Here is a 53,855-nt window from a genome sequence, read left to right as displayed (position 1 = left end):
CGCCGAATTGATTGGCAAACTGGAAATGGAGATCACCCTCCACACCAGGCTTGAAGAAGAAATTCTCTACCCGGCCTACAAAAAAGCCGGTGGTAAAGAACAGGAAAAAATGTACTACGAGGCCAAGGAAGAGCACCGCACGGTCGACTCCCTGGTGCTGCCTGACCTGAAGGCCACCGACCCGGCCAGTGTGGAATTTTCCGGGCGCGCCAAGGTGGTCAAGGAGTTGCTTGAGCATCACATCGAAGAAGAAGAAACGGAGATGTTTCCTCAGGCCAAAAAGCTGTTGGGCAAAGCGCAACTGGACGAACTGGGGGCACAAATGGAGGCGATGAAGGCTTCTTACAAAAAGTCACTGGGCGACGGCATGGCGGCCTGATTCCTGACCGGCACGACCTTGAAGCCTGAGCGCGGGCTCATTCGACGCCGCGCTCAGGCTTCGCCGTGTAAAGACGCCGCCAGCGTCAAGGCATTGCCCAGCGCAGCGCCGCTGGCGGTATTGTCAAACATGCACCAGGTGGCTTGCCCCTCGGCGGTGGCCTTAAACCTGTGAGCGAGGTTTTCCAGCCAATGTTGCTCATAGGCGCTGTAGTAAATACGTGGCGAGCCATGCAACCGCCAGTACTTGAACCCCTGCCACCCTCGCGGCGTTGAATCGGTGCTGATACGCGACGGATCCACCACCGCCTGGGCAATGCGATGGCGCACCAGCCGTGGCTCGGCATCGGTCCAGGATTCATGACGCGGTTCCAATACCACCTCCCCGAAAAACCGCTGCCTCAAAGCGACAAAAAATGCATCGGCAAGCGGTTCTGCAAACGCCAGTGACGGCGGCAGTTGCAGCAACAGGCAACCCAGACGATCGCCCAACCCCAAGCATTGGCCCAGAAAGTCATCGAGCTCCTGCTCGCAGTGTTGCAAACGCCGAACGTGGGAAATCAGCTTCGGCATCTTCACGCAAAAGCGAAAGTCGGCGGGCACCGAATCCGCCCAGCGAGCATAGGTTTGCCGACGATGGGGGCGATAAAACGAGCTGTTGATTTCAACGCTGCCCAGAATCGCTGCATAGCGTTGCAAGTGCGTGCCCTGGGTGGGAAACGCCAAAAGATGCTCGCGGCCCAGACTCCAGCCGGCGCAGCCCACGTAAAACCGCTGAGCGTTCAATTGCGCACCTTGCCTGCATGCCTTGTCGAGCCCGATTGGCTGGATCCCTACGGTAAAGGCATGTCCGGCGCTCGGCAGTTCCCTTTTTCAACTATTCAACACCGCCATCCGATCAATGGCTCGCGGGTTTGCGCACCTTCCGACCAGAAACTCGATTCAGGGTCTTGCACTAACGGTATTATGGTATACCATCAGACGCACAGACACTTTTTCACTCTGAAATGGAGCCGCTCATGAGTTTCGAAATCCGCAAGATCGTCAGCTACATCGAAGAAACCTTTATCGAAGGCGGCAAGGCCAGCGATACGCCTGTGACCATGGTCGGGCTGGCCGTGGTGATGAAAAACCCTTGGGTGGGCAACGGCTTTGTCGAAGACCTGAAACCACAGATCCGCGCCAACTGCTCCGACCTCGGCGCCATGATGGTTGAACGCCTGGTGGGTCTGATCGGCGGTGCCGAGAAGATCGAAGCCTACGGCAAGGCGGCCGTGGTCGGCGCCGACGGCGAAATCGAGCACGCCTCGGCCGTGATCCACACCCTGCGCTTCGGCAACCATTACCGCGAAGCCGTGAAAGCCAAGAGCTACCTGAGCTTCACCAACAAGCGCGGCGGCCCGGGCACCTCGATCCAGATCCCGATGATGCACAAGGACGATGAAGGCCTGCGTTCGCACTACATCACCCTGGAAATGCAGATCGAAGACGCACCGCGTGCCGACGAAATAGTCGTGGTCCTGGGTTGCGCCGATGGCGGCCGCCTGCACCCACGCATCGGCAATCGCTACATCGATCTTGAAGAACTGGCGGCCGAGAAAGCCCAGTAAGACGGCCGGCATAACGACAACAAGAAGGTATGCAGGAGCGCTCCATGATTCGGCTCACCGCTGAAACCACCCCGGCTGGAACCAGTTACCTGGCGACCGGCCAAGGCCAGCCCGTGGTCTTGATCCACGGCGTGGGCCTGAATAAAGAAATGTGGGGCGGCCAGATCGTTGGCCTGGCCTCCCAGTACCGGGTTATCGCCTACGACATGCTCGGTCATGGCGCCAGCCCGCGCCCGGAAAGCGGCACGCCCCTGCTCGGCTATGCCGACCAGTTGCTGGAGCTGCTCGATCACCTGCAACTGCCCAAGGCGGCGGTGATCGGTTTCTCCATGGGCGGGCTGGTGGCGCGGGCCTTCGCCCTGCATTACCCGCAACGCTTGCAAAGCCTGGTGGTGCTCAACAGCGTGTTCAACCGCAGCGCCGAACAGCGCGCCGGTGTGATCGCCCGCACCAGCCAGGCCGCCGAGCATGGACCGGACGCCAACGCCGAAGCGGCGTTGTCGCGCTGGTTCAGCCGCGAATACCAGGCGGCCAATCCGGCGCAGATCGCCGCGATTCGCCAGACCCTGGCAGGCAATGACCCCCAGGGTTACCTGACCACCTATGAATTGTTCGCGACCCAGGACATGTACCGCGCCGATGATCTGCCCGGCATCCAGGTGCCGACCCTGATCGCCACCGGCGAACTGGACCCCGGCTCGACCCCGGAGATGGCCCGGCAACTGGCCGAACGCATTCCCGGCGCGACCGTTGCCGTCCTCGCCGAACAGCGGCATATGATGCCCGTAGAATCGCCGCGCCTGGTCAACCAGCTGTTGCTGGAATTTCTCGATAAAGCGCACTCCCGACAAAACCATATAAAGGGGATCGTTGCATGACACTCGCACGCTTCCAGATGTGCATCGGCGGTGAATGGGTCGATGCCCTGTCCGGCAAGACCTTCGAAAGCCTGAACCCGGCCCTGGCCGAACCCTGGGCCGAACTGCCCGATGCCGACGAAGCCGATGTCGAGCGCGCCGTGCAGGCTGCGCAGACGGCTTTCGACAGCCCGGCCTGGCGTGGCCTGACCGCCACCGCGCGCGGCAAACTGCTGCGGCGCCTGGGCGACTTGATCGCCGAAAACAAGGAACAACTGGCGCAGCTGGAAAGCCGCGACAACGGCAAGCTGATTCGCGAAACCCGCGGTCAGGTCGGCTATCTGCCGGAGTTTTTCCACTACACCGCAGGCCTGGCCGACAAGCTCGAAGGCGGCACCCTGCCGCTGGACAAGCCAGACCTGTTTGCCTACACCGTGCACGAAGCCATGGGCGTGGTCGCCGCGATCATTCCGTGGAACAGCCCGCTGTACCTGACCGCGATCAAGCTCGCCCCGGCGCTGGCGGCGGGCAACACCATCGTGATCAAGCCGTCCGAACACGCGTCGGCGACCATTCTCGAACTGGCCCGTTTGGCTTTGGAAGCCGGCATTCCGCCGGGCGTGGTCAACGTCGTCACCGGTTATGGCCCAAGCACCGGCGCCGCCCTCACCCGCCATCCGCTGGTCCGCAAAATCGCCTTCACCGGCGGTGCGGCCACGGCGCGACATGTGGTGCGCAGCAGCGCCGAGAACTTCGCCAAGCTGTCCCTGGAATTGGGCGGCAAATCACCGAACATCATTTTCGCCGACGCCGACCTCGACAGCGCGATCAACGGCGCCATCGCCGGGATCTATGCCGCCTCCGGGCAGAGCTGCGTATCGGGTTCGCGCCTGTTGGTGCAGGACGAAATCTACGACGAATTCGTCGGTCGCCTGGTGGAACGCGCCCAGCGCATCCGCATCGGCAACCCACAGGAAGACAGCAGCGAAATGGGCCCGATGGCCACCGCCCAGCAACTGGCGGTCGTTGAAGGCCTGGTCGCCGATGCGATTGCCGAAGGCGCGCGCCTGCGCCTGGGGGGCAAGCGTCCGCAGCATCTGGGCGAGGGCTGGTTCTATGAGCCGACCTTGTTCGAATGCGACCGCAACTCGATGAAGATCATGCAGGAAGAAGTCTTTGGCCCGGTGGCTTCGGTCATCCGTTTCAAGGACGAAGCCGAAGCCCTGGCGATCGCCAACGACTCGCAGTTCGGCCTCGCCGCCGGCATCTGGACCCGCGACCTGGGCCGTGCCCATCGCCTGGCCCGTGACGTGCGTTCGGGGATCATCTGGGTCAACACCTACCGCGCGGTTTCGGCCATGGCGCCGATCGGCGGGTTCAAGAACAGCGGCTATGGACGCGAGAGCGGCATCGATTCGGTGCTGGCCTACACCGAGCTGAAAACGGTGTGGATCAACCTTTCCCAGGCGCCAATGCCTGATCCATTCGTGATGCGCTAGGAGTCCAGAGAAATGATCGAGCCCGGCATTTACAAAGACGTCATGAGTTCGTTTCCGTCCGGCGTCACGGTGGTCACCACCCTGGACCCCGACGGCGGCATCGTCGGCATCACCGCCAGCGCCTTCAGTGCATTGTCGATTGATCCGGCCCTGGTGCTGTTCTGCCCCAACTATGCCTCGGACACCTACCCGGTGCTGCGCGACAGCAAGCAATTCGCGATTCACCTGCTGTCCGCCGACCAGACCGCCGAAGCCTATGCCTTTGCCGGCAAAGGCAAGGACAAGGCCAAAGGCATCGACTGGCACCTGAGCGAACTCGGCAACCCGCTGCTGGCCAAGGCCACGGCGATCATCGAGTGCGAACTGTGGCGCGAATACGACGGCGGCGATCACGCCATCATCGTCGGCGCGGTGAAGAACCTGATTCTGCCCGAGCAACCGGTGACGCCGATGATCTACCACAAAGGCAAGCTGGGCCCACTGCCCACCCTGGCCTGACACAGTCCCTGTAGGAGCGAGCCTGCTCCGGGCGGCGCTCGACGATGGTCGTGAACGATAACGCGTGCTGCCTGACAGCCCTTGGCGTTCTCGGGTTTTTCGCGAGCAGGCTCGCTCCCACAGGGTCCACCACTTTACTCAGGAGCCGGCATGAGCCCAGCAGCCTCATCACTGTTCCGCCAGCAGGCGTACATCAACGGCCAATGGCTGGATGCACCCGACGGCACGCAACAGGACATCTTCAACCCGGCCACCGGTGAACTCATCGGCCGCGTGCCGAACCTTGGCGCCGAGCATGCGCGCCTGGCCATCGAGGCCGCCAATAAAGCCTGGCCGGCCTGGCGCGGCTTGACCGCCAAGGAGCGCAGCAACACGCTCAAGCGCTGGCACGCGCTGATGCTGGAGAACGCCGACGCCCTGGCCGAGATCCTCACCCTCGAACAAGGCAAGCCATTGGCCGAAGCCAAGGGTGAAATCCTCTACGCTGCCAGTTTTATCGAGTGGTTCGCCGAAGAGGCCAAGCGCATCTATGGCGACACCATTCCCAGCCACAAGGGCGATGCACGCATCGTCGTCAGCAAAGAACCGATTGGCGTGGTCGCGGCCATCACGCCGTGGAACTTCCCGGCGGCGATGATCACCCGCAAGGCCGGCCCGGCACTGGCCGCTGGCTGCCCGTGCATCGTCAAACCGGCGCCGGAAACGCCGTTCTCGGCCCTGGCCATGGCCGCGCTGGCCGAACAGGCGGGCATTCCTGCGGGCATCTTCAACGTGATCACCGGCGACGCCATTGCCATCGGTGGTGAACTGACCGCCAGCCCGCTGGTGCGCAAACTGTCGTTCACCGGCTCCACGGCGATCGGCAAATTGCTCATGGCGCAATGCGCGCCGACGCTGAAGAAGGTTTCGCTGGAACTGGGCGGTAACGCACCGTTCATCGTCTTCGACGATGCCGACCTGGAGCGTGCCGTGGAAGGCGCGCTGATTGCCAAGTTCCGCAACGCCGGGCAGACCTGCGTCTGCGTCAACCGTTTCCTGGTGCAGGACGGCATTCATGACGCCTTTGTCGCGCGGCTGGCCGAGCGGGTATCGCAGCTCAAGGTCGGCAGCGGTTTCGAGGCGGGCATCACTCAAGGTCCGTTGATCAATGAACGCGCCGTGGCCAAGGTCGAAGACCATGTGCAGGACGCACTCGCCCGGGGCGCCCGCCTGCTGTGCGGCGGCGAGCGTCATGCGCTGGGCAACGGGTTCTTCCAGCCAACGGTACTGGCCGGCGTCACCCCGCAGATGAAAGTCGCCAAGGAGGAAACCTTCGGCCCGCTGGCGCCGGTGTTCCGCTTCGATAGCGAAGCCGAGGCCGTGCACATGGCCAACGACACCGAATTCGGCCTCGCCGCCTACTGCTACACCCGCGATCTGGGGCGCGCCTGGCGCATGAGCGAAGCGCTGGAGTACGGCATGGTCGGGATCAACGAAGGGCTGATTTCCACCGAAGTCGCGCCCTTTGGCGGAATAAAATCCTCAGGCCTGGGCCGCGAAGGCTCCAGGTACGGCATCGAGGACTACCTTGAACTCAAGTACACCCTGATGGGTGGGCTGTAGGTCATGTTGATCAACCTTTAGGAGCCGGCTCCTACAGGACAGAACCTCTCGGGAGAGAATTGAGATGAACAACGAGAAGTACGAGAAAGGCTTGCAGATCCGCACTCAGGTGCTGGGCGAAGCCTATGTCAATCGCTCCATCGAGAACGCCGACGACTTCACCCGCCCCCTGCAGGAAATGGTCACCGAATACTGCTGGGGTCACGTCTGGGGTCGCGAGGGTCTGTCGCTCAAGGAGCGCAGCATGATCAACCTGGCGATGATCTCGGCCCTCAACCGGCCGCACGAACTCAAGCTGCATGTGCGCGGCGCCTTGCGTAACGGCTTGAGTCGTGAGCAAATACGCGAAATTCTGCTTCAGGTCGGCATATATTGCGGTGTTCCCGCTGCCGTCGACAGTTTCCGGCTCGCCCGTGAAGCCTTCGCCGAAGCCGATGCCGAGGCCTCCAGTTAACCCCTTGGCTGTTTGATCCGACCGAGCACGGAGATTGCTGCAATCGAAGTGCTTTTTTTGCATGGACAGCCACAATCAGAGCGGACCCCATGAAACGCCTGCCACTCGACGACAGCTTCAAGGTCAATCGCAATCCCGTTACCCTGCGCGAAATCGTGCTGGATAAATTGCGAAGCGCCATCATGAACTTCCAGCTTCTGCCGGGAGACCGTCTGGTCGAACGCGATCTGTGCGATCGCCTGGGCGTCAGTCGTACCTCCGTGCGCGAAGCCCTGCGTCACCTTGAATCCGAAGGTCTGGTGGAATTCGCCGACGCCAAGGGCCCACGCGTGGCGATCATCACCCTGGCCGATGCGGTCGATATCTACGAGCTGCGTTGCGTGCTCGAAGGCCTGATCGTCCAGCTGTTCACCCTGCGCGCCAAGGCCAAGGACATCAAGGCCCTGGAAAAAGCCCTGGAAGAAAACCGCCAGGCCTTGAAGGAAGGTGAACTGCAACAGGTCATCGACTCCGTACAGGGCTTCTATGACGTGTTGCTCGAAGGCTCCGGCAACCATGTCGCGGCCACCCAGTTGCGCCAATTGCAGGCGCGCATCAGTTACTTGCGCGCGACCTCGGTGTCCCAGGAAAACCGTCGTGGCGCCAGTAACCAGGAAATGGAACGCATGGTCGAGGCGATCAAGAGCGGTGATCCGCTGGCCGCTCACCAGGCCTGCGTCGACCACGTCCGCGCCGCCGCCACCGTGGCCCTCGACTACCTCAAGCGCAAGCAGGAAGAGACCGGGGCAATCCCCGAGATCACCCAGCCCATCGCCCTCAAAGAACCCCGCATAGGTCGTTGATCATGTTCAGCCCGAGCTTTTGTCCGAAGTGTGGCAGTCCTGACCTGGGTCAACAGCTGCCGCCGGGCGATACGCACGAGCGCCTGATGTGCCGCGGCTGCGGCTACATCCACTACGTCAATCCGAAAATCATTGCCGGCTGCATCATCGAGCAGGACGGCAAGTACTTGCTGTGCCAGCGCGCCATCCCGCCGCGTCCGGGCACCTGGACGCTACCGGCGGGCTTCATGGAAGCCGGCGAAACCACCGAGCAGGCGGCATTGCGCGAGGTCTGGGAAGAAAGCGGCGTACGCGCGGAAATCCTTTCGCCGTACTCGATCTTCAGCGTGCCGAAGATCAGCGAGGTGTACATCATCTTCCGCGCCATCGCCCTGGAAATCACCGGCCAGTACGGGCCGGAAACCCTCGACTATAAATTCTTCGCGCCCGAGGACATTCCCTGGGACAGCATCTATTACCCGGCGATCCGGCAGATTCTCGAACGCTACATCGAAGAGCGGCAGGCTGGGGTCTACGGCATCTACATCGGCAACGACGATACCGGCAAGATTCACTTCATTCGCTAACGCCCCCGTAGGAGCGAGCCTGCTCCGGGCGGCGTTCCGACGATGGTCGTTAACGATGATGCGGGGAGTCTGACACCCCGCAGTGTTCTCAAGTCCATCGCGAGCAGGCTCGCTCCTACAGAAAAGCACAGCAACGCGCGCCACCCCGCTCCTCACCACTCATCAGGCCGAGCGTTAGCTCGCCTGCAGCTCTTGATCTTGATCCACCCGCCCCTTCGGGAGGCTGAGTGGAGGTGTTCATCCGGGGAGTGGCGCGCAGCGCCGTTCGACGCAGTCGAACACGCTGCATGTAGGTCGAAGCGAAGCCGACCGGAGGGCAGTGTCCCCGGATGGATACCGCAGCGAAGGAACCCCGAGCCTCAGCGAGGGGCCGGACGCCGGGGCGAGCCTTTTTGGGTACTTTTTTGGCGTTTGAAAAAAGTGCCTCGCCGTAAGGGCGAAACCCTAAGCCGCCGTTACCGCAGCAACGGATATGTACTCAATCAACAAAACGCAGGTCGGCTGTCAGGCCGCCATCGCTGCGATGCGGCGCCCCGACAAGCTAGCTCCTACGGTAGATCTGGGGACAACCTGAAGGGTACCCATCCACCCATCAAACCGGCGCCACCCCCTCGACAATGATCACCTCGGCCCGAGCCGCCCCCTCGCGGTGCCCCTTGGCCTCTTGATAGAGATCCGACCGATAACAGGCCACCGCCTGGTCATAGGAATCAAACTCGATCACCACACTGCGTTGCGGTGTTTGCCGCCCTTCCATCGCCTCGCTGCGCCCGCCGCGCGCCAATATCCGCCCGCCGTATTCGGCAAACGCCTTGGGCGCCCGCTGGGTGTAGTGGCTGTATTGATCGGGGTCGGTGATATCCACGTGAGCAATCCAGTACGCCTTCATAGTGACCTCTCCATTTGTTTTGTATTATGGTATACCACAACGCATCTCCATCAAACACCGAGAATCCAGACATGGCCTTCAACAGCATCGAAGAAATCATCGAAGACTACCGCCAAGGCAAGATGGTGCTCCTGGTTGACGACGAGGACCGGGAAAACGAAGGCGACCTGTTGCTCGCCGCCGACCGTTGCAGCGCCGAAGCCATCAGCTTCATGGCGCGGGAGGCACGCGGGCTGATCTGCCTGACCTTGACCGACGAGCACTGCCAGCGCCTTGGCCTGGAACAGATGGTGCCGAGCAATGGCAGCGTGTTCAGCACGGCGTTCACCGTGTCGATCGAAGCCGCCGTCGGTGTGACCACCGGCATCTCCGCCGCCGACCGGGCGCGTACCGTCGCTGCGGCCGTGGCCCACGGCGCGAGCGCCGCCGATATCGTGCAGCCCGGTCATATTTTCCCCCTGCGCGCCCGCGAAGGCGGCGTCCTGACCCGCGCCGGGCATACCGAGGCCGGTTGCGACCTGGCGCGCCTGGCCGGCTTCACCCCGGCCTCGGTGATCGTCGAAGTCATGAATGACGACGGCACCATGGCCCGTCGCCCGGATCTGGAAGTGTTCGCGCGCAAACACGGGATCAAGATCGGCACCATCGCCGATTTGATCCACTATCGTTTAAGTACCGAGCACACGGTGGTACGCATCGGCGAGCGCGAGCTGCCCACGGTGCATGGCACCTTCCGTCTGATCACCTTTGAGGACCGCATCGAAGGCGGTGTCCACATGGCCATGGTGATGGGCGACTTGCGCCGCGATGAAGCGACGTTGGTGCGCGTGCACGTGATCGACCCGTTGCGCGATCTGGTCGGTGCCGAATACAGCGGGCCGTCCAACTGGACGTTATGGGCGGCGTTACAGCGAGTGGCTGAAGAAGGACGTGGCGTGGTTGTGGTGCTGGCCAATCACGAATCCTCGCAAGCGCTGCTGGAGCGCGTACCGCAATTGACCCAAACGCCACGGCAGTTCAGCCGTTCGCAGTCGCGGATCTATTCGGAAGTGGGTACCGGTGCGCAGATCCTGCAAAACCTCGGCGTGGGCAAGCTGCGGCACCTTGGGCCACCGCTGAAATACGCCGGTTTGACCGGGTACGACCTGGAAGTGGTGGAGAGTATTCCCTTCACCCAGTGACCCGAGCGGAATTGCCCCCGTGGCAGCGAGCTTGCTCGCTACCACAAGGGATGGTGGTGATCAGAGGCACCGAAGTTTTCCAGAAAAAGCCGATTCGGCAGATAGCCGGTAAGGCAAAGTGCTTGCACAAAGTTTGGAATACCATAATATGATATTCCATAGACCGGACAGTCAGAACTGACTCGAAGGGCCTACTGCTCCCGACTGGCGGGCACTCAAAAGCCCCGCTCATAAACACAACAATGAGGGCGTGAAAATGGTGTTGAACAAACGTGTAACCGCAGCGATTTTTGCGGGACTGCTGAGCGTCACCAGCCAGGCGTTGATGGCGGCTGAAAGCGTCAACTTCGTCAGCTGGGGCGGTAGCACCCAGGACGCGCAGAAGCAGGCCTGGGCCGACCCGTTCAGCAAGGCCACCGGCATCACCGTGGTCCAGGATGGCCCGACCGACTACGGCAAGCTCAAAGCCATGGTCGAAAGCGGCAACGTGCAATGGGACGTGGTCGATGTCGAAGCTGACTTCGCCTTGCGCGCCGCCTCCGAAGGCTTGCTCGAACCCCTCGATTTCAAAGTCATCGATCGCACCAAGATCGACCCGCGGTTCGTCTCCGATCACGGTGTCGGTTCGTTCTTCTTCTCCTTCGTCCTCGGCTACAACGAAGGCAAGCTCGGCGCCGCCAAGCCTCAGGACTGGTCCGCGCTGTTCGACACCAAGACCTACCCCGGCAAACGCGCCCTCTACAAATGGCCGAGCCCTGGCGTGCTGGAACTGGCGCTGCTGGCCGACGGCGTGCCTGCCGACAAGCTCTACCCGCTGGACCTGGATCGCGCCTTCAAGAAACTCGACACCATCAAGAAAGACATCGTCTGGTGGGGCGGTGGCGCGCAGTCGCAACAGTTGCTGGCCTCTGGCGAAGCGAGCATGGGCCAGTTCTGGAACGGCCGGATCCACGCCCTGCAGGAAGACGGCGCCCCGGTTGGCGTAAGCTGGAAACAGAACCTGGTCATGGCCGACATCCTGGTCATTCCAAAAGGTTCGAAAAACAAGGACGCGGCGATGAAGTTCCTGGCCAACGCCAGCAGTGCCAAGGGCCAGGCCGACTTCTCCAACCTGACCGCCTACGCCCCGGTCAACGTCGACAGCGTGGCGCGCCTGGACTCGGTGCTCGCCCCTAACCTGCCGACGGCCTACGTTAAGGATCAGATCACTCTTGATTTCGCGTACTGGGCCAAGAACGGTCCGGCCATCGCGACACGGTGGAACGAATGGCTGGTCAAATGAAAATGACGGTAACCGCGTCCCGTCCATCCACGCCCGTCGGGAGCGCCTCCGGCGCTGCCGGCAAGGCCGCTGCGATGACGCAAACCCCGACCCTGGCGCAGCGCTGGCGTGGTGCGAGCAACCTGATCCCCGCGCTGTTGTTCCTCGGCCTGTTTTTTCTCGCGCCGTTGATTGGCTTGCTGTTGCGCGGCGTGCTTGAACCGGTGACGGGCCTGGGCAACTACGAACAGTTGTTCGCCAACTCGGCGTACGCCCGGGTGCTGCTCAACACCTTCTCGGTGGCCGGCCTGGTCACGCTGTTCAGCCTGTTGCTGGGCTTCCCGCTGGCCTGGGCGATCACCCTGGTGCCGCGCGGCTGGGGTCGCTGGATCCTCAACATCGTGCTGTTGTCGATGTGGACCAGCCTCCTCGCCCGCACCTACTCCTGGCTGGTGCTGCTGCAAGCCTCCGGGGTGATCAACAAGGCACTGATGGCCATGGGCATCATCGATCAGCCGCTGGAGATGGTGCACAACCTGACCGGCGTGGTGATCGGCATGAGCTACATCATGATCCCGTTCATCGTGCTGCCGCTGCAGGCGACCATGCAGGCCATCGACCCGATGATCCTGCAGGCCGGTTCGATCTGCGGCGCCAGTCCGTGGACCAACTTCTTCCGGGTGTTCCTGCCGCTGTGCCGGCCGGGGCTGTTCTCCGGCGGCTTGATGGTGTTCGTGATGTCGCTGGGTTACTACGTCACCCCGGCACTGCTGGGCGGTGCGCAGAACATGATGCTGCCCGAGTTCATCATTCAGCAGGTGCAGTCGTTCCTCAACTGGGGACTGGCCAGCGCCGGCGCCGCGTTGCTGATCGTCATTACGCTGGTGCTGTTCTACTTCTACCTGAAGCTTCAGCCGGAATCCCCGGTTGGCGCCAGTAACGCGAGGTAAGCCGTCATGCTCCTGACTCCCAATGCCATGAGCCGCCGGATGCGCTTCGGCCTGTACACCACCACCGGGCTGATCGGACTGTTCCTGTTGCTGCCGATCGTGTTCATCGTGCTGCTGTCGTTCGGATCGTCGCAATGGCTGGTGTTCCCGCCACCGGGCTGGACGCTGAAATGGTACGTCCAGTTCTTCTCCAACGCCGACTGGATGAACGCGGCCATGGCCAGCCTCAAGGTCGCGGTGCTGACCACGTTCTTTGCGGTGGCCCTGGGCCTGCCGACGGCGTTCGCCCTGGTGCGCGGCCGCTTCCCCGGCCGGGAAATGCTCTACGGCCTGTTCACCCTGCCGATGATCGTGCCATTGGTGATCATCGCGGTGGCGGTATACGCGCTGTTCCTGAAGCTGGGCTACACCGGGACGATGTTCGCGTTCGTGGTCAGCCATGTGATTGTCGCGTTGCCGTTCACCATCATCTCGATCATCAACTCGCTGAAGCTGTTCGACCAGTCGATCGAGGATGCCGCGGTGATCTGCGGTGCCTCGCGCCTGCAAGCGGTGTTCAAGGTGACCTTCCCGGCGATTCGTCCGGGCATGGTGGCCGGCGCCCTCTTCGCCTTCCTCGTCTCGTGGGATGAAGTGGTGCTGAGCGTGATGATGGCCAGCCCGACCCTGCAGACCCTTCCCGTGAAAATGTGGACCACCCTGCGCCAGGACCTGACGCCCGTGATCGCCGTCGCTTCGACGCTGCTGATCGGCCTCTCGGTATTGGTCATGGTAATCGCCGCCGCACTGCGCCGGCGCAACGAAATCAGCGCCTGAGCGCGCAGGAGTACGACATGAGTGCAGTGATCAAAGATAGCGCGCAACAAAACGACCAGCCGCTGGTCAGCCTGCGCAACCTGAACAAGTACTACGGCGACTTCGCCGCCGTGGACAACATCTCGCTGGACATCAAGGACGGTGAGTTCCTGACCTTCCTCGGCTCCAGCGGCTCCGGCAAAAGCACCACCCTGTCGATGCTCGCCGGCTTCGAAACCCCGAGCAGCGGCGAGATCCTGGTCAACGGCCAGTCGCTGGTCAATGTACCGCCGCACAAGCGCGACATCGGCATGGTGTTCCAGCGCTACTCGCTGTTCCCGCATCTGTCGGTGCGCGACAACATCGCCTTCCCGCTGACGATTCGCAAACTGGCCGCGGCCGAACGTGAACGCCGGGTCGATGCGATGCTCAAGTTGGTGCAGCTGGAGCAATTTGCCCATCGCCGCCCTTCGCAACTCTCCGGCGGTCAGCAACAGCGGGTCGCCATCGCTCGGGCGCTGGTCTACGAGCCACGCATCCTGCTGATGGACGAACCCCTCGGCGCCCTGGACAAAAAACTGCGTGAAGACTTGCAGGATGAACTGCGTCAGCTGCATCGGCGCCTGGGCATCACCATCGTCTACGTGACCCACGATCAGGAAGAAGCCATGCGTTTGTCCCAGCGCATCGCGATCTTCAGCCACGGCAAGATCGTTGGCCTGGGCAGCGGCTATGACCTGTACCAGAACCCGCCGAATGCCTTCGTCGCCTCGTTCCTCGGCAACTCGAACTTCCTCAAGCTCAAGGCCCAGGGCAATGCGGCGGCCTCGTTTGAAGGTCAGTCGCTGTCGATCCGCCTGACCGCCGGGCTGCAAACCCATCAGGATGTGCTGCTGATGGTGCGTCCGGAAAAGGCGCTGGCCTTGAGCGTTGAGCAAGCGGCCAAGGAGCCCCTGGCGGCAGGCTGGAATGAAGTCTCGGCCAAGGTCGTGGAAGTGCTGTTCCTGGGCGAAAGCCAGACCTGCAGCGTGGTGACCTCGGGCGGCACATCAATGACCGTCAAGGCGTTGTCGGCGGCCGGCATGCCCATGAAGGCGGGAGATCCGGTGCGTGTGCGCTGGGCGACGGCGGATGCCTGCGTCTATACCGAATGGGCTGAAAGCGATCTGAACAAGGCTGCCGGAGCCCATTGATTCGTTGCGGTCCATGCCAGTGGACCGTAGTCAGGTGTCACCCTCGGGCCAGCGCAACGTCGGGTTGCGCTGGCCCTTTTTTGTTTTTGCTTCGGCCTTGGCTGGCAAGCCAGCCCCTGAAGGATGGGGGCTCAGAGCCTGCGTTTGAGGGTGTCGGAAGGTAGCTCGCCGAACTGCTTGCGGTAGCTGTCGGAGAACCGTCCCAGGTGCAGGAAACCGTAATCCATGGCCACTTCGGTGACGTTGCGCACATTGCAGGTCGGGTCGCTCAGGCAGGCGTTGATGCGTTCCAGGCGCTTTTGGCGGATGTAGTTTTTCGGTGTGACCCCGGCGTTGCGCTCAAACAGGCCATACAAGGAACGCAGACTCATGCTGGCCTGGCGTGCCAGTTCTTCGCTGTCGATGTCTCGCTTGAGGTTCTGTGCGATGTAATCGGCGATCACGTCAAAGGTGGCCGTCGGCGAACCGAGGCACTCCCGACTGACATTGGTCTTCATCAGGCTGAGCATCTTGCTGACGATGATCTGAGTGTAATGCTCCTGCACCCTGGGAATCTGCTCGGTGGCCTCGGCCTCCTGGCAAATCATCGCCAGCAAGTTGACGAAACCTTCCAGCTCATTGAGCTGATAACGGTTCTCCACAAAGCGCACGCCCTGCCCCGGATAACGCCAGCGCTGCTCATCACAGACCGACTCGAACAACCGGGTGGGGACTTTCAGAATGAATTTTTCGCAATCGGCCGAGTACGTCAGATCGACCGGATCGTCGGGGTTGATCAGCAGCAATTCGCCGGGGGCGAAATAATGTTCCTGGCCGTGCCCGCGCCACAGGCAGTTGCCACGCAGCAACACTTGCAGGTGATAGATATCCTCCAGCGCGCCCGAGGTTACCCGCACGCTGCCACCGTAGCTGATGCGACACAGATCGAGGCTGGCGAATTTGCGATGGTCGAGACTGGCCAGCGGCTGGCCTGCGCGTGGCATGAGAATACAGTGGTTACCGACGTGCTGATTGACGTAGCCAGACACTGCATGGGGGTCGGCATGGTCGAACACTCTGCTGCGCTGACTCAACAGTTGCGCTTGCATCATCGGGTCACTCTGATTGTTGTTATGGGTTGCATCGTTTCATTCTAGAACCGAAACACGTGTAGGAGCGAGCCTGCTCGCGATGGACGTTAACGATAACGGGCGTTTACTGACTAAACGCGGCGCCCTCAAGTCCATCGCGAGCAAGCTCGCTCCTACAGGTTCTTTCGATCAGCCCTCCAGTGCGCGAACCCGCTCGTGGCGCTGCTGCTCTTCAGGCTGGGCCGACGACTGCAGGGTAAAGTCGAACTCGATTTCCGCGAACCGACCGCTGACACCGTGGGCCGCTGCACGCGCCTGGTCATCGCTGAAGGTGATCTTGGCGATCAACTCGTCACGGGTGGCGTAGGCGAAATCGTCGTGCAGGTATTGATCGCCATCGAGGTTGATCTGCGTGGTCAGGTGACGATGGTCCGGCGCGGAAATGAAGAAGTGGATGTGCGCCGGGCGCTGGCCGTGACGGCCCAGTTGATCGAGCAGTTGCTGGGTCGGACCGTCCGGTGGGCAACCGTAGCCCGACGGCACGATGCTGCGGAAACGGTAACGGCCTTCGGCATCGGTGACGATGCGACGACGCAGGTTGAATTCCGATTGCGCGGTGTCGAAGTACGAGTAGGTGCCGCCAGTGTTGGCGTGCCACACATCCACCACGGCGCCGGCCAGCGGTTCGCCAGCGGTGTTGAACACGCGACCTTGCATGAACAGGGTCACACCCGGATCCACGCCATCATCGAGGCGTGCTTCGCCCTGGGACAGTGGCGCACCGGCCACGTACAGCGGGCCTTCGATGGTGCGCGGCGTGCCGCCGGATTTGCCGGCCTGTTCGTCTTCGGCATCCATCAGCAGGTCGAGGTAATGCTCCAGGCCGAGCCCGGCCACCACCAGTCCGGCCTCTTGGCGCGCGCCCAGGACGTTCAGGTAGTTGACGGCTTTCCAGAACTCTTCCGGGGTCACGGCGAGGTCTTCGATGATGTTCACCGAATCACGCAGGATGCGGTACATCAGGGCTTTGACGCGCGGGCTGCCGGCATCGTTGTGCAGGCCGCTGGCCTCTTCGAGAAACTTCTGGACTTCAGCAGTATGGGAAATCTTGACGTTCATTTGGGTGGGTCCTCATCTTGTAATTATGGGCGTTGCGAGCTGAACAGGCGCCGTTCAGCGGTCATCGTCACGGATGGAAGAAGGATGACGGCACATCGCGTCGATCTCGATGGCCATGTACGGGAACAACGGCAATTGCATGAGCAGGTCGTGCAGTTCCTGAACGCTGTCGACATCGAACACGCTGTAGTTCGCGTAATGCCCGGCGATGCGCCACAGATGACGCCACTTGCCTTGCTCTTGCAGGCGTTGGGCCAGGGCTTTCTCGTCAGCTTTCAGTCTGGCGGCTGCTTCCGGATTCATATCGACCGGCAGGTTCACGGTCATTTTTACGTGGAACAGCATAATGCTCTCCTCAGGCTTGATGAATGGCAGTGGATGTTTTGTCGCGGCGGAAAAACGCCAGGCGTTCTTCATCCAGGCTCAGGCCCAGCCCCGGGGTTTTCGGTACGTGCAGCTCGAAATCGCGATACACCAGCGGTTCGCTGAGGATGTCTTCGGTCAGCAGCAGCGGGCCGAACAGTTCGGTGTCCCACGCCAGCTTGTTCAAGGTGATAAAGGCATGGGCCGACGCCATCGTGCCGAGGCCGCCTTCGAGCATGGTGCCGCCGTACAGGCCGATACCCGCCGCCTCGGCGATGGAGGCGGTACGCAACACCGCACGCGGGCCACCGTTCTTGGCGATCTTCAGGGCGAACACCGAAGCCGCGCCTTCACGGGCCAGGTTGAACGCGTCTTCCACGCACTCGATGGATTCGTCCGCCATGATCGGCGCCGGACTCATGGCGTTCAGGCGCACCATGCCGGCGCGGTTATTGCGCGAAATCGGCTGTTCGATCAGGTCAATGCCATTGGTGCCGAGAATCCGGCAAGCACGCAGCGCAACCGCTTCGTCCCAGGCCTGATTGACGTCGACCCGCACGCTGGCGCGGTCACCCAAGGCCTTCTTGATCGCGATCACGTGTGCCAGGTCGCGGTTGACTTCACCGGCACCGATTTTCAGTTTGAAGATGCGGTGGCGGCGCAGGTCGAGCATTTTTTCCGCTTCGGCGATGTCTTTCTCGGTGTCGCCACTGGCCAGGGTCCAGGCCACCGGCAGGGCGTCACGCACGCGACCGCCGAGCAACTCGCTGACCGGCAGGCCCAAGCGCTTGCCCTGGGCGTCGAGCAACGCGGTTTCGATCCCGGATTTGGCGAAGGTGTTGCCACGGATACTGCGTTCCAGGCGCAACATCGCGGCATTGACGTTGCCGCTGTCCTGGCCGATCAACAGCGGCGCAAAGTGCGTGTCGATGTTGGTCTTGATGCTGTCGGGGCTTTCGTTGCCGTAAGCCAGGCCACCGATGGTGGTCGATTCGCCAATGCCTTCGATGCCATCGGCGCAACGCACGCGAATGATCACCAGGGTCTGGTTCTGCATGGTGTGCATCGCCAGCTTGTGCGGGCGGATGGTCGGCAGATCGACGATGATCGTCTCGATCGATTCAATGGCTGTTGCAAGCATTTCGATACCCGTCAGGTTCTTGAAGTTCTGGAATCGATTCTGGTACGGCTTTTTTCAGGAAGCCAATATAGAATTGGTCTGACTTGATACCTTAAAGGTATGCAACTGATGGCCGACTGGAGGCTCCATGGAACTGCGTCACCTGCGTTATTTTCAGGTTTTGGCTCAAACCCTCAATTTCACCCGCGCCGCCGAGTTGCTGCACATCGCCCAACCGCCCTTGAGCCGGCAGATCCAGCAACTGGAAGATGAACTCGGCGTGATCCTGCTCGAACGCGGGCGACCGCTGAAACTGACCGACGCCGGGCGTTTTTTCCATGAACACTCCACGGCCCTGCTCGAACAACTGAACAAGGTCTGCGACAACACGCGGCGTATCGGCCTGGGGGAAAAGACCTGGCTGGGCATCGGTTTTGCGCCGTCGACGCTCTACGGCGTGTTGCCGGAACTGATTCGCCGCCTGCGCAGCGGCGAACCGCTGGAGCTGGAGCTGGGGCTGTCGGAGATGACCACCCTGCAGCAGGTTCAGGCGCTGAAGGCCGGGCGTATCGACATTGGCTTCGGGCGTATCCGTATCGATGATCCGGCGATCATCCAGACCGTCCTCACCGAAGATCGCCTGGTCGCCGCCCTGCCCGCCGGCCACCCCTTGCTCGCCGGTCCCATCAGCCTGCGCGACCTGGCCAAAGAAGCCTTCGTGCTGTACCCCGGCAACCCCCGGCCGAGTTACGCCGACCACGTGATTGCACTCTTCGAATCCTACGGCGTGAGTATCCATGTCGCGCAATGGACCAACGAACTGCAAACGGCGATCGGACTGGTGGGGGCTGGAATCGGCGTCACGCTGGTGCCGGCCTCGGTGCAACTGCTGCACCGCGACGACATCGGTTTCACCCCGTTGCTGGAAGACAACGCGACCTCGCCAATCATTCTCAGCCGGCGGGTCGGCGACGTGTCACCGGGGTTGAACCATTGTTTGCGGATGATTGATGAGCTACTGCCGCAGGGCTCATGAGGGCCTGTGGAGAGGAAACTTGCTCCCTTTCCACAGGTCCAGTGATAAGCCGCGATCGGCGTTAACCGGCAAACGCCCGGCGCCCGGCTTTCATCTCGGTGCGCAACTCGCCAATGAACTCGGAAATGGCACGCACGCTGGTCAAGTCTTCGGTCGAGACACCGCTCAATAACAGCTCCACTCGCCCGCTCACCGGTTCGTAGATCTCGATACGGAGCAACCCGCCGTTCTCCGTGCATTCGCAGGCCAACGGCACAAAACCGGACTCGACTATGTTGCAAAGAACTGAAATGGGAACCATGGCCGCTGCCTCGCACGGCAATTGATCGGATTGGATCCCACTCAGGATAGATGCTGTTTGCCGATCCTGCGCCAGCTAATAGTGTTAGCTGGCTCGCAATTTCGAGCATTTTTTCAATGGGAATTTCCGCCCCAGATCCAGTTCCAGAATCCAGGCAACTCAACCGGCTGCGAACTGTCGCGCACGGTACGCGCCATCGCCGCCCGCTGCAGCGCGGCCGTATCGTCGTAGAACGGCTGTTCGGCGGTTCTCACCCCTGTCGCCTGGGCGCTGTCGAGCAGGATTTGCAGGTACTCGCGGGTGTGCCGCGCGGTATAGCGATTGAGATCGTGGAACGTCACCACCACCGGAATCACCCCATCCACCACCGGCAGCTCGCCCCGGGCGATGCGCTCGCGTACTTCGGACATCGAGCGCAGGAAATGGGCGCGCCGGCGGGGGCTGGCGTTAAAGCCCCAGATCTTGCCGTCGTTGGCACTCAAATCGGTGAGCAACACATGCATGCCGTGCTGCTGATACGCGGCGAAGGTGCGCTTGTCGTAGTTCCAGAATGGCGGGCGCAGCAGCGTCGGGGACGCGCCGGTGATCGCGGCGATGTCGGCGCTGCCATTGGTCAGAGCCTGCTCCAGCTCTTGCGGGTCGAGGGAGCGATGGTTGGTGTGCGAAGGCGTGGCGGTGTGAAAGCCCAGAATGTGCCCGGCATCGCGCTCGTGGTGCATGACCGCGCGCCCGATGTCACTGCCGCCGGCCCGTGAGGCGCGGGTCTGCACAAAGAACACGGCCTTGATGTCCGGCTGCAACCCATTGCGCGCCAGGCTATCGAGCACGGTTTCAGTCGGGTTCCAGAAACTCGACGCGCTGGGACCGTCATCGAAGGTCAGCAGAAAGCGGATGGGGGGTTGAGTGCGTAGACGTTGTTCAGTCTGCGGTGTCATTTCGATAGGGGCGGCGATGCAACCCAGCAGACTGGCTGCCATGGCGATCGCCGATAAAACCTTGACCAACTGTTTCATGTTCTGCCTTGGGCCAGACCGTTTCGGTCACCACGTCAAACGGCAAAGTCCTTCGCCCGTTCATCCTTCGCCAGCCCGCAGGTCGCTGCGGGCCGAGGTTGGATCAGGGTACACAGAGTTTGGTTCCGGCGCTGCCCGCCTTCCAGGGCTAATGGATAAAGAATGCTGAAACGGTCGCCGCCTTGCCTGGTCTACAGCTTCACGGCAAGCCGGACCTGCGGAGTTGGGTGCTCTGAAATGATTCGAGCATCTATGCTGAAAACTCCCAACGGAGGGTTCATTCAATGTGCGGAAGACTGTCGCAGTATCGAGGCATTCACGATTTCGTTGCCGTGCTGAGCATTCCCGACGCACTGATCAATCACGTTGGCGATGAACCCTTGGCGCGCTACAACGCCGCGCCGACCACGCAGCTTGCGCTGCTGCATCTGGAAAGCGACGGCCTGCACGCCGATCGGCAGCGATGGGGCTGGCGCCCGCACTGGGCAAAGGATCGTGCGGCACCGATCAATGCGCGGGTCGAGAAAGTCGCCCATGGCCCGTTTTTCCGGGCGATCTGGCCGCACCGGGCGATCTGCCCCATCGATAACTGGTTCGAATGGGTCGACGCCGGAGACGGCACCCGCCAACCCTGGCTGATCCGACGACGCGACCGGGGGCCGATCTACTGTGCGGCGATCGGGCAGTTCCCCCTTGGCGGCGCCGCGCCGCGAGACGATGACGGGTTTGTCATTATCACCGCCGACAGCGCTGGCGGTTTGCTGGACATACACGACCGCCGCCCCGTCGTGCTGTCAGCCGAGCTGGCGCGGGAATGGCTGGACCCGGCCACCCCGAAGGATCGTGCCGAACAGATGGTACTTTTGCAGGGTGAAGGCAGTGACGCGTTCCAATGGCACAAGGTCGCCAAAGCGGTTGGCAACGTCAGAAACCAGGCGGCCACATTGATTGATGAAATAACTTGAATATGTCAATAACGACAGGAACATTGGCATAACCAACAATTGTTTATACAAGACATCACCAACTTCGTCATGCCGACTGTTTCAATCAATTAACACTTATATATATCCATGAGTTCGGTGAATTAACCGCTTGTCCGACAATGCATTGATCGTGCATACATTTATAAAAACTACCGATAGCATGCGCGCCGCATTTCCAGTTGCATCACCCAGTTGACCAAAGAGTCAACAACTAAGGAAATCCCTGAAAACAAGCCTTGCAGAGAACTAAATTGCGCGACGATTTTTCAATGAATCAAGTCGTGGGTCTGGCGTGCATTTATCTTTCGCCGACAGAACACTACCAACTCGACTGTTTTATCGGGCAATACATAAAGACCCGGAACCTGCGAACAGTCCACAATATCAATCACTTACTGAGTTCAACCCTCGAAAGATATCCGGGCAAACCGCCGGTGATGGTCAATGAGTTGAACGCCTGGCTCGACAAAACCCTGGGGTATCGGGCCGCTCATCCCGAGTTTCTGTTGGACGACGCCTGATCCACACCTGAAGAATTGAAAAGCCCCGTTCAATGGCGCAATGGGGTTCAGTTGAATGAACGTGCTCCACTTGTAGGAGCGAGCCTGCTCGCGATGGTCGTTAACCATAGCGCGTGTTCACTGACTAAACGCGGAGTTCTTGCGTCCACGTCGGAACGCCGCCCGGAGCAGGCTCGCTCCTACAGTGGGGGCTTATTTGTACGCAGCCCGGTCAGGGCTTCAATGGACGCTCCATGTCGCGCTCCGACAGTTCCCGGCTGTCGTCATGTTTCCATGTCTGCTCAGCGTGCTTCTGCTGCTCGAGCTCTTCTTCCGTCGGTTCATCCGTGTCGTCGTCCAGGTCCGGACGCTTTGGGTCAGTTGCCATGTTCACCTCTCTTCCTGAAGGGATCGGTCATCAACTTTAAGCGTAGAACAATTTCCGGTGCCCGGCTCACAGCCACCCTCGCAGCAGAAAGAAGAAGCCCATACTCAACAGCATGCTGAGCAAGGTATTGCGGGTGTAGAGCACCAGGCCGACGGCCACCAGCGAGCTGATCAGGTACGGGTTGTCCCAATGCAGATTCAGCTGCTTTTCCGGCATGAACACAATCGGCCCGCAGATGGCGGTCAACATGCCCGGCACGGCAAAGCCCAGGAACTGTCGGGCATTGCTGCTCAAGCGCACTGGCAGCCGCGGTTCCAGAAACACGTAGCGGTTGAGAAACACCAACACGCCCATCCCGATAATCACTGCCCAGACCATCATGTGCGTTCACCCTGGAATTTATTGCAGATAAAACCGGCGCTCATGCCCGCCAACCCCGACAACACCAGCGCCGAGCCCCATTGCCAGTAGCTGAACAGCACCGAACAGAACAGCGACACCGCGACGCACACCACGGTCGGCACATTGCGCACCACCGGGGTGATCAGGGCGATGAAGGTGGCGGCGATGGAGAAATCCAGCCCCAGGTGCTCCAGGCCCGGAATGCTGCTGCCGAGCACGATGCCCAGCAGGGTGAAGAGGTTCCAGGCGACGTAGAACGTCAAGCCGACCCCCAGGGCGTACCAGCGGTTGAATTGTTGCTTGTCGTACTGACTGGTCAGGGCGAACAACTCGTCAGTGAGCAGAAAGCCCAATCCTGCCCGCCAGCGCCCCGGCAACGGCGAAATCACCGAACGCAGGCTCATCCCGTAGAGCAGATGCTGGGAGGTCAGTAACAAAGTGGTGAGCAGAATCGAAAAGATCCCGGCACCGCCCTTGAGCATGCCGATGGCCACCAGTTGCGCGGCGCCGGCAAACACGATGCTCGACAGGCCCTGGCCTTGCAGAGGGGTGAGATTGGCTTCGATGGCCATGGAACCGGCCAGCAACCCCCAGGGAGCGGTGGCCAGGGACAACGGCATGATCGCCGCAGCGCCGCGAAGAAACGCACTGCGCGGCATGAGTGAGTTGGACATAACGCTCGACAACCAGTGAAAGACGACAAACTGTGCCAGCACTGGCCGCCGTTGGCTTGAACGATCTTGCGCACATTGCCATTCATCGGCTGCCTGCTTGCGCCGGCTCAGTAGTAGCAACATGATGGCGCTGCATTTTTCCCCTCAAGGTGCGGCCGTTCATGCATTCAGTCGAAACCGACAGCGACGTCTATAAAACCCTGCTTGAGTCGACCAAGGCGATCCCGTGGCGAATCGACTGGAAGACCATGACCTTCAGCTACATCGGACCGCAGATCGAGAGCCTGCTGGGTTGGGCGCAGGACAGTTGGGTCGGGGTCAACGACTGGATCGAACGCATGCACCCGGACGATCGCGACTACGTGGTGGAGTTCTGCGTCTCGCAATCCCGTGCCGGCGTCGATCACGAGGCGGATTACCGCGCACTGACCCGCAACGGTGAATACGTGTGGATTCGCGATGTGGTGCACGTGGTGCGCAAGGACGGCGAGGTCGAAGCGCTGGTCGGCTTCATGTTCGACATCAGCGAGCGCAAGAAAACCGAAGAGCACCTGATTCGCCTGCAGAAACAGCTCGAGGAATATTCTTTCCAGGACGGCCTGACGGGCATTGCCAACCGGCGCATGTTCGACACTGTGCTGGAACGGGAATGGACCAGCGCCCAGCGCAGCGGCGCGCCGCTGTCGGTGATCGTGCTGGATATCGATTATTTCAAGCAGTACAACGACCATTACGGCCACATCAAGGGTGACGAATGCCTGCGCCGTGTGGCGCGCACGTTGTCGCTGGCGGCGAATCGACCACGGGATTTCATCGCCCGGATCGGCGGCGAAGAGTTCGTCTGGCTGCTGCCGGAAACCGACGCCGAATCCGCCCGATTGGTGGCCAACAAGTGCCTGCACCTGATTCGCCAGCAGCAGATTCCCCACGAGTTTTCCGCGGTATCGCCTTTGCTCAGCCTGAGCCTGGGGGTCGGTACCACCCAAGCCACGCCGCACACCACGGCACTGGCGTTCGTCGAACAGGTGGACAAGTTGCTCTATCAGGCCAAGCGCAACGGGCGCATGCGCGCGGCGTTCGCAGATTTTCGTGATTGACAAACCCGGCGCCGCCTTTTAAAACTGGGCACCTCATTCAGGGTGTAAGCAAACATGTCCGCAACCTTCAACCTCAACATTGACGTCATTGGCTTGAATGCCAAGGCGCAAGGTTGCGTTGCGCACGCCCTCAAATCGAAGAAACAGTCGCTCATGTGACCGGGGCGCGCTGTCCCGTCAGATGAGCTGACAGGACATTGAGCGCGACGGACCACCCTCCCCTTGCTTGCTTCCTTCTACGCTTCTGACGGTGACGAAATCGGTCAAACCTTCAGGAGTCAGCGTATGTCATCGTTTCAAGGTATCTGGGTTCCACTGGTCACGCCGTTCCACAACGGTGCCATCGATTTCGTCGGCTTGCGCCGGCTGGTCAGCCATCTGCTGGAAAAGGGCGTCGACGGCCTGGTTGTCTGTGGCACCACCGGCGAACCGGCGGCCATGAGCAAACAGGAGCAACTGGCGGTACTCGATGCCGTACTCGAGCTCGTGCCGGCCGATCGCATCGTCATGGGCCTGGCCGGCAACAACCTGAGCGAGTTGCTGCAGTTCCAGCGCGAGATTCTGAAGCGTCCGGTGGCAGGTTTGCTGGTGCCGCCGCCGTATTACATCCGCCCGTCCCAGGCTGGCCTCGAAGCGTTTTTCCAGACCGTGGCCGATGCTTCCAGCGTGCCACTGATTCTCTACGACATTCCTTACCGTACCGGCGTGGCCTTCGAGCAGGCGACCCTGCTGAACATCGTGGCCCATGAACGCATCGTCGCCATCAAGGATTGCGGCGGTAACTTCTCGAACACCCTCGCCTTGCTCAACAGCGGCCAGGTCGATGTGCTGTGCGGTGAAGACAACCAGATCTTCAACGCCCTGTGCCTGGGCGCCAAAGGCGCGATTGCCGCGTCGGCGCATGTCCATCCCGAACTGTTCGTGCAGTTGTACCAGCAGATCCGCGACAACAGGCTGGCGGATGGCCGCGCCACATTTTTCCGTTTGCTGCCGCTGATCAACAGCCTGTTCCTGGAGCCCAACCCGGCCCCGGTGAAAACCGCCCTGGCCCTGCAAGGCTTGATCGGTGATGAACTGCGTGCACCGATGCAACGCAGCAGCGAATCGATGACCGAACGCTTGAAAGGCGTGCTCAGCGCATTGGAGCGCGACAATCGATAGAACCCCCGCCAACGGCCCGAGTACCATGGAGCGATTCGTTCAGCCTTCAGGGGCACCGACATGCTGTACCGAATCGCCGCCGACGGGCTGATGGTGTTTCACTTGCTGTTCATCGTGTTTGTGTTGTTCGGCGGGTTGCTGGTGCTCAAATGGCGCCACCTGATCTGGTGGCATCCGCCAGCCGCGCTGTGGGGTATGGCGGTGGAGTTCTTCCACCTGCCCTGCCCGCTGACCGACTGGGAAAATCACCTGCGCCAGGCAGCCGGGGACGCCGGCTATGGCGGTGGATTCATCGAACATTACGTTTGGCCGGTGATTTATCCGGCCGGCCTGACGCCAGCCATTCAACTCGTTTTGGGCAGTGTTGTGCTGCTGATCAACGGGCTGGTCTATCTTCGATTGTTGCGGCGATGGAAATTGCGCCGAACGCCCTGATTCAACGGGTTTGAGCTGGTGATGATGGCGTCGGTGAGGACGCCTTCGCTGGCCAGCCAGGCTCCTGCAATAGGGCGTGCCCGAATGAGGATTGAAAAACATGCTGTCGACCGAAGACATGGCGTTACTCGAAGCCATCCGCGAAACCGGCAGTCTGTCGCGGGCCGCCGCTCATCTGGGCAAGGCGCCGTCCACGGTGTCCTACGCCGCCCGGCAACTGGAAGAACGCTTCGATGCGCTGCTGTTCGATCGCCGTCGTTATCGCCTGCAACTCACCCCCGCCGGCGAGTTGCTGGTGAACGAAGCGGCGCGGCTGATGCAGGACGTCTCGCGACTGACCCAACGGGTGCAGCAAGTGGCCAACGGCTGGGAGAGCCGCTTGTGGATCGTCACCGATGAACTGCTGGAATTCGAGACATTGATGCCGGTGATCCATGAGTTCGATGCCCTGGGCTCCGGCGTCCCGCTGCGCATCACCCAGGAAGTGCTGCGCGGGGTTTGGGAAGCCCTGCGTGAAGGCCGCGCGGACCTGATCATCGGCGCCACCAACGAACCGCCGGCGATCCCGTCCTTGCGCTGGATGCAGTTGGGCGAAATGGAGTGGGTGTTCGCCGTGTCGCCAAAACATCCGCTGGCCAAGGCCAGGGAGCCGGTATCACGCGCCCAGGTGGCGCAACACCGGGCGATTGTCGTCGCCGACTCGTCGCGCGCGACCGAGGGCAGTACTTACGGCGTTTCCAGCGGCCAGAGCGTGCTGGCGCTTCCGACCATGCGCGCGAAAATCCTCGCGCAGTGCGACGGCTTGGGCGTGGGTTGGTTGCCCAGGCACCGGGTCGGCTCGCTGCTCAAGAGCGGCGCCCTGATTGAGAAGCAGATGGCCGATCCGCGTGAACCCAACATCCTGTACGCCGGATGGCGCGGCGACCACGACGGTCGCGCGCTGGGCTGGTGGCTGGAAAAACTCAAGCAGTCGTACCTGGCCAACCGATTGGTGCAAGGCAGCGACCGCTTTGTCTGAGCGTCAGTTGGCAATCACGCTCATGTTGCGCCCGCTGGCCTTGGCCACGTACAGCGCCTTGTCGGCGGCACCGATCAAGTCGTCCGTCTGCGCTTGCGATGCCGGGCCGTGGCCGCAGACACCCACGCTCACGGTCACCCTGCCCTCGGGGCTTTCACTGTGCTGGAGGCCGGCCGCCAGCACAGCGTGGCGGATTTTTTCCGCCACCAGGAACGCCCCTACGTAATCGGTGCCGGGCAACACCACGGCAAACTCTTCGCCACCGAACCGGGCCGCCAGATCCTTGGGGCGCTTGATGTGATCGGTGATGATGGCGGCGATTTTGCGCAGACACTCATCGCCGGCCAGATGGCCATATTGATCGTTGAAGGCCTTGAAATGGTCGACATCGATCATCAGCAGCGCCAGGTCCGTGACGTTGCGCCGCGCACGTCCCATTTCCGAATGAATGAACAGATCGAACTGGCGGCGGTTGGCCAGCCCGGTCAACGCGTCCTCGAGCGCCAGTAGTTCAAGGTTGCGATTGAGCTCCAGAAGTTTTTCCTGGGTGCCAAGCAGCTCGGTCTGGACCCGATCCTGCTGCTTCATCAGCTTGATCAGGCGAAAGCCGAGCACGCCGAGAAAGCCCAGCAGCACCGCGACGATCCCGGCACTGAGCATCGACTGCTTGCGCCAGCTGGCCAGCACTTCCTGCTTGTCGAGGGCGACGAAGACGATCAGCGGATAACCCTCGACCCGACGATAGCCCACCACCCGTTCGACGCCATCCATGAGGGACCTGATCGTCGCCGTGCCGGAACTCGCGGCGGGCAGCAGCTGGGTGAACAGCGGGCTCCTGGACAGATTCGCGCCGATGTCGGCCTCATTGAACGGCCGACGCACGATGATGCGGGCATCGTCGGCGATCAGGTTGATGACCCCGTTATCGCCCATGTCGATGCTGTCGTAGAGTTGCAGGAAGTGGTTCAGGTAGAGAGTGGCCAGTGCCACACCGGCAAAACTGCCATCCGGGTGATTGACCCGGCGCGACACCGTCATGATCCATTCGCCGCTGGAACGGCTTTTGATCGACGGACCGATGTGCGGCCCACGGTCAGGATGATCGCGGTGGTAGATGAAATACTCACGGTCCGAGTTATTGGCACCGCCCACTTCGGCACCGTTGGAATTGGCGATCCAGCGCCCGTTTTCGTCATACACGAACAGGCCGTGGATCTGGCTCAGTTCACTGCGCTCGGCGCTGAGCAAGCGTTGCAGGCGATCCAGTTGCCCAGGCGCGATGCCCTCGTTTTCCAGGCGATCGACCAACGCAAACAGCAGCGTATCGGCTTGCTTGATCGACGACTGCGCTTGCGAGGCCAGCGTCTGCGCAAGGTTGGACATCGCCACTTCCTTGTCGTGCAAGTGGTACTGACGTGAGTTCCACGTCTCCCAGATCACGATCACCATCATCGACAGGCACACCGCAAGCATCAGCGTGACAGCCGAGCGCACCTTGAGCCGGGCGACGCCGGGCCGGTTTTTTTCGATGTGGTCGTGAATGGACGGATGTCCCATGCCCTCGCTCCTTGAATGTTGGTGGGCTGCGCCAGCGCCTACCGCGCCTGCTTCACGGCTTCGATCCAGAGCGGATCCAGCCGCGTCTGCCCGGTATCGATGCCCAGCGCTGCCATCCGCGCCTCGTGTTGTTCCATTTCCCGGTTCAATTGCCCATGATCGCTGGAGTTGCCGTCCAGTTGGTGCATCTGGCTCAACCCAAGATGATAGAAGCGCAACAGCTTCATCGCCGTCGGATCGCCCGCCTCCACTGCCGTCGTGACATGGTGCATGACGTTGGTGATGCTCATCAGGCTGCGTTTGAGCTGCCAGCTGTAGACCGCCGGCGCCATCCATTGCCGGGTCCAGAACACCTGGCGCATCAGCGCCGCCATCACCAGCACGGCAGCAAACACGCCGCCAATGTTGAATCGAAGATTGTCCCCGCCAGGCTCACCGAACACCGCCACCGCCAGGGTCGACAGTGCCATGGCCAGCGCCAGGAAAATCAGAGCGATGATCACCGTACTGCGCCGCGTTTGTTGCCGATAGGTTTCGGCGTTCATCGGCTGGATTTCGAACATTACGTCGGGTTTCCTTCAGTCGCGGGTAAAAAGATTGCGGGCATTATCGCCTCTGCGCGGGATTTAGCTATGCTGGAGCTCCTTTTCATCTTTTCATCGTCAAACGGGGGACGTGGCGAGAGCGTGCAATCAGTGCCATCTTCTTTCATGGATACACACTATTCGGATGTCATTCGTTGTTTCTGTGGGGATGACATCGTTTTAAGGATCATTGAATGACCCAACGACAAGTAATCAACGCCTCGGTCAGCCCGAAAGGCAGCCTGGAAACCCTGTCCCAACGGGAAGTCCAGCAACTGAGCGAAGCCGGATCCGGCAGCACCTACAACATCTTCCGCCAATGCGCCCTGGCCATCCTCAACACCGGCGCCCACGTCGACAACGCCAAGACCATTCTCGAAGCCTACAAGGACTTCGAAATCCGCATTCACCAACAAGACCGCGGCGTACGCCTGGAATTGCTGAACGCCCCGGCCGACGCCTTCGTCGATGGCGAAATGATCGCCAGCACCCGGGAAATGCTGTTCAGCGCCCTGCGCGACATCGTTTACACCGAAAACGAACTCGACAGCCAACGCATCGACCTGAGCACCTCCCAGGGCATCAGCGACTACGTCTTCCACCTGCTGCGCAACGCCCGCACCCTGCGCCCCGGCGTCGAGCCGAAAATCGTGGTGTGCTGGGGTGGTCACTCGATCAATACCGAAGAATACAAGTACACCAAGAAAGTCGGCCACGAACTGGGCCTGCGCAACCTCGACGTCTGCACCGGTTGCGGCCCCGGCGTGATGAAGGGCCCGATGAAAGGCGCCACCATCGCCCACGCCAAGCAGCGTATCCATGCCGGTCGTTACCTGGGCTTGACCGAACCGGGCATCATCGCCGCCGAGGCACCGAACCCGATCGTCAACGAACTGGTGATCCTGCCGGACATCGAGAAACGCCTGGAAGCCTTTGTCCGCGTCGGCCACGGCATCATCATCTTCCCGGGCGGCGCCGGCACCGCCGAAGAGTTCCTGTACCTGCTCGGCATCCTGATGCATCCGGACAACAAGGGCCTGCCCTTCCCGGTCATCCTCACCGGCCCGAAACACGCCGCGCCGTACCTGGAACAGCTGGACGCGTTCGTCGGCGCCACCCTGGGCGATGGCGCCAAACAGCACTACGAAATCATCATCGACGACCCGGCCGAAGTCGCACGGCAGATGACCCAGGGCCTCAAAGCGGTCAAGCAGTTCCGCCGCGAGCGCAATGACGCGTTCCACTTCAACTGGCTGTTGAAAATCGACGAAGGCTTCCAGCGTCCGTTCGACCCGACCCACGAAAACATGGCCAACCTGAAACTGAGCCGCGACCTGCCGCCCCACGAACTGGCCGCCAACCTGCGCCGCGCGTTCTCCGGCATCGTCGCCGGCAACGTCAAGGACAAGGGCATCCGCCTGATCGAAGAACACGGGCCGTACCAAATCCGTGGCGATGCGGCCGTCATGCAACCGCTGGATCAACTGCTCAAGGCATTCGTCGCCCAGCATCGGATGAAACTGCCCGGCGGCGCGGCCTACGTGCCGTGTTATCAGGTCGTTGCGTAATCAAACCGAGGTCGTTCTGTAACATCGCGAGCCGAAGCCATTGCTTCGGCTTGCTGCTTTTATGGACAGAGGAATCAGGCGTCGAAACCGCCAGCCGCCGTTACCGCAGCAACGGATATGTACTCAGAACAAAACACAGGTCGGCTGCAACCAAAAAGAGGACCCAAGCAATGGACCACGTCAACCATATCCTGATCGTCGACGACGACAGGGAAATCCGCGAACTGGTCGGCAACTACTTGAAGAAAAACGGCCTGCGCACTACCGTGGTCGCCGACGGCCGGCACATGCGCAGCTTCCTGGAAGCCAATCAGGTGGACCTGATCGTACTGGACATCATGCTCCCCGGCGACGACGGCCTGGTCCTGTGCCGTGAATTGCGCTCGGGCAAGCACAAGGCCACGCCGATCCTGATGCTCACCGCGCGCGACGACGAAACCGACCGCATCCTTGGCCTGGAAATGGGCGCTGACGACTACCTGACCAAACCCTTCGCCGCCCGCGAATTGCTGGCGCGGATCAACGCCGTGCTGCGCCGCACCCGGATGTTGCCGCCCAACCTGCTGATCACCGAAAGCGGCCGCATGCTCGGCTTCGGTCGTTGGCGCCTGGACACCACGGCCCGCCATCTGCTCGATGAAGACGGCACCCTGGTGGCCCTCAGCGGCGCGGAATATCGCCTGCTGCGAGTGTTCCTCGATCACCCGCAACGGGTGCTGAGCCGCGACCAGTTGCTCAACCTGACCCAGGGCCGCGACGCCGACCTGTTCGACCGCTCCATCGACCTGCTGGTGAGTCGCCTGCGCCAACGCTTGAAGGATGACTCGCGAGAATCGACCTACATCAAAACCGTGCGCAGCGAAGGCTATGTATTCTCCTACCCGGTGGAAATGCTCGACGCCCAGGATTGAAGGTATTTTCCGGGTGCCCCACCCATCCTGATGTCTGACGCAAAAGCCACGCAGATTGTCCGGGACAGTGGCGGTACGTCCGTACTAAGATTTGCGCTTCATTTCATCAAGGACGATTCATGAAGCGCTTTATCGGTTGCCTGCTATGGGTTCTGAGCGTGCATGCGTCCGCAGCCAGTCTGAACCTGCTCACCGACATCCATCCCCCCCTGCATTTCCAACAGAACGGTGAATTGGTCGGGTTCGGCGTCGATGTGGTCAAGGCCCTGGCCGAGCGCACCGGCGATCAAGTGCAGTTGCAGCAGGTGCCGTTGCTGCGCGCCTTGCACATGGCCAGCAGCGAACCCGCCACCGCCGTTTTCACCGTGTTGCGCACCGCCGAGCGCGATGGCCAGTACCAGTGGGTGGGGCCGTTGCTGGACGTCGAAACCGCGCTCTATTCAGCCGACAGCACCCAGCCACCGGTTCGCAGCCTGGTGGACGCCGCACGCCTGGGACGCATCGCCGTGCCATGCAAATGGCTGGCCTACAGCTACTTGCAGCAGCAGGGTCTGAACAACCTGTATGGCGTCGAAACGCCCGAGCAGATGGTACGTCTGGCGCGCATGGGGCGTACCGAGTTCGTGGTGGCCGACACCCTCTCCATCGCGACCCTGGCCCGCGAAGAAGGCCTGGCACCCGACCGGCTGCAGTACCAGATGCCGCTGATGCGGCAAGGCAGCTACATCGCGTTTTCCCTGCAGACCGATGCGCGCCAGGTGGCGCGCTGGCAACAGGCGCTGGATGAAATGAACCGTGACGGGCGCCTGGCCCGGATCAAGCAGCGCTGGCTCAGCGACACCACGCCCCGATAGCAACGATGGGCCGCTCCGCGCCCAGGGTGGACGGGGCGGCGTAGCGGTCTCGGGATTTTGTGAGCGCTACGCACTCAAGCGCGAGCAAGCTCGCTCGCCACAGCGTTATTGGCCAGTCGTGCGGCCAGGGCCTTGGCCTGGCTGGCGACATCCGTGACGGCCGTGCTTTCCCACCACATCCCGCGCAACGGCGGCCCCATGGCAAACAGCCGACTGGCTGCCCGACCCTCGGCGTCCAGCACCGCGCCATCCACCTGTGCGGCAATCCCCAGCGCCAACGGTCCAGGCCGGATCAATCCACGGGCCAGCAATTGCTGCGGCAACGGCCGAGCCACCCGGCGCCAGTCGTACTCGATGCCGCTGGAGTTGATCAGCGCGGCGCCGCTGACGACAGTAGTGTCAGCCTCGCCCCGGCGGCGAATGCGGATGCTCACTTCACCACCCTGCGAAGGCGCAAGCCCTTTGAACGACGCCGCCTGAATGCGCAACCGCCCTTCTCCGTGCAAGCGCGCCACCAGCTCGGCGCTCAAGGGCGGCGAGCGATGGTGATGGCTTTCCCACCACGGTCGCACGTGCCGCACGAATTGCCGGCGCTGTGCATCGCTTGCCTGACTCCACAAACGACCGATATGTGCCCGTACCGTGTCCAGCGGAGCCTGCCAATCGATGCCCTGGGCGATGGCGTCGCGGCAATGCCGGCGCAGTTCGCGCACCAACTGGCGTGGCGTGCGAATGCTGGGGTCCTCGGCCAGAAAATCGACCCAGGCCGGTGGCTGGCGTCGCACATGGGGCAGCAAGCCGTGCCGGGAAAACACCTCGATCGGCCCGCGATGCCCGGCCTGTTCCAGGGACACCACGGCATCGACCATGGTCAGGCCCGAGCCGATGATCAGCACCGTCGAATACGGATCGAGCTGACCCATGGCCGCCACATCCCAAGGATCGAGTGCCGCCGCATTCAAGCCGCTGGATTCGGTCTGCGGCGTCCGCGCAGCGGCAAACATCCCGGTCGCCAGCACCGCGAAAGCACCCTGCAAGCGCTGCCCATCGTTCAAGGTCAATCGCACCGAATCCGCATCGGTTTGCAGATCCACCACCTCGGCCCGCACATGCTCCACCGTTGAACCGTTCAACGCGCCCACCGTCTGCGCCTCGGCCAGACGTTGTTGCACGTACAGGCCGAAAATCCCCCGTGGCGGGAACAGTTCGCTGATGGGTACGTGCTGCTCGTCCGATTCCGGCCAGCCACCGGCACCGATGTAGTCGGTCAGCCATTGGGTCAGGTCGTCGGCATTGTCCGGATCGACACTCATGCGTGCCGCGTTGCCATTGAGGGTATGGCCCAGCTCCACGGCGCTGTAGGCCTCGCCGCGACCGAGTTCGGCGCGGGGCTCGATCACCAGCACCTGGCGCTTGCCGGGCAGGCGCAACAGTTGCGCCGCCAGCATCGCGCCGCTGAGGCCGCCGCCGATGATCAGGATGTCTGCGTGGCGGATGGCGTCGGTCGCCTGTCCGCTTGGGGTTTCGCTCATGGCGTTCTCGCTGATCAATGTTTGCCTAGATAGAAGTCGTGCAGATCGTCCCGCGTGCGCAGGGTTTCGGCGCTGCCGGACAACACCACCCGGCCGGTGTCGAGAACATAGGCCTGTGAAGCGTACTTGAGCGCCACATTAATATTTTGCTCGGCAATCAGGAAGCTCACCTGCGCCTCGCGATTGAGCTGGGCGACAATCTCGAAAATCTCCTGGACGATAATAGGCGCCAAACCCATGGACGGTTCATCGAGCAGTACCAAAGTAGGACGCGTCATCAGGGCCCGGCCGATGGCGACCATCTGCTGCTCGCCGCCGGATGTCAGCCCGGCCTGGGTCTTGCGCTTGGTTTTCAGGCGGGGAAACCAGGTGTAGATGCGCTCCAGATCCCGGGCCATGTCCTGGCGGCTGAGACCACGGACAAAGCCGCCGCTGCGCAGATTGTCCTCGACCGTCAACTGCGCGAACACGTGGCGCCCCTCCAGCACATGCACCATCCCTTGGCGCACCCGCAGGCTGGGGTCGACGCCCGCGGTATCGCGCCCCAGAAACTCGATGTTGCCGCGGCTGACCTGCGCCCGCTCCGCGCGCACCAGCCCGGAAATCGCCTTGAGCGTGGTGCTTTTGCCCGCGCCGTTGGCCCCGAGCAAAGCGACGATGCCGCCCTTGGGCACCGTCAGCGACACCCCGGCCACGGCCAGGATCGCGCCGTCGTAGATCACTTCGATATCGTTGACCCGCAACAGGTCATGGGCAGCAATGTCGCTGGCGGCCTGGCTCATGGCTTATTCATCTCCGGTGCAGGTGCGTGGCGTCAGGCCTTTTTCCTTGGCGAACGCGGCGGATTTTTCGTCGATCAACGGCCGCAGCAGCGCGCGGTCGGCGGCGATCCAGTCGCTGATCAGCGTCCAGTTGGCGCCGTCCCACTGCTGGACCCGCGCCGAACCACCGCCCTCGTGATCCTTGCAGGACAGCTTGAGGTTCTGCATCAGGCCGAAGTAGCCCATGTCCTTGAGCCGCGCATCGTCGATGTTCAAGTGTTCCAGGCCCCAGCGCCCTTCTTCACCGTTGAGCGGGCGCTTGCCGAATTTGCCCTGGGCGGTGCGAATCGCTTCCACCGCCACCGCCGCGTTCACCAGCCCGGAGTTGTAGTAAACGCTGCCGAAATTCTTCAGGTCCTTGAGGTCGCTTTTGCCCTTGTCGAGAATGTATTGCTTGAGGCGTTTGTGGATCTCGAAATCCGTGCCGGCCGGGTAAGGCGTCAGCGCCAGATAGCCCTTGGCGGCAGCGCCGGCGGGCAAGACGTCTTCGCTGGAGCTGGCCCAGATGTCGCCGACGATGTGATCCACCGGGAAGCCGAAACGCGCGGCGGTCTTGACGGCGACGGGCGTCGACACCCCCCAGGTGCGCAGGAACACCCAGTCCGGGTTAAGTTGACGGATCTGCCGCCATTGCGCCGATTGCTCGTTGCCCGGATCGGCCACCGGAATCTGGATGTTTTCGAAGCCATATTTCTCGGCCAGCAACTTCAACGGACCGAGGGTTTCGCGACCGTAGGCCGAGTCGTGGTAGACCGTGGCGATTTTCTTGCCCTTGAGTTTGTCGAACCCGCCTTCACGCTGGGCGATGTAATTGATCAGGCTCGACGCCTCGCTGTAGAAGGTCAGCATCACCGGAAAGTTATAGGGGAACACCGTGCCGTCGGTGGCTTCGGTGCGGCCGTAACCGAGGGTGATCAACGGGATCTTGTCGACTTCCGCCCGCTCGCTCAGGGCATAGGCCGCCGGGGCGCCGTTTGGCTGATAGACCGCCACGGGCGCGCCATCCAGACCTTTCTTGAAGCGCTCATAGCACTCGATGCCCTTCTCCGCCGTCCACTCGGTTTCGCATTCCTGCCAGACCAGTTTTACCCCGTTGATGCCGCCTTCCACCTCGTTGATGTAGTTCAGGTAATCGATCATCCCGGCCCACACCTGCACGCCGCTGGAAGCGTAGGCGCCGACCCGGTAAGTGGCCAGCGGGAAGAACTGTTGGTCCGGCGAGGCCATGGCCGCCGGTACTGCACTGCCGAAAACCGCCAGCGTCAGCGCGGCGCCGATCAAGGAACGTTTCAAGGATGCACGCATGTTGTCTCTCTGATTAGGGGTGGGATTCAGAAGCGCAGCGGCCAATGGCTCAGCCGTTCACGAAGGTTGCTTAGCAGGCGGATCAGGCCTTCCGGTTCCTTGATCAGGAACAGGATGATCAGCACGCCGAAGATGATTTTTTGCAGGTTCTGCAGTTGCCCGGCGTCCACCGCGCCCCCGAGCAAGGCTTGCCCGGCGTGGCTGAGCAGGATCGGCAACAGACTGATGAACGCCGCGCCGACGAAGTTGCCGGCAATGCTGCCCATGCCACCGATAATGATGATGAACAGGATCTGGAACGACCGGTTGATATCGAAGCTGCTGGCACTGGCCGTGCCCAGGTAAGCGAAGGCCCACAAGGCGCCGGCAATGCCGAGGTAGAACGAGCTGACGGCGAACGCCAGGTGCTTGTAGCGCGCCACGGGAATGCCGATCACGGCAGCGGCGGTATCCATGTCGCGGATGGCCATCCAGTTGCGGCCGATCTGGCTTTTCACCAGGTTCAGCGCCACCCAGGTCAACAGCAGCACGGTGCTCAGGGTCAGCAGGTAGCGCCCCAGCGGCGTGTTCAGGTCATGGCCGAACAGCGCCAGACTTGGCGCCGTAATCGTTCCCGAGGAGCCGTAGTTGTAGAACCAGGGAAACTTGACGAACAACCACTCCAGGAAGAACTGCGCCGCCAGCGTGCTGACCATCAGGTAGAAACCCTTGATCCGCGAACTCGGCAGGCCAAAGACGAAGCCCACCAAGGCACTGATCAAGCCACCACCAAGCAACGCCACGGGTAAACCCAACTCGGGCAGGCGCAACAGAAACCCGTAAGTGGCAAAGGCACCGACCGCCATGAACCCGGCCGCGCCCACGGAAGTCTGCCCGGTATAGCCGGTGAGCAGGTTCAACCCGAGTCCGGCCAGGGACAGCACCAGAAACGGAATCAAAATGGCGTTCAGCCAATAGTCGTTGCCGGTCAGCGGCACGAGGACAAACGCGATCAACAGCAGGCCGATCAGACCCAATGGCAGGCGTCGCTGGACCAGTACCGCCGGGGCGGTTTCGCGGGTAAGGGAAATCGACATGGGTTCAGACTCGCTCGATGGCGCGCTCGCCGAACAGGCCGGCGGGACGGATGTAGAGGAAGGCCAGGGCCAGGACATACGCGAACCACGGGGTGATGCCGCCGCCGATCAGCGGGCCGATGTAGACCTCGGCGAGGTTTTCCGCTGCACCGACAATCAGCCCGCCGACAATCGCCCCGCCAATCGAGGTAAAGCCGCCGATGATCAACACCGGCAAGGCCTTGAGCACCACCAGCGACAGGGAAAACTGCACCCCTTGCCGCGCGCCCCAGAGCAACCCGGCCACCAGCCCGACCACCCCGGCCACCGCCCAGACGATCTGCCAGATGCGGTTGAGGTTGATGCCGATCGACAGCGCGGCGGTGGTGTCATCCGCCACCGCACGCAGCGAAATACCGATGCGGGTCTTGTTGAACAACAGCGCCAGCACGGTCACCAGGACGATGGCGGCCGCGGCGGCGATCAGGTCGAACTGGCTGACCATCATCGCGCCGATGAACAGCGGTACGTCGTCGATGCCCAGATCCAGCGCCCGCACCTGCGAGCCCATCAGGCCCTGCGCCAGGCCTTCGATGATGAACGACAGTCCGAGCGTGGCCATGAACAGGGTGATCTGCGAGCGATTGACCAGTGGTCGCAGCACCAGCCGTTCGATCAGCAGCGCACCGATGATCATCACCACGACGGTCAACAGCAGGGCCAGGGCAAACGGCACACCTTGATCGTGCAGGCTGACGAAGGTCAGCGCGGCGAACAGCAGCATGGCACCCTGGGCGAAATTGAACACGCCGCTGGCCTTGTAGATCAGCACGAAGCCAATGGCGACCAGCGAATACATGGTCCCGGCGAGCAAGCCGCCGAGCAGGGTTTCGAAGAAAAACGTCATCAATGCACCACTCCCAGATACGCCGCGATCACTTCGGGGTTGGCCTGCACTTCGGCGGGCGTGCCGTCGCCGACCTTGCGCCCGTAATCGAGCACCACCACATGGTCGGACAGGCCCATCACCACGCCCATGTCGTGTTCGATCAACACCACGGTGGTGCCAAGGTCGCGGTTGATGTCGGCAATGAACCGGGCCATTTCCTGTTTTTCTTCGGCGTTCATCCCGGCCATCGGCTCGTCAAGCAGCAACAGGTTCGGCCCGGCAATCAAGGCACGGCCCAGCTCCACGCGTTTTTGCAGGCCGTAGGAGAGATTGCCCACCGGCACATCGCGCTGGGCTTGCAGTTCGAGGAACTCGAGAACGCCTTGTGCCTGCTGGCGGAACTGTTGCGCTTCATGGCGGGCTCGCGGCAAACCCAGGGCCTGCTCGATAAAGCTGCTGCGCAGATGCCGCGACAGGCCGGTCAGCAGGTTGTCGATGACGCTCATTTTCTTGAACAGCGCGTTGTTCTGAAACGTACGGCCAATGCCCCGGCGGGCGGCGCTCAAAGGGTCGATGCGTTTGAACGGTTGCTGTTCGAACACAATCGAACCGGCATTGAAGCGGTAGACGCCGTTCAGCACATTGAGCAATGAACTCTTGCCCGCGCCGTTGGGGCCGATCAAGGCGCAGATCTCGCCACGGCGAACGTCGAACGACAGTTCGTTGATCGCCTTGACGCCTTTGAAGGACAGGGAAATACCGCTGACTTGCAGAATGGAATCGGTTGAGCTCATGCGATCTCCCGTTTGAATTCGGCGAGCCAGGTCGGCTCGGGTTGAGACTCGGCGCTTCGGCTGGCCTGCCAGATGACCTGCAGGTTGTGAAAGCCCAGCAAACGGCGCACGCGGTGCTTGATCAGGCGTTGCAGGCCCTTTTCCGGACGGGCAATGGCCCAGTCGCAGAGGCGCCGGCGCCAGGTGCCTGGCGGGGCGAGACGGCTGTCGATCTCAACGGCCAGCACTTGCAAGCGCCCGGCGGACAGCAGCAAGCCCGACGGCGCCACCTCGCGCCGGTCGCGGCTGGCACTGCCGGGGCTTTCCGGGAAGGCCAGGGTGTGGCCGCGGGTCAGCCATTGTTCGAACAGCACCGTCAGACCGGCCTGCCACTCGGTGCCCTCTTCGCTCCACCACCTTGCGTCGGACACACCCAGGCGCAGGCGTTGCGGGGTTTCCACCGGCCCGAGTAATTCGTCGAAGTCGAGCAGCGCCTGGCCCTGGTTGAGCCAGCGTTGCCGCGTCTGCCGTCCCTGCACAAAAGCGTGAGTGGGCCGCGCGCGCCACAACACGTTATGCAGCGCCTGTGCATCGAGGTTGTCCGCAACGGCCAGCAGCTCCCCGCCCACTTGTCGGGCGGCCAGGGCCAGCAGCAACAGGTTCGGTTCGAAAGCCCCGCTGACGGCCAGGCGCGAGTCCTCATCGAATCCTTGCTGACGCAGGCCATCGGCCAAACGTTCGACGTCACGCAAGACGTCGATCCAGCGCCAGATGAACCATTGCCCGTGCCGTTTGTGCCGCAAGGCCGGCTGCAAGGGATTGACCTGCGCCCAGTGGCGCAACTGTTCCAGGGCCTGGGGCGCATTGACCCGCCATTCCCCGGTGTCCGCAATTGGCGGACGTTTGAGTTCGTGCACGCTCATGGGTTGACCTCTCTGTCATGGGCAAAAGCGTGCGGTGGTCCGCTGGGCTGAAGAATTAACGCAATCTCTAAAACAACAGGGTCCCCCGTGGGAGCCGGCTTGCCGGCGATGGCGTCCTGTCAGGTGACATCGATGTTGGCTGTACCGGCCTCATCGCGAGCCTGCTCACGATCGCTTTTAGGCCGACACCACTTTCTTCTCCTGCTGACGCAACGCCGCCAGATCGCGATAGCCACTGCCCGGATGGATATCGGGCAATCGCGGTCCTTCACCAAACAGCTTCTCGCGCAAGGTGCCGGGGGCGTATTCGGTCTTGTAGACCCCGCGTTTCTGCAACTCGGGCACCAGCAGCTCCACGGCATCGACGAAGGTTTCGTGGGTCAGGGCGTAAGCCAGGTTGAACCCGTCCACACCGGTCTCTTCGACCCACTCCTGCAACAGGTCGGCGACGGTTTCCGGGCTGCCGACGAACAACGGGCCAAAGCCGCCGATGCCCACCCAGTCGGCCAGTTCGTTAGGGGTCCAGACTTTGTTCGGGTCGGCGGTGGAAAACGCTTCCACCGCGGATTGAATGGCGTTGGTGTGCACATGCTTGAGCGGTTCGTCGGGTTTGAACTGGCTGAAATCGATGCCGGTCCAGCCGGAAATCAGGGCCATGGCGCCTTCGTAGCTGACCCAGCTTTTGTACTCTTCGAACTTGGCCCTGGCCTTGGCGTCGGTCTCACCGAGGATCACCGTCTGCAGGTTGAAGATGAGGATCTTCTTCGGATCGCGCCCTGCCTCGGCCGCACGCCGGCGGATATCGGCCACGGTTTTCTTCAACAGGACTTTCGACGGCGCGGCGACGAACACGCACTCGGCATGTTCAGCGGCGAACTGCTTGCCGCGACTCGATGCGCCGGCCTGATACAGCACCGGCGTCCGTTGCGGTGAAGGCTCGCAGAGGTGAATGCCCGGCACCTGGAAGTGTTTGCCGACGTGCCGGATTTCATGGATCTTGCCCGGATCGCTGAACACCCGCCGCGCACGATCGCGCAGGATGGCGCCCTCTTCCCAGCTGCCTTCCCACAGCTTGTAGCAAACCTCCAGGTACTCCTCGGCGAAGTCGTAACGGGCGTCGTGTTCGGTCTGGGTTTTCTGCCCGAGGTTCTTCGCGCCGCTCTCCAGGTACGACGTGACGATGTTCCAGCCCGCGCGCCCCTTCGTCAGGTGATCGAGGGTCGACAGGCGGCGGGCGAACGGATACGGATGTTCGAACGACAGCGACGCGGTCAGGCCAAAGCCCAGATGCTCGGTCACCAGCGCCATCGGCGGGATCAGTTGCAGCGGATCGTTGACCGGCACTTGGGCGGCCTGGCGAATCGCCGCATCACCATTGCCGTTGTACACGTCATAGATGCCCAGCACGTCAGCGATGAACAAACCATCGAACTTGCCGCGCTCGAGGATTTTCGCCAGGTCGGTCCAGTACTCCAGGTCCTTGTACTGCCATGAGCGGTCCCGTGGGTGTGCCCACAATCCCGGCGACTGATGGCCGACGCAGTTCATGTCAAAGGCGTTGAGACGAATTTCACGGGCCATCAAACGACTCCCTCTGCGGCGGTTGGAAAACTGGGGGGATGAATGCCATTGAGGCGGAAGTTGCCGATGAGCTGGAGTTTCCAGCGCAGAGGGTCGTGCAGCGAGCCGGGAAGCGCGGTGCGCAAGCCCGTGAGTTCGAACTCAGCGTTGCTCGCGGTGCTCAAGGCCTCGGCGCTGGCCAGGTGGGACTCGGCGACGGCGATGCTGATTTCAATGGCATCCGTGTGACTGGCAAGAAATTCTTCGGCGCGTTCCAGCAACGCGGCGGCGACTTCGATGCGGATGTGCACATCGCCGAAACGGCTGATGAGCAAAGGATCGTCCGTTGGCTGATCGTGTTGGCGGACGAAACCCAGGGTCGCATCGAGCAGGCTGCGGGCGTTGTGCAGGTCGTGCTGACTTTTGGCCAGGGGGTGTGCGGTAGCAATCGGTTGGGTCAAGGCGTTCATGCTGTGCTCCTCAGTTCCAGGCGTGGCGCGCAGGTTTCACGCCGTTGAGCAGGTAGTTGCCGATCAAGTGGTATTTCCAGCGCGCCGGGTCGTGCAGGGTGTGAGTCCGGGCGTTGCGCCAGTGACGGTCGAGGTTGTATTTGCCGAGCACCGAGCGGGTCCCGGCCAGTTCGAACAGCTTGCTGCTGGCGAGCAAGGCGATCTCGGCGGACAGCACTTTGGCCTGGGCCACCACCACCGAGGCGTGGGCCACGGTGTCTTCATTGGCGTCGAGCAGCGCGGCATCGATGGCCTGGCCGGCTTTTTTCAGGATCGCTTCAGTGCCATGCACGCGCCATTCGAGATCGCCGATCGCGGCGATGCTGAACGGGTCTTGCCAGCCGTGATCCTGGCCGCTGTCGATCCAGGGACGCGCCTCACGGGCGTAGCGCTTGGTTTCTTCCAGGGCGCCGACGGCGATGCCGGTGTCGACGGCAGCCTGGATGATTTGCGAGATCGGGCCGTCGGCGGTGGGTTCGTCGAAGGCTTTATGGGCCGGGATCACCGCGCTGAGCGGGACCTTCACCGCGTTCAGGGTTACACCGCCACTGGCGGTGGTGCGCTGGCCGAAACCGTCCCAGCTGTCGAACACGCTCAAGCCGGGGTTGTCACGTTCGATGAAGGCGATGAACGCCTGATTCTGCTCGTTGACCGCCACCGCCGGCACGATGTGCGCGAACAGCGCACCGGTGCAGTAGAACTTCTCGCCGTCGATTTGCGCACTGTCGTCGTTGAAACGAATCCGGGTTTCGAAGGCACCGGCGTTTTTGCTCTTGGCTTCGGAAAAGGCATTGCCGAAACGGTAACCCTGCAGGACCTTGCCGAAGTAGTAATGCTTCTGCTTTTCGCTGGCGGTTTGCAGCAGGATGTCGAGCACGCCGAGGTGGTTTTGCGGGATCTGGCCGAGGGAGGAATCGGCGGCGGAAATGATCTTGATCACTTCGGCCACGGTCACGTAGGAGACGCCGGCGCCACCGTAGGCCTTTGGTACGGTGATGCCCCACAGACCGCTGGCGGAGAACTCGTCGAGTTCGGCGACCGGCAAACGCCGCTCGCGATCGCGCACGCTGGCCTCGACGGCAAAACGCGCGGCGAGTCTGTGGGCGACGGCAATCGCCTCGGCGTCCGAGCCGATCACATGGGCGGGGCTCACATTGGCAGAGCGGGGGGATTGGGCTGAGGCTGTCATGGGCCGACTCCAGGTTCTGGGTGAATGCACCAGAGCTTTTGCAGGAGTCGTGCCTGAAAATTAAGTCTTTATTTATCAGTGAGTTAAATAAAAAACAGAAAACATATAACCATTTGAGAACAGCAAAATGTGTATCCGCTGTTGATCGGCAAACAGTTCAGATCACCACATTGCGCACAAAACGCACCGCCACCGGCCCCTCGTTGCGATAGGAATGCGGCTGGTTGCTGGCGAACATGAAAAACTCCCCGGCGCTGATGCGATGCGGCACGTCACCGACCATCAGGGTCAGGCAGCCTTCGAAGACGTAGAACTGCTCGCTCCAGCCATCGGCATCCGGCTCCGAGGGGTAGTGTTCGCCCGGTTCAAGGCGCCATTCCCAGAGTTCGACTTCGCGGGTGGCGTTGGCCTTGGCCAGCAGCACTGCCTTGCTGCCGGGGATCGTGCCTGCCCAGGCCAGTTCGTTGATGCGGCTGTGATCGCGGACGTCCGGGGCCTGGATCAGGTCGCTGAAGGCCACGTCCAATGCTTCGGCCACGCGATCGAGGGTGGTCAGGCTGACATTCTTTTCGCCGGCTTCGATGGCCACCAGCATGCGGCGGCTGACGCCGGACTTTTCCGCCAGGGCGGTCTGGCTCATGTCGGCGGCATGGCGCAGGCGTCGGATATTCTGGCTGACGTGCTGCAGGACCGAAGCCCGAGGCGTGGAATCTTTGTGCACTATATTGCTCACTTGGTGGTGTTGCGCAGTATACTGCCCAACTTCGGGCGCATTGTGCGTCCCCCTTCAGGTAGTGCGCAAGATCATGACGTCGCTGAACGCTCCTCAAGCCCCTTCCCGTTTCCTGCGGCTCAGCAAGGCCGAGTGCGTGCTGGTGCTGATCACCATGGTCTGGGGCGGAACCTTTTTGCTGGTTCAGCATGCGATGACGGCCAGCGGACCGATGTTTTTCGTCGGCCTGCGCTTTGCCGCCGCCGCGAGCATCGTTGCCCTCTTCTCCTGGCGCACCCTGCGCGAACTGACCCTGTTCGAGTTAAAGGCCGGCGCCTTCATCGGCGTGGCGATCATGCTCGGCTATGGCTTGCAGACGGTTGGCTTGCAAAGCATTCCCAGCAGCCAGTCGGCGTTCATCACGGCGCTGTACGTGCCCTTCGTGCCCCTGCTGCAATGGCTGGTGCTGGGGCGGCGTCCGGGGCTGATGCCGAGCATCGGGATCATGCTGGCCTTTACCGGCCTGATGCTGCTGTCCGGCCCGTCCGGAGCTTCGTTGCACTTCAGTCCTGGTGAAATCGCTACCTTGATCAGCGCCATTGCCATCGCCGCGGAAATCATCTTGATCAGCAACTTTGCCGGCCAGGTCGATGTGAAGCGAGTGACCGTGGTGCAACTGGCCGTCACATCCCTGTTGTCGTTCCTGATGGTGGTGCCGACCCAGGAACGGATTCCGGATTTCTCCTGGCTGCTGCTGTGCAGTGCCTTGGGACTGGGTATGGCGAGTGCGGCGATTCAGGTGGCGATGAACTGGGCGCAGAAGAGTGTTTCGCCCACCCGGGCCACGCTGATTTATGCCGGTGAGCCGGTGTGGGCCGGGATTGTCGGGCGGATCGCCGGGGAACGCTTGCCGGCAATTGCGCTGCTGGGGGCGGGATTGATCGTCGCGGCGGTGATTGTCAGTGAGCTGAAGACAAAAGGTAAGGTCGCTGCGGCTGAAGAATCCCTGGAGCGGGAAACCCAAGGATAAGCGCTGAAATCTGCGGTGTTTGATAATCGCCATCGCGAGCAAGTCCGCTCCCGCGGGATTTCGGCACGGCCAAACTGTGGGGGCGTGGCTTGCTCCTGGCGGCGTTCCGACGATGGCGCTCCATCAAACGACTTGATCTTCAGGCCGCCCCGCCCTTGGCCTGCTGTTCCAGATGCACCTGCAGATCCGGGTCGATGTTCAGCGCCGCCGCCAGTTCGTCCAGGTAATTGCGCTCGGCGTCCTGCTGATCGTCGACCAGCATCACGCTGGCCAGGTACATTTCCGCCGCCATGCCGGGGTCGGTGGCCGACTGTGCCACTTCGGATGCATTGAGCGGTTTGGCAACTTCGGCATCAAGCCACTGCTGCAGTTGCGGGTCATCGGTGTGACGGCCGATTTCGGCGCTGATCATCTGTTTTTCGGCATCGTCGATCCGCCCGTCAGCCTTGGCTGCCGCTATCAATGCGCGAAGGATCGCGTGACTGTGCGCCTCGACTTCCGGGCCAGCCAACAAGTCCACCGTGCGAGGTGCCTGTTGCGGCGCGGCGGCCTGGCTGCGTTGCCAGGCTTGATAGGCCTGAAATGCCATCATTCCCAACGAAGCGAGGGCAGCATAGTTAGTGCCACCACCGGAACGCGAGGGGGCCGCACCGCCCATTGGCGAACCGCCGCCGAGCAGGCCACCCAGCAAACCACCCAGCCCTCCCAAGCCACCGCCGCCTGCACTGGCTGCGCCACCACCCCCCAGCAGGCCGCCGAGCAATCCGCCGAGATCCCCGAGCCCACCTTGAGCCGACGCCCCACCCGCGCCCTGTTGCGACATCGAGCCCTGGCCGGCCCGCAGTAATTGTTCGAGCAGATCGCTGGTGTTCATGACGGCGTCCTCATTAATGGGAGTGATCCAGTCAGGCAACGATAGTCCTCGCACCCGATTGCGCCACCACCGTTTGGCCGACACGTCGCAACTGGGTAGCGCAGATTTATCCGCTGTATTTTTTTACGGCGCGGCTAAGATTCATGAGTGGTGAACCTTATTCCCGGATACCCGGTCGATACCTGCAACCCGACCCCGGTTTGCCGCCGCCCGCTAGATGAGGGTGATGACTGGCTTGCTTCACTTTCTGGAGAACGCCCCGTGATATCGACTCTACACATCGCCAGGCTCAAAGCCTGGGGAGCCCATGGCTTTACCGCCACAGGCGTAGTCACTGCCTTCCTCGCGACCCTCGCCCTGCTCGATAACCAGCCGACCAGTTGCCTGCTGTGGCTGGGCGTGGCCCTGATCGTCGATGGCCTCGACGGTGCCCTGGCGCGCAAGGTCAATGTGCAGTCGGTGCTGCCGAGTTTCGACGGCTCGATCCTCGACCTGGTGATCGACTACCTGACGTATGTCTTCATCCCGGCGCTGTTCATCTACCGCTACATTCCGCTGCCGGATTACACCCTGCTGTTGACCGTGTCGCTGATCCTGGTGTCATCGCTGTTCTGCTTCTGCAACGTCAACATGAAAAGCAAGGACAACTATTTTCAGGGCTTCCCTGCCGCCTGGAACGTGGTTGCCCTGTGCCTGTACATCATTGCGCCGTCGCCATGGATCACCTTTCTCACCGTGATTGGCCTCGCCTTGCTGACCCTGACCCGCATGAAATTCCTGCACCCGTTCCGCGTGCGCCGCTTCATGCCGGTCAATATCGCCGTGACGGCCATCTGGTTACTGTGCAGCTTGTCCCTGGTGCTCAACCATCCGGTCATCAATCCGATGGTCATGGGGCTTTGGCTATTGATGTCGGCGTACTTTCTCGGGATCTGCTTGTGGCGCACGGCGCTGGAGTGGTTCGACGGCTCGCGGCTCAAGTAGCGCCATGCCCATTCATATCGTGCGCCTGGGCGCCCCGCGCCAACCTGGAGAAGGCCTGCGCCTGGGTACCGTGCGCCGGCCACCGCGGGGCGTACCCAAGGCCGAATTCGCCAGCCGGGATTTCTATGATGTCTGGCAGCCGTTGCTGTCTCCGAGCGCGGAACTGGTGCACGAAGCCAAGGCTGCCGAGGACGAGAAGGCCTGGCACGCCTTCAAACGCAAGTTCAAGGCCGAAATGAACCACCCAGCGCCCAGCCAGTTGCTCGATCTGCTGGCCGCCCTCTCCCACCACACCTCGCTGGCCGTCGGCTGTTACTGCGAGGACGAAGCCCATTGTCATCGTTCGGTATTGCGCGAGTTGCTGGTGGCTCGGGGGGCGAAAGTCATCTAGTCCCCGAACAATCAGTGCAAATACCCTGTGGGAGCGAGCTCCCACAGGGGGGTGATGGGTTGTCGACTTAACGCCTGGTGATCACCACCTCCAGATACTCACCCGGCACCACCAGCGACTTTTCCCCTGCCCGGTTCGACCGGTTGATCAGTTCGGTCAGGTCATTTTCCAGGGCCTCGGCACCTTCGGGTGGCAGCGCGGCAAAGGCCTTGTGCATCGGCCCGTACCACGTGCGGAAGGTGTCGATGAAATGCGCCGCCGAGCGATAGCGGAAGTTGAACGTGCGGCGCGTCACCTGAAGCAGGAAGTCGCGCTCGTCGAAGTGCGCGCGCAACCAGGCTTCGGTGCCCCACTGCGACGGCGGCAGCGCGCCGGGCGGTGGCGGCAGGTGTTTACCCAGCGTCTTGAACATCTGGCCGACGAAGCCTTCCGGTGTCCAGTTGGCGAGACCAATCCGGCCTCCTGGCCGACAGACCCGCGCCAGTTCCGCGGCGGCCTTGGGCTGGTCTGGCGCAAACATCACGCCAAAGGTCGAAAGCACAGCGTCAAAACTGGCGTCCTCGAAGGGCAACGCTTCGGCGTCAGCCACTTGAAAGACGACATTGTCATTCAGGCGCTCTGCCCTGACCCGGTCTTCACCGCGTTCAAGCAATGCGGCGACATAGTCCGTCGAGCGCACGATGCAGCCGCGACGCGCCGCCGCCAGCGTGGCATTACCATTACCGGCCGCCACGTCGAGCACCAACTCGTCGCACAGCAGGTCACAGGCTTCGGCCAGTTGCTCACCGACAATCTGCAGGGTGGTACCGATCACGGCGTAGTCGCCACTGGCCCAGGCGGCCATTTGACGGTTTTTCAGGGCAACAAGATCAATGGGTGTACTCATGGATTCCGCTCCGTTGCGGTGAGGAACGCAGCCCGGCTTATTCGGCCGTGGTGGGATCGATGATCTGGGTGACTTCGGAAATTCGATTGGCCGGGAAACCACTCTGCCTGGCGTGCTCCCTGATCAGCTCTTCGCTCGGCGAGATGTACACGCAATAGAGCTTGTCACCGGTGACATAGCTCTGCAGCCACTGCACCTCCGGCAAGTCGCGCAACGTCCGGCAGGACTTTTGCGAAGCGGCTTTCAAATCCCTTTGTGACAGTGTCCCAACACCTTGAATTTCGCGTTCTATGACGAACTTAGGCATGGCAACCTCTCATTCTTGTTATGGATGGCAGGGCCGAGCCCTGTGTGACAACTATCGCGCCGGGCAACGGCGGCGTCCTGCCCGATCGTCGGCCAAGACTGTCCGATCGTCCGGAGGTTTCATGCTTCGCCGCGACAGGCCCACAATCAGCTTTTGACCCACGATCGGCATGGGAAAACCCATCATGGATGCCCTGTCACAAACCCTGCGTGTCGTGCGCCTGGTGGGCGCGATTTTCATCAACGCCCGGTTCACCGCGCCCTGGTGCTACCAGTCGCCGAGCGCGGACAGCGCCGCGCCCTTCCTGGAGCCCAACGCCGAACGGGTGGTGATCTTTCACTTGATCACCGAAGGCGAGTGCTACGTCGAACTAGGCAATGACCCGCCGTTGCGGCTGACGGCCGGCGATGTCGTGGTATTCCCCCAGGGCGATGCCCATCGCATGTGCTCGCAACCCGGCCTTGCGCCTGCCAGTGGTGCCCGTCTGGACGCGGTACTGGCGCGCCGCCCCCGGCAGTTGAGCTATGGCGGGGGCGGCGCGGTCACGCGCCTGGTGTGCGGCTATCTGGCGTGCGACACGCGGTTGGCGGGGATGCTGCTGACGGGGTTGCCGTCCGTGGTGCGGGTCAATGTACGCGGCTCGGCGGCCGGTATCTGGCTGGAATCTTCGGTGCGTTACGCCCTGGCCGAAGCCCGTTCACCCAGGCCTGGCGGCGAAGGCGTGCTGGCGAAACTGGCCGAGGTGTTGTTCATCGAAGTACTGCGCCTGTACATGCAGGAACAAGGCAAGGGCCGGACCGGTTGGCTGGCCGGCGTGAGCGACCGCATCGTCGGCGCCGCCCTCAACGCGCTGCACGGCAAACCCTGTCACTGCTGGACCCTGGAAGAGCTGGCACGCACCGCCGGCACATCCCGATCGGTACTCGCCGAACGCTTCCAGCAACTGGTCGGGATTTCGCCGATGCAGTACCTGACGCAATGGCGCATGTTGCTGGCGGCCAATCTGTTGCGCAGCAGTAACAGTTCTCTGCTGCGGATCGCCGAAGAGGTGGGATACCAGACGGATACGGCGTTCAGCCGGGCATTCAGGCGTGAATTTGGATCGCCGCCAGCGGCGTGGCGGCGAAGTCAGGAGAATCGGACGGCTCATTGAGCTGTGGATATTACGCCGCAGGCGCAGTTGCCTTCGACTCCTCGAACAACTGCTGGATCATCTTCTCCTGGGTCTCATAGCTGCCCTCACCAAAGTGCGTGTACCGCACCTGCCCCTTGGCATCGATCAGGTAGTGCGCCGGCCAGTACTGGTTGTCGAAGTTGCGCCAGATCGCGTAGTTGTTGTCGATCGCCACCGGGTAGGTGATGCCGTACTCCTTCACCTTGTCCCTGACGTTGTCGATGATGCGTTCGAAGCCGTACTCAGGCGTGTGCACGCCAATCACCACCAGGCCGTCCTTCCCGTATTTCTTCGCCCAGTCCTTCACGTACGGCAGGGTGTGCTTGCAGTTGATGCAGTCGAAGGTCCAGAAATCCACCAGCACCACTTTGCCCTTGAGCGACTCGTTGCTCAGCGCGGGCGAGTTGATCCATGCCACGGCCCCGGACAGCGACGGCATGGCGCCTTTGGCGTTGTCCATGGACGACTCGGCCTTGACCTTGCTGACCAGGTAGTCGACGACCTTTGGCACGGTTTCCAGCAAGCCTTTCTCGACGCTGCTGACCCCTTCCGACGAGGTATTGGCCAGCAGCACGTCATCGGCGCCGGTAGAGATCATCACGGCACCGGCCAGCACCGCCACTCCGGCGCCTCGACGCAGCCAACCGGTTACGGGAATCGAGGGTTTCAGGCGATTGACCAGACCGCGACCGGCGAAGATCAAGGTGCCGAGGGACAACGCACTGCCCGTGCCATAGGCCACCAGCAACAGGCTGGTCGCGGCATTCGCGCCTTGCAGCATGGCGCTGGTGAGGATCACTCCAAGGATCGGCCCGGCGCAGGGTGCCCACAGCAGGCCCGTGGCGACACCGATCATGATCGAGCTCAACGGGCCGGACATTTTGCGGCTGGCCGGGTCGATGCGATTGCCCAGCAGAACGAAGGGCCGTGCCAGCCAATCGCCGACCCGCGCGGAAATCAGCGACAGGGCGAACAGCGCCATCACGATCAGCGCCACTTGGCGGCCGGTGCTGCTGGCCTTGATCACCCATTCACTGCTGACCACCGCCAGGCTGGAAATCAGGGCGAAGGTCAGCACCATGCCAGCCAGGGTCAGGATGATCGACGAGCGCGATCGATGGGCACCGGCGAACAGGAACGGCACGACCGGCAGGATGCAGGGGCTGAGCACGGTCAACAGGCCGCCCAGGAAAGCGATGAGTAACATGGGATCACCTTGAAAATGAGGGTGGCGGTGCACAGACGTCCCCCTGTAGGCGCTGGCTTGCCAGCGCCTACAGGGGATCGTGTTATTCATCAAACTGTCTGGCTATCCTGCTGCTTACCTTGGCGCGTGTGGCTATAACCGTTTTCGGCAACGACTCGTCCCTGCGGCGTACGCCTATAGCCGTCCTCGGCAAGAAAGGCCTTGCCGCCCTTCTGCGCCACGGGCGTCAGTTGAAAGCAGGTGCTGCTGCCGCAGGCGCTTTGTTCTACGGCAGCGTTGGCGTGGGCAGCGGCGCCGGCGATGGAAAAGGCAACGGCGGTCAAGTAGCGGCTGAGATGTTTCATGGTGTTCTTCCTGTATTCAAAGGGGATGGCGGATGGGTAATGGCTGATCGCAGGACTCAGTTGTCCGCGTTGCAGCTGTCAGAAAACTTGCGGTAGTCCAGGACCCGGGTTTTGCTCTGGGAGTCCAGGTAGGTCAGTTGGGCATTCACAATCCCGCAGGACGGCGTGGCGTCCTGTTTCGACGACACCACTTTCTTGATGTCCAGTTGCGTGCCGTAGGTGTAGGTTTTAGCGCTGACATCGGCTTCGGCGCGGGCCGACAAGGTGCAGATATTCAGGGCGGCAAACAGGCAAGCGGCGTAGACGGCTTTGGTGTTCATGGCGGTTTCCTCAAGGTTTCAACGGACAGGTCGTTGGTTGGCTAGAGGCGGTTGGGTGTGCCTCGTTGGAACCTATTAGAAGCCCCCGAGGTATCCCGTATGTGTCGGGAAAAAGCGCGGGTAAATCGGTAAGTATCAAAGCCGGGCCGGGATACACAGGGATACAAAACCCCTGAAAATTCGCTTTTTTGCGTCTGTGTGTATCCACCGACTGGCCAGATACACTGCAATACAAAGGGCCAAGGGCGAGCAGACCAGGGCTCGATAGACTGTGCGACATCCCCCACTGACAGAGGCAAGTCCCCATGGAACACGTCGATCACATTCTCATCGTTGACGATGACCGCGAGATCCGCGAACTGGTCGGCAACTACCTCAAGAAGAACGGCCTGCGCACCACGGTCGTGGCCGATGGTCGACAAATGCGAACTTTCCTCGAATCCACCCCGGTAGACCTGATCGTGCTGGACATCATGATGCCGGGCGACGACGGCCTGATGCTCTGCCGCGAGCTGCGCTCCGGCAAACACAAGGCCACTCCGGTCTTGATGCTTACCGCCCGCAACGATGAAACCGATCGCATCATCGGCCTGGAAATGGGTGCCGACGATTACCTGGTCAAGCCGTTCGCCGCCCGTGAACTGCTGGCGCGGATCAACGCCGTGCTGCGCCGCACACGGATGCTGCCGCCGAACCTGGTGGTCACCGAAACCAGTCGCCTGCTGGCCTTCGGGCGCTGGCGCCTGGACACCTCGGCCCGCCACCTGCTGGACGGCGACGGCACCCTGGTCGCGCTCAGTGGCGCGGAATATCGCCTGCTGCGAGTGTTCCTCGACCATCCGCAGCGGGTGCTCAACCGCGACCAGTTGCTGAACCTGACCCAGGGCCGCGATGCCGACCTGTTCGATCGCTCCATCGACCTGCTGGTGAGCCGCCTGCGCCAGCGCCTGCTGGACGATGCCCGCGAACCGGCCTACATCAAGACCGTGCGCAGCGAGGGCTACGTGTTTTCCCTGCCCGTGGAAATCGTCGGTGCGCCCTCATGAGTCTCTCGATGCGCTGGCCCCGCACCCTGGCTTCGCGGCTGTCGCTGATTTTCCTGGTCGGCCTGATCCTCGCCCAGGCCCTGTCTTTCGGTGCGCAGTACTACGAGCGCTACGAGAGCTCGAAAAACACCATGCTCGGCAACCTGGAAACCGACGTCTCGACCTCCATCGCCATCCTCGACCGCTTGCCGGCCAACGAGCGCGCGGGCTGGCTGCAACAGCTGCAACGGGCCAACTACGGCTATCTGCTCAGTGACGGCGAGAAAGGCACGCCCATGGACATGGACATGCCGGAGGCGCCGATTGCGATGGCCTCGATCAAGGACGCCATCGGCAAGGATTACCCGATGACCTTCACCGACATTCCCGGGCCGAAAAAACACTTTCAGGTGCACCTGAAACTCTCGGACGGCAGCCCGCTGACCATCGATGTGCGGCCTGCGATGGTGCCGCTGTCGCCCTGGCTGCCCTTCGTGCTGCTCGGACAACTGGCGCTGATGCTGGCCTGCACCTGGCTGGCCGTGCGGATCGCCATCCGCCCCCTGAGCCGCCTCGCCGAAGCCGTCGACACCCTCGACCCCAACGCCCACCCGGTGCTGCTCGACGAAAAAGGCCCGACTGAAGTGGCGCACGCGGCCAAGGCCTTCAACGCCATGCAGGCGCGCATTGCCGCCTACCTGAAGGAGCGCATGCAACTGTTGGCGGCGATCTCCCATGATCTGCAAACGCCGATCACCCGGATGAAACTGCGCGCCGAATTCATGGACGATTCCGCCGAAAAAGACAAACTCTGGAACGACCTCGGCGAGATGGAACACCTGGTGCGCGAAGGCGTGGCCTACGCGCGCAGCATCCATGGTTCCACCGAAGAAAGTCGCCGCACCGACCTGGACTCGTTTCTCGACAGCCTGGTCTTCGACTATCAGGACATGGGCAAGCAGGTTCAGCTCAGCGGCAAGAGCACCACCGTCATCGACACCCGCCCCCATGCCTTGCGCCGGGTGCTGGTCAACCTCACGGACAACGCCCTCAAATTCGCAGGCTCGGCGGAGTTGCTGGTGGAAAAGCAGTCCGATGGCAGCGTGTCGGTGAAAGTCATGGACCGTGGCCCGGGCATCGCCGAAGAGCAACTGGCCCAAGTCATGGAGCCGTTCTACCGCGTGGAAAATTCACGCAATCGCAGCACGGGCGGCACTGGCCTGGGGCTGGCGATTGCAAAGCAACTGGCGCTGGCGATCGGGGGATCGCTGACGTTGAGTAACCGTGAGGGCGGCGGCTTGTGTGCGCAGCTG

59 protein-coding genes and 1 pseudogene (2 of these 60 only partly in view) are annotated in these 53,855 nt (G+C 61.9%); 30 read left to right on the top strand and 30 right to left on the bottom strand.

What is annotated here, in order from left to right; all coding sequences use genetic code 11:
* Positions 1 to 379, top strand: partial view of a hemerythrin domain-containing protein gene (locus tag ACGJAX_RS16925; protein WP_247255135.1) — the 3' portion only. The gene continues 95 nt to the left of window position 1, outside the view; 379 of the gene's 474 nt are visible here — the last part of the coding sequence; the start codon falls outside the window, past its left edge; its stop codon occupies positions 377 to 379.
* Positions 380 to 432: 53 nt separating this feature from the next.
* Here ACGJAX_RS16925 and ACGJAX_RS16920 read toward each other — a convergent pair whose 3' ends face one another.
* Complete coding sequence (locus tag ACGJAX_RS16920) at positions 433 to 1,164, bottom strand: DUF72 domain-containing protein (protein ID WP_390955438.1); 732 nt, start codon at positions 1,162 to 1,164, stop codon at positions 433 to 435.
* Positions 1,165 to 1,397: 233 nt separating this feature from the next.
* On the opposite strand from ACGJAX_RS16920, the gene ACGJAX_RS16915 reads away from it, so the two are divergent.
* The 8 genes from ACGJAX_RS16915 to ACGJAX_RS16880 all read left to right on the top strand — a co-directional run bounded on the left by ACGJAX_RS16915 (position 1,398) and on the right by ACGJAX_RS16880 (position 8,306).
* Complete coding sequence (locus tag ACGJAX_RS16915) at positions 1,398 to 1,988, top strand: amino acid synthesis family protein (protein ID WP_247255137.1); 591 nt, start codon at positions 1,398 to 1,400, stop codon at positions 1,986 to 1,988.
* Positions 1,989 to 2,032: 44 nt separating this feature from the next.
* Positions 2,033 to 2,866 (top strand): alpha/beta fold hydrolase, encoded by an 834-nt coding sequence (locus ACGJAX_RS16910; protein ID WP_090319583.1) that lies wholly within the window; start codon positions 2,033 to 2,035, stop codon positions 2,864 to 2,866.
* The gene (locus ACGJAX_RS16905) at positions 2,863 to 4,344 is read left to right on the top strand and encodes an aldehyde dehydrogenase (protein WP_090319580.1); all 1,482 of its coding nucleotides are present in this window, start codon (positions 2,863 to 2,865) and stop codon (positions 4,342 to 4,344) included. Before ACGJAX_RS16910 ends, ACGJAX_RS16905 begins: the two co-directional genes overlap by 4 nt.
* A gap of 12 nt (positions 4,345 to 4,356) precedes the next feature.
* A complete protein-coding gene (locus ACGJAX_RS16900) occupies positions 4,357 to 4,842 on the top strand; it encodes a flavin reductase family protein (protein WP_090319577.1) in 486 nt (161 codons plus the stop codon).
* Positions 4,843 to 4,992: 150 nt separating this feature from the next.
* Entirely contained in the window at positions 4,993 to 6,444 is a 1,452-nt protein-coding gene (locus ACGJAX_RS16895) for a succinate-semialdehyde dehydrogenase (RefSeq protein ID WP_390955437.1), read from the top strand.
* A 64-nt stretch (positions 6,445 to 6,508) separates the two neighbouring features.
* Positions 6,509 to 6,898, top strand: coding sequence for a carboxymuconolactone decarboxylase family protein (locus ACGJAX_RS16890; RefSeq protein WP_130210457.1), 390 nt, complete (start codon positions 6,509 to 6,511; stop codon positions 6,896 to 6,898).
* Positions 6,899 to 6,987: 89 nt separating this feature from the next.
* Positions 6,988 to 7,740, top strand: coding sequence for a GntR family transcriptional regulator (locus ACGJAX_RS16885; protein ID WP_020800935.1), 753 nt, complete (start codon positions 6,988 to 6,990; stop codon positions 7,738 to 7,740).
* Between the two features lie 2 nt (positions 7,741 to 7,742).
* Positions 7,743 to 8,306: an NUDIX hydrolase gene (locus tag ACGJAX_RS16880; protein ID WP_090319567.1), complete on the top strand. Its 564-nt coding sequence runs from the start codon at positions 7,743 to 7,745 to the stop codon at positions 8,304 to 8,306.
* Between the two features lie 592 nt (positions 8,307 to 8,898).
* On the opposite strand, the gene ACGJAX_RS16875 is transcribed toward ACGJAX_RS16880, so the two are convergent.
* Entirely contained in the window at positions 8,899 to 9,195 is a 297-nt protein-coding gene (locus tag ACGJAX_RS16875) for a DUF1330 domain-containing protein (RefSeq protein WP_247254365.1), read from the bottom strand.
* A 71-nt stretch (positions 9,196 to 9,266) separates the two neighbouring features.
* Between ACGJAX_RS16875 and ribBA the strand changes: the two genes are divergently transcribed.
* The 5 genes from ribBA (at position 9,267) to ACGJAX_RS16850 (ending at position 14,575) form a co-directional block, all read left to right on the top strand.
* Positions 9,267 to 10,376 carry a bifunctional 3,4-dihydroxy-2-butanone-4-phosphate synthase/GTP cyclohydrolase II gene (gene ribBA, locus ACGJAX_RS16870; protein WP_090319560.1) on the top strand — a complete coding sequence of 370 codons (1,110 nt, stop codon included), beginning with the start codon at positions 9,267 to 9,269 and terminating at the stop codon, positions 10,374 to 10,376.
* Positions 10,377 to 10,632: 256 nt separating this feature from the next.
* Entirely contained in the window at positions 10,633 to 11,658 is a 1,026-nt protein-coding gene (locus ACGJAX_RS16865; protein WP_090319557.1) for an ABC transporter substrate-binding protein, read from the top strand.
* Positions 11,655 to 12,587 carry an ABC transporter permease subunit gene (locus tag ACGJAX_RS16860; RefSeq protein ID WP_390955436.1) on the top strand — a complete coding sequence of 311 codons (933 nt, stop codon included), beginning with the start codon at positions 11,655 to 11,657 and terminating at the stop codon, positions 12,585 to 12,587. The genes ACGJAX_RS16865 and ACGJAX_RS16860 overlap by 4 nt, the downstream gene beginning before the upstream one ends.
* A gap of 6 nt (positions 12,588 to 12,593) precedes the next feature.
* A complete protein-coding gene (locus ACGJAX_RS16855; protein WP_218436750.1) occupies positions 12,594 to 13,403 on the top strand; it encodes an ABC transporter permease in 810 nt (269 codons plus the stop codon).
* A gap of 17 nt (positions 13,404 to 13,420) precedes the next feature.
* A complete protein-coding gene (locus tag ACGJAX_RS16850; RefSeq protein WP_090319548.1) occupies positions 13,421 to 14,575 on the top strand; it encodes an ABC transporter ATP-binding protein in 1,155 nt (384 codons plus the stop codon).
* Between the two features lie 131 nt (positions 14,576 to 14,706).
* Here the strand turns inward: ACGJAX_RS16850 and ACGJAX_RS16845 are convergent, their stop codons facing one another.
* The 4 genes from ACGJAX_RS16845 to ACGJAX_RS16830 form a co-directional block, all read right to left on the bottom strand.
* Complete coding sequence (locus ACGJAX_RS16845; protein WP_090319545.1) at positions 14,707 to 15,666, bottom strand: AraC family transcriptional regulator; 960 nt, start codon at positions 15,664 to 15,666, stop codon at positions 14,707 to 14,709.
* Between the two features lie 168 nt (positions 15,667 to 15,834).
* Entirely contained in the window at positions 15,835 to 16,764 is a 930-nt protein-coding gene (gene catA, locus ACGJAX_RS16840) for a catechol 1,2-dioxygenase (RefSeq protein ID WP_390955435.1), read from the bottom strand.
* A 54-nt stretch (positions 16,765 to 16,818) separates the two neighbouring features.
* Entirely contained in the window at positions 16,819 to 17,109 is a 291-nt protein-coding gene (gene catC / locus ACGJAX_RS16835; protein ID WP_007978984.1) for a muconolactone Delta-isomerase, read from the bottom strand.
* A gap of 10 nt (positions 17,110 to 17,119) precedes the next feature.
* Complete coding sequence (locus ACGJAX_RS16830; protein ID WP_151149674.1) at positions 17,120 to 18,268, bottom strand: muconate cycloisomerase family protein; 1,149 nt, start codon at positions 18,266 to 18,268, stop codon at positions 17,120 to 17,122.
* 127 nt (positions 18,269 to 18,395) lie between these two features.
* Here ACGJAX_RS16830 and ACGJAX_RS16825 point away from each other — a divergent pair, with 127 nt between their 5' ends.
* Positions 18,396 to 19,283, top strand: a complete 888-nt coding sequence (locus ACGJAX_RS16825) for a LysR family transcriptional regulator (RefSeq protein ID WP_090319539.1) — start codon at positions 18,396 to 18,398, stop codon at positions 19,281 to 19,283.
* A 61-nt stretch (positions 19,284 to 19,344) separates the two neighbouring features.
* On the opposite strand, the gene ACGJAX_RS16820 is transcribed toward ACGJAX_RS16825, so the two are convergent.
* Positions 19,345 to 19,584 (bottom strand): DUF1652 domain-containing protein, encoded by a 240-nt coding sequence (locus tag ACGJAX_RS16820; protein ID WP_090319536.1) that lies wholly within the window; start codon positions 19,582 to 19,584, stop codon positions 19,345 to 19,347.
* A gap of 113 nt (positions 19,585 to 19,697) precedes the next feature.
* Positions 19,698 to 20,597: a polysaccharide deacetylase family protein gene (locus ACGJAX_RS16815; protein ID WP_390955434.1), complete on the bottom strand. Its 900-nt coding sequence runs from the start codon at positions 20,595 to 20,597 to the stop codon at positions 19,698 to 19,700.
* 284 nt (positions 20,598 to 20,881) lie between these two features.
* On the opposite strand from ACGJAX_RS16815, the gene ACGJAX_RS16810 reads away from it, so the two are divergent.
* Positions 20,882 to 21,562 carry an SOS response-associated peptidase family protein gene (locus ACGJAX_RS16810; RefSeq protein ID WP_390955433.1) on the top strand — a complete coding sequence of 227 codons (681 nt, stop codon included), beginning with the start codon at positions 20,882 to 20,884 and terminating at the stop codon, positions 21,560 to 21,562.
* Positions 21,563 to 21,834: 272 nt separating this feature from the next.
* Complete coding sequence (locus ACGJAX_RS16805) at positions 21,835 to 22,104, top strand: hypothetical protein (RefSeq protein ID WP_390955432.1); 270 nt, start codon at positions 21,835 to 21,837, stop codon at positions 22,102 to 22,104.
* A 211-nt stretch (positions 22,105 to 22,315) separates the two neighbouring features.
* Here the strand turns inward: ACGJAX_RS16805 and ACGJAX_RS16800 are convergent, their stop codons facing one another.
* The 3 genes from ACGJAX_RS16800 to ACGJAX_RS16790 form a co-directional block, all read right to left on the bottom strand.
* On the bottom strand, positions 22,316 to 22,471 hold the full coding sequence (locus ACGJAX_RS16800) for a hypothetical protein (protein WP_162842367.1): 156 nt from the start codon (positions 22,469 to 22,471) through the stop codon (positions 22,316 to 22,318).
* A 66-nt stretch (positions 22,472 to 22,537) separates the two neighbouring features.
* Positions 22,538 to 22,849, bottom strand: a complete 312-nt coding sequence (locus ACGJAX_RS16795; RefSeq protein WP_162842384.1) for an AzlD domain-containing protein — start codon at positions 22,847 to 22,849, stop codon at positions 22,538 to 22,540.
* Positions 22,849 to 23,547: an AzlC family ABC transporter permease gene (locus ACGJAX_RS16790; RefSeq protein WP_090319521.1), complete on the bottom strand. Its 699-nt coding sequence runs from the start codon at positions 23,545 to 23,547 to the stop codon at positions 22,849 to 22,851. Before ACGJAX_RS16790 ends, ACGJAX_RS16795 begins: the two co-directional genes overlap by 1 nt.
* A gap of 161 nt (positions 23,548 to 23,708) precedes the next feature.
* Between ACGJAX_RS16790 and ACGJAX_RS16785 the strand changes: the two genes are divergently transcribed.
* The 4 genes from ACGJAX_RS16785 to ACGJAX_RS16770 all read left to right on the top strand — a co-directional run bounded on the left by ACGJAX_RS16785 (position 23,709) and on the right by ACGJAX_RS16770 (position 27,258).
* Positions 23,709 to 24,644, top strand: a complete 936-nt coding sequence (locus ACGJAX_RS16785; protein WP_390955431.1) for a diguanylate cyclase domain-containing protein — start codon at positions 23,709 to 23,711, stop codon at positions 24,642 to 24,644.
* A 285-nt stretch (positions 24,645 to 24,929) separates the two neighbouring features.
* Positions 24,930 to 25,805 carry a 4-hydroxy-tetrahydrodipicolinate synthase gene (gene dapA / locus ACGJAX_RS16780; RefSeq protein WP_390955430.1) on the top strand — a complete coding sequence of 292 codons (876 nt, stop codon included), beginning with the start codon at positions 24,930 to 24,932 and terminating at the stop codon, positions 25,803 to 25,805.
* A gap of 60 nt (positions 25,806 to 25,865) precedes the next feature.
* Entirely contained in the window at positions 25,866 to 26,240 is a 375-nt protein-coding gene (locus ACGJAX_RS16775; RefSeq protein WP_390955429.1) for a DUF2784 family protein, read from the top strand.
* Positions 26,241 to 26,340: 100 nt separating this feature from the next.
* Positions 26,341 to 27,258 (top strand): LysR family transcriptional regulator, encoded by a 918-nt coding sequence (locus ACGJAX_RS16770; protein WP_247254346.1) that lies wholly within the window; start codon positions 26,341 to 26,343, stop codon positions 27,256 to 27,258.
* Between the two features lie 3 nt (positions 27,259 to 27,261).
* Here the strand turns inward: ACGJAX_RS16770 and ACGJAX_RS16765 are convergent, their stop codons facing one another.
* Together ACGJAX_RS16765 and ACGJAX_RS16760 are read right to left on the bottom strand one after the other, a co-directional pair.
* On the bottom strand, positions 27,262 to 28,815 hold the full coding sequence (locus ACGJAX_RS16765; RefSeq protein ID WP_390955428.1) for a diguanylate cyclase: 1,554 nt from the start codon (positions 28,813 to 28,815) through the stop codon (positions 27,262 to 27,264).
* 38 nt (positions 28,816 to 28,853) lie between these two features.
* Positions 28,854 to 29,378 (bottom strand): DUF3087 domain-containing protein, encoded by a 525-nt coding sequence (locus ACGJAX_RS16760; protein WP_247254344.1) that lies wholly within the window; start codon positions 29,376 to 29,378, stop codon positions 28,854 to 28,856.
* A gap of 215 nt (positions 29,379 to 29,593) precedes the next feature.
* On the opposite strand from ACGJAX_RS16760, the gene ppnN reads away from it, so the two are divergent.
* The 3 genes from ppnN to ACGJAX_RS16745 all read left to right on the top strand — a co-directional run bounded on the left by ppnN (position 29,594) and on the right by ACGJAX_RS16745 (position 32,732).
* Positions 29,594 to 30,967, top strand: coding sequence for a nucleotide 5'-monophosphate nucleosidase PpnN (gene ppnN / locus ACGJAX_RS16755; protein ID WP_090319497.1), 1,374 nt, complete (start codon positions 29,594 to 29,596; stop codon positions 30,965 to 30,967).
* A gap of 170 nt (positions 30,968 to 31,137) precedes the next feature.
* The gene (locus ACGJAX_RS16750) at positions 31,138 to 31,878 is read left to right on the top strand and encodes a response regulator (protein WP_090319493.1); all 741 of its coding nucleotides are present in this window, start codon (positions 31,138 to 31,140) and stop codon (positions 31,876 to 31,878) included.
* Positions 31,879 to 31,997: 119 nt separating this feature from the next.
* On the top strand, positions 31,998 to 32,732 hold the full coding sequence (locus ACGJAX_RS16745) for a transporter substrate-binding domain-containing protein (RefSeq protein WP_390955427.1): 735 nt from the start codon (positions 31,998 to 32,000) through the stop codon (positions 32,730 to 32,732).
* Between the two features lie 74 nt (positions 32,733 to 32,806).
* Here the strand turns inward: ACGJAX_RS16745 and ACGJAX_RS16740 are convergent, their stop codons facing one another.
* From ACGJAX_RS16740 to ACGJAX_RS16690, 11 genes are all read right to left on the bottom strand, one after another.
* The gene (locus ACGJAX_RS16740; RefSeq protein WP_390955426.1) at positions 32,807 to 34,264 is read right to left on the bottom strand and encodes an FAD/NAD(P)-binding protein; all 1,458 of its coding nucleotides are present in this window, start codon (positions 34,262 to 34,264) and stop codon (positions 32,807 to 32,809) included.
* A gap of 14 nt (positions 34,265 to 34,278) precedes the next feature.
* The gene (locus tag ACGJAX_RS16735; protein WP_248914175.1) at positions 34,279 to 35,046 is read right to left on the bottom strand and encodes an ABC transporter ATP-binding protein; all 768 of its coding nucleotides are present in this window, start codon (positions 35,044 to 35,046) and stop codon (positions 34,279 to 34,281) included.
* A 3-nt stretch (positions 35,047 to 35,049) separates the two neighbouring features.
* Entirely contained in the window at positions 35,050 to 36,390 is a 1,341-nt protein-coding gene (locus ACGJAX_RS16730) for an ABC transporter substrate-binding protein (RefSeq protein ID WP_130205382.1), read from the bottom strand.
* 26 nt (positions 36,391 to 36,416) lie between these two features.
* Positions 36,417 to 37,466: a branched-chain amino acid ABC transporter permease gene (locus ACGJAX_RS16725; RefSeq protein WP_390955425.1), complete on the bottom strand. Its 1,050-nt coding sequence runs from the start codon at positions 37,464 to 37,466 to the stop codon at positions 36,417 to 36,419.
* A gap of 4 nt (positions 37,467 to 37,470) precedes the next feature.
* Positions 37,471 to 38,352 carry a branched-chain amino acid ABC transporter permease gene (locus ACGJAX_RS16720; RefSeq protein ID WP_247254338.1) on the bottom strand — a complete coding sequence of 294 codons (882 nt, stop codon included), beginning with the start codon at positions 38,350 to 38,352 and terminating at the stop codon, positions 37,471 to 37,473.
* Positions 38,352 to 39,128, bottom strand: a complete 777-nt coding sequence (locus ACGJAX_RS16715; protein ID WP_390955424.1) for an ATP-binding cassette domain-containing protein — start codon at positions 39,126 to 39,128, stop codon at positions 38,352 to 38,354. The genes ACGJAX_RS16720 and ACGJAX_RS16715 overlap by 1 nt, the downstream gene beginning before the upstream one ends.
* Positions 39,125 to 40,030, bottom strand: coding sequence for an AMP-binding protein (locus ACGJAX_RS16710; protein ID WP_390955423.1), 906 nt, complete (start codon positions 40,028 to 40,030; stop codon positions 39,125 to 39,127). Before ACGJAX_RS16710 ends, ACGJAX_RS16715 begins: the two co-directional genes overlap by 4 nt.
* A 177-nt stretch (positions 40,031 to 40,207) precedes the next feature.
* Positions 40,208 to 41,611, bottom strand: a complete 1,404-nt coding sequence (locus ACGJAX_RS16705; protein WP_390955422.1) for an NtaA/DmoA family FMN-dependent monooxygenase — start codon at positions 41,609 to 41,611, stop codon at positions 40,208 to 40,210.
* Positions 41,611 to 42,060 carry an acyl-CoA dehydrogenase gene (locus ACGJAX_RS16700; protein WP_248914170.1) on the bottom strand — a complete coding sequence of 150 codons (450 nt, stop codon included), beginning with the start codon at positions 42,058 to 42,060 and terminating at the stop codon, positions 41,611 to 41,613. The genes ACGJAX_RS16705 and ACGJAX_RS16700 overlap by 1 nt, the downstream gene beginning before the upstream one ends.
* A 10-nt stretch (positions 42,061 to 42,070) precedes the next feature.
* Complete coding sequence (locus tag ACGJAX_RS16695; protein WP_390955421.1) at positions 42,071 to 43,288, bottom strand: SfnB family sulfur acquisition oxidoreductase; 1,218 nt, start codon at positions 43,286 to 43,288, stop codon at positions 42,071 to 42,073.
* A 157-nt stretch (positions 43,289 to 43,445) separates the two neighbouring features.
* Positions 43,446 to 44,009 (bottom strand): helix-turn-helix domain-containing protein, encoded by a 564-nt coding sequence (locus tag ACGJAX_RS16690; protein WP_090319475.1) that lies wholly within the window; start codon positions 44,007 to 44,009, stop codon positions 43,446 to 43,448.
* Here ACGJAX_RS16690 and ACGJAX_RS16685 point away from each other — a divergent pair.
* A pseudogene (locus ACGJAX_RS16685) lies at positions 44,004 to 45,030 on the top strand (DMT family transporter). The gene ACGJAX_RS16690 and the pseudogene ACGJAX_RS16685 sit on opposite strands and share 6 nt — an antisense overlap.
* Positions 45,031 to 45,169: 139 nt before the next feature.
* On the opposite strand, the gene ACGJAX_RS16680 reads toward ACGJAX_RS16685, so the two are convergent.
* The gene (locus ACGJAX_RS16680; RefSeq protein ID WP_390955420.1) at positions 45,170 to 45,904 is read right to left on the bottom strand and encodes a DUF533 domain-containing protein; all 735 of its coding nucleotides are present in this window, start codon (positions 45,902 to 45,904) and stop codon (positions 45,170 to 45,172) included.
* A 261-nt stretch (positions 45,905 to 46,165) separates the two neighbouring features.
* Between ACGJAX_RS16680 and pcsA the strand changes: the two genes are divergently transcribed.
* Entirely contained in the window at positions 46,166 to 46,888 is a 723-nt protein-coding gene (pcsA, locus tag ACGJAX_RS16675) for a phosphatidylcholine synthase (protein ID WP_090319467.1), read from the top strand.
* A gap of 4 nt (positions 46,889 to 46,892) precedes the next feature.
* The gene (locus ACGJAX_RS16670) at positions 46,893 to 47,279 is read left to right on the top strand and encodes a DUF488 domain-containing protein (RefSeq protein WP_247254330.1); all 387 of its coding nucleotides are present in this window, start codon (positions 46,893 to 46,895) and stop codon (positions 47,277 to 47,279) included.
* A gap of 67 nt (positions 47,280 to 47,346) precedes the next feature.
* Here ACGJAX_RS16670 and ACGJAX_RS16665 read toward each other — a convergent pair whose 3' ends face one another.
* Both ACGJAX_RS16665 and ACGJAX_RS16660 read right to left on the bottom strand, forming a co-directional pair.
* Positions 47,347 to 48,165 (bottom strand): methyltransferase domain-containing protein, encoded by an 819-nt coding sequence (locus ACGJAX_RS16665; protein WP_390955419.1) that lies wholly within the window; start codon positions 48,163 to 48,165, stop codon positions 47,347 to 47,349.
* A 37-nt stretch (positions 48,166 to 48,202) separates the two neighbouring features.
* Positions 48,203 to 48,472: a DUF4242 domain-containing protein gene (locus tag ACGJAX_RS16660; RefSeq protein WP_090319457.1), complete on the bottom strand. Its 270-nt coding sequence runs from the start codon at positions 48,470 to 48,472 to the stop codon at positions 48,203 to 48,205.
* A gap of 184 nt (positions 48,473 to 48,656) precedes the next feature.
* On the opposite strand from ACGJAX_RS16660, the gene ACGJAX_RS16655 reads away from it, so the two are divergent.
* The gene (locus ACGJAX_RS16655) at positions 48,657 to 49,625 is read left to right on the top strand and encodes an AraC family transcriptional regulator (RefSeq protein WP_090319454.1); all 969 of its coding nucleotides are present in this window, start codon (positions 48,657 to 48,659) and stop codon (positions 49,623 to 49,625) included.
* A 10-nt stretch (positions 49,626 to 49,635) separates the two neighbouring features.
* Here the strand turns inward: ACGJAX_RS16655 and ACGJAX_RS16650 are convergent, their stop codons facing one another.
* From ACGJAX_RS16650 to ACGJAX_RS16640, 3 genes are all read right to left on the bottom strand, one after another.
* Positions 49,636 to 50,853 (bottom strand): redoxin family protein, encoded by a 1,218-nt coding sequence (locus ACGJAX_RS16650; protein ID WP_390955418.1) that lies wholly within the window; start codon positions 50,851 to 50,853, stop codon positions 49,636 to 49,638.
* Between the two features lie 89 nt (positions 50,854 to 50,942).
* Complete coding sequence (locus ACGJAX_RS16645) at positions 50,943 to 51,197, bottom strand: hypothetical protein (protein ID WP_390955417.1); 255 nt, start codon at positions 51,195 to 51,197, stop codon at positions 50,943 to 50,945.
* A gap of 56 nt (positions 51,198 to 51,253) precedes the next feature.
* Entirely contained in the window at positions 51,254 to 51,517 is a 264-nt protein-coding gene (locus ACGJAX_RS16640; RefSeq protein ID WP_247254325.1) for a DUF2790 domain-containing protein, read from the bottom strand.
* Positions 51,518 to 51,822: 305 nt separating this feature from the next.
* Here ACGJAX_RS16640 and ACGJAX_RS16635 point away from each other — a divergent pair, with 305 nt between their 5' ends.
* On the top strand, positions 51,823 to 52,563 hold the full coding sequence (locus ACGJAX_RS16635) for a response regulator (protein WP_390955416.1): 741 nt from the start codon (positions 51,823 to 51,825) through the stop codon (positions 52,561 to 52,563).
* Positions 52,560 to 53,855, top strand: the 5' portion of a protein-coding gene (locus tag ACGJAX_RS16630) for an ATP-binding protein (protein ID WP_390955415.1). The gene runs 24 nt beyond the window's last position; only the first 1,296 of its 1,320 coding nucleotides appear in the window; its start codon is at positions 52,560 to 52,562; its stop codon lies off the right edge, out of view. Before ACGJAX_RS16635 ends, ACGJAX_RS16630 begins: the two co-directional genes overlap by 4 nt.

Origin of the sequence: Pseudomonas moorei, assembly GCF_042846945.1 — a bacterium.
Classification (GTDB): domain Bacteria; phylum Pseudomonadota; class Gammaproteobacteria; order Pseudomonadales; family Pseudomonadaceae; genus Aquipseudomonas; species Aquipseudomonas moorei.
The sequence above is the reverse complement of the archived record's forward strand: the minus strand, read 5'-3'. Positions and strand labels throughout refer to the sequence as shown.

What these genes read in the sequence shown, in the direction of transcription:
- ACGJAX_RS16825 (WP_090319539.1), top strand. Translation starts at nt 18,396, where the DNA reads ATGGAACTGCGTCACCTGCGTTATTTTCAGGTTTTGGCTCAAACCCTC.
- ACGJAX_RS16730 (WP_130205382.1), bottom strand. Translation starts at nt 36,390, where the DNA reads ATGCGTGCATCCTTGAAACGTTCCTTGATCGGCGCCGCGCTGACGCTG.
- ACGJAX_RS16770 (WP_247254346.1), top strand. Translation starts at nt 26,341, where the DNA reads ATGCTGTCGACCGAAGACATGGCGTTACTCGAAGCCATCCGCGAAACC.
- ACGJAX_RS16710 (WP_390955423.1), bottom strand. Translation starts at nt 40,030, where the DNA reads ATGAGCGTGCACGAACTCAAACGTCCGCCAATTGCGGACACCGGGGAA.
- ACGJAX_RS16720 (WP_247254338.1), bottom strand. Translation starts at nt 38,352, where the DNA reads ATGACGTTTTTCTTCGAAACCCTGCTCGGCGGCTTGCTCGCCGGGACC.
- ACGJAX_RS16895 (WP_390955437.1), top strand. Translation starts at nt 4,993, where the DNA reads ATGAGCCCAGCAGCCTCATCACTGTTCCGCCAGCAGGCGTACATCAAC.
- ACGJAX_RS16750 (WP_090319493.1), top strand. Translation starts at nt 31,138, where the DNA reads ATGGACCACGTCAACCATATCCTGATCGTCGACGACGACAGGGAAATC.
- ACGJAX_RS16775 (WP_390955429.1), top strand. Translation starts at nt 25,866, where the DNA reads ATGCTGTACCGAATCGCCGCCGACGGGCTGATGGTGTTTCACTTGCTG.
- ACGJAX_RS16705 (WP_390955422.1), bottom strand. Translation starts at nt 41,611, where the DNA reads ATGGCCCGTGAAATTCGTCTCAACGCCTTTGACATGAACTGCGTCGGC.
- ACGJAX_RS16655 (WP_090319454.1), top strand. Translation starts at nt 48,657, where the DNA reads ATGGATGCCCTGTCACAAACCCTGCGTGTCGTGCGCCTGGTGGGCGCG.
- ACGJAX_RS16820 (WP_090319536.1), bottom strand. Translation starts at nt 19,584, where the DNA reads ATGGTTCCCATTTCAGTTCTTTGCAACATAGTCGAGTCCGGTTTTGTG.
- ACGJAX_RS16815 (WP_390955434.1), bottom strand. Translation starts at nt 20,597, where the DNA reads ATGAAACAGTTGGTCAAGGTTTTATCGGCGATCGCCATGGCAGCCAGT.
- ACGJAX_RS16645 (WP_390955417.1), bottom strand. Translation starts at nt 51,197, where the DNA reads ATGAAACATCTCAGCCGCTACTTGACCGCCGTTGCCTTTTCCATCGCC.
- ACGJAX_RS16660 (WP_090319457.1), bottom strand. Translation starts at nt 48,472, where the DNA reads ATGCCTAAGTTCGTCATAGAACGCGAAATTCAAGGTGTTGGGACACTG.
- ACGJAX_RS16890 (WP_130210457.1), top strand. Translation starts at nt 6,509, where the DNA reads ATGAACAACGAGAAGTACGAGAAAGGCTTGCAGATCCGCACTCAGGTG.
- ACGJAX_RS16680 (WP_390955420.1), bottom strand. Translation starts at nt 45,904, where the DNA reads ATGAACACCAGCGATCTGCTCGAACAATTACTGCGGGCCGGCCAGGGC.
- ACGJAX_RS16700 (WP_248914170.1), bottom strand. Translation starts at nt 42,060, where the DNA reads ATGAACGCCTTGACCCAACCGATTGCTACCGCACACCCCCTGGCCAAA.
- ACGJAX_RS16800 (WP_162842367.1), bottom strand. Translation starts at nt 22,471, where the DNA reads ATGGCAACTGACCCAAAGCGTCCGGACCTGGACGACGACACGGATGAA.
- ACGJAX_RS16860 (WP_390955436.1), top strand. Translation starts at nt 11,655, where the DNA reads ATGAAAATGACGGTAACCGCGTCCCGTCCATCCACGCCCGTCGGGAGC.
- ACGJAX_RS16735 (WP_248914175.1), bottom strand. Translation starts at nt 35,046, where the DNA reads ATGAGCCAGGCCGCCAGCGACATTGCTGCCCATGACCTGTTGCGGGTC.
- ppnN (WP_090319497.1), top strand. Translation starts at nt 29,594, where the DNA reads ATGACCCAACGACAAGTAATCAACGCCTCGGTCAGCCCGAAAGGCAGC.
- ribBA (WP_090319560.1), top strand. Translation starts at nt 9,267, where the DNA reads ATGGCCTTCAACAGCATCGAAGAAATCATCGAAGACTACCGCCAAGGC.
- ACGJAX_RS16830 (WP_151149674.1), bottom strand. Translation starts at nt 18,268, where the DNA reads ATGCTTGCAACAGCCATTGAATCGATCGAGACGATCATCGTCGATCTG.
- ACGJAX_RS16765 (WP_390955428.1), bottom strand. Translation starts at nt 28,815, where the DNA reads ATGGGACATCCGTCCATTCACGACCACATCGAAAAAAACCGGCCCGGC.
- ACGJAX_RS16695 (WP_390955421.1), bottom strand. Translation starts at nt 43,288, where the DNA reads ATGACAGCCTCAGCCCAATCCCCCCGCTCTGCCAATGTGAGCCCCGCC.
- ACGJAX_RS16740 (WP_390955426.1), bottom strand. Translation starts at nt 34,264, where the DNA reads ATGAGCGAAACCCCAAGCGGACAGGCGACCGACGCCATCCGCCACGCA.
- ACGJAX_RS16865 (WP_090319557.1), top strand. Translation starts at nt 10,633, where the DNA reads ATGGTGTTGAACAAACGTGTAACCGCAGCGATTTTTGCGGGACTGCTG.
- ACGJAX_RS16635 (WP_390955416.1), top strand. Translation starts at nt 51,823, where the DNA reads ATGGAACACGTCGATCACATTCTCATCGTTGACGATGACCGCGAGATC.
- ACGJAX_RS16845 (WP_090319545.1), bottom strand. Translation starts at nt 15,666, where the DNA reads ATGATGCAAGCGCAACTGTTGAGTCAGCGCAGCAGAGTGTTCGACCAT.
- catC (WP_007978984.1), bottom strand. Translation starts at nt 17,109, where the DNA reads ATGCTGTTCCACGTAAAAATGACCGTGAACCTGCCGGTCGATATGAAT.
- ACGJAX_RS16665 (WP_390955419.1), bottom strand. Translation starts at nt 48,165, where the DNA reads ATGAGTACACCCATTGATCTTGTTGCCCTGAAAAACCGTCAAATGGCC.
- ACGJAX_RS16900 (WP_090319577.1), top strand. Translation starts at nt 4,357, where the DNA reads ATGATCGAGCCCGGCATTTACAAAGACGTCATGAGTTCGTTTCCGTCC.
- ACGJAX_RS16650 (WP_390955418.1), bottom strand. Translation starts at nt 50,853, where the DNA reads ATGTTACTCATCGCTTTCCTGGGCGGCCTGTTGACCGTGCTCAGCCCC.
- ACGJAX_RS16855 (WP_218436750.1), top strand. Translation starts at nt 12,594, where the DNA reads ATGCTCCTGACTCCCAATGCCATGAGCCGCCGGATGCGCTTCGGCCTG.
- ACGJAX_RS16875 (WP_247254365.1), bottom strand. Translation starts at nt 9,195, where the DNA reads ATGAAGGCGTACTGGATTGCTCACGTGGATATCACCGACCCCGATCAA.
- ACGJAX_RS16910 (WP_090319583.1), top strand. Translation starts at nt 2,033, where the DNA reads ATGATTCGGCTCACCGCTGAAACCACCCCGGCTGGAACCAGTTACCTG.
- ACGJAX_RS16715 (WP_390955424.1), bottom strand. Translation starts at nt 39,128, where the DNA reads ATGAGCTCAACCGATTCCATTCTGCAAGTCAGCGGTATTTCCCTGTCC.
- ACGJAX_RS16905 (WP_090319580.1), top strand. Translation starts at nt 2,863, where the DNA reads ATGACACTCGCACGCTTCCAGATGTGCATCGGCGGTGAATGGGTCGAT.
- ACGJAX_RS16880 (WP_090319567.1), top strand. Translation starts at nt 7,743, where the DNA reads ATGTTCAGCCCGAGCTTTTGTCCGAAGTGTGGCAGTCCTGACCTGGGT.
- ACGJAX_RS16785 (WP_390955431.1), top strand. Translation starts at nt 23,709, where the DNA reads ATGCATTCAGTCGAAACCGACAGCGACGTCTATAAAACCCTGCTTGAG.
- ACGJAX_RS16810 (WP_390955433.1), top strand. Translation starts at nt 20,882, where the DNA reads ATGTGCGGAAGACTGTCGCAGTATCGAGGCATTCACGATTTCGTTGCC.
- ACGJAX_RS16790 (WP_090319521.1), bottom strand. Translation starts at nt 23,547, where the DNA reads ATGTCCAACTCACTCATGCCGCGCAGTGCGTTTCTTCGCGGCGCTGCG.
- dapA (WP_390955430.1), top strand. Translation starts at nt 24,930, where the DNA reads ATGTCATCGTTTCAAGGTATCTGGGTTCCACTGGTCACGCCGTTCCAC.
- ACGJAX_RS16795 (WP_162842384.1), bottom strand. Translation starts at nt 22,849, where the DNA reads ATGGTCTGGGCAGTGATTATCGGGATGGGCGTGTTGGTGTTTCTCAAC.
- ACGJAX_RS16725 (WP_390955425.1), bottom strand. Translation starts at nt 37,466, where the DNA reads ATGTCGATTTCCCTTACCCGCGAAACCGCCCCGGCGGTACTGGTCCAG.
- ACGJAX_RS16850 (WP_090319548.1), top strand. Translation starts at nt 13,421, where the DNA reads ATGAGTGCAGTGATCAAAGATAGCGCGCAACAAAACGACCAGCCGCTG.
- catA (WP_390955435.1), bottom strand. Translation starts at nt 16,764, where the DNA reads ATGAACGTCAAGATTTCCCATACTGCTGAAGTCCAGAAGTTTCTCGAA.
- ACGJAX_RS16640 (WP_247254325.1), bottom strand. Translation starts at nt 51,517, where the DNA reads ATGAACACCAAAGCCGTCTACGCCGCTTGCCTGTTTGCCGCCCTGAAT.
- ACGJAX_RS16760 (WP_247254344.1), bottom strand. Translation starts at nt 29,378, where the DNA reads ATGTTCGAAATCCAGCCGATGAACGCCGAAACCTATCGGCAACAAACG.
- ACGJAX_RS16670 (WP_247254330.1), top strand. Translation starts at nt 46,893, where the DNA reads ATGCCCATTCATATCGTGCGCCTGGGCGCCCCGCGCCAACCTGGAGAA.
- ACGJAX_RS16885 (WP_020800935.1), top strand. Translation starts at nt 6,988, where the DNA reads ATGAAACGCCTGCCACTCGACGACAGCTTCAAGGTCAATCGCAATCCC.
- ACGJAX_RS16745 (WP_390955427.1), top strand. Translation starts at nt 31,998, where the DNA reads ATGAAGCGCTTTATCGGTTGCCTGCTATGGGTTCTGAGCGTGCATGCG.
- ACGJAX_RS16915 (WP_247255137.1), top strand. Translation starts at nt 1,398, where the DNA reads ATGAGTTTCGAAATCCGCAAGATCGTCAGCTACATCGAAGAAACCTTT.